This is a genomic window from Candidatus Eisenbacteria bacterium, assembly GCA_030017955.1.
Lineage (GTDB): Bacteria > Eisenbacteria > RBG-16-71-46 > JASEGR01 > JASEGR01 > JASEGR01.
In genome coordinates this window covers 1-46,699 of sequence record JASEGR010000013.1, presented here as the reverse complement: position 1 = coordinate 46,699, position 46,699 = coordinate 1, and the positions used below count along the sequence as shown (strand labels likewise).

Annotated in this window: 38 protein-coding genes; 1 reads left to right on the top strand and 37 read right to left on the bottom strand. The window is 52.0% G+C overall.

Annotated features, from left to right (window positions below):
• Window positions 1-84: 84 nt before the first annotated feature.
• From lpxB to QME66_03060, 37 genes are all read right to left on the bottom strand, one after another.
• Window positions 85-1,164 (bottom strand): lipid-A-disaccharide synthase, encoded by a 1,080-nt coding sequence (lpxB, locus tag QME66_03240; protein MDI6807985.1) that lies wholly within the window; start codon window positions 1,162-1,164, stop codon window positions 85-87.
• Window positions 1,165-1,205: 41 nt separating this feature from the next.
• Window positions 1,206-2,210: a Gfo/Idh/MocA family oxidoreductase gene (locus QME66_03235; protein ID MDI6807984.1), complete on the bottom strand. Its 1,005-nt coding sequence runs from the start codon at window positions 2,208-2,210 to the stop codon at window positions 1,206-1,208.
• A gap of 49 nt (window positions 2,211-2,259) precedes the next feature.
• Window positions 2,260-3,045 (bottom strand): acyl-ACP--UDP-N-acetylglucosamine O-acyltransferase, encoded by a 786-nt coding sequence (lpxA, locus tag QME66_03230; GenBank protein ID MDI6807983.1) that lies wholly within the window; start codon window positions 3,043-3,045, stop codon window positions 2,260-2,262.
• Complete coding sequence (locus QME66_03225) at window positions 3,033-4,385, bottom strand: bifunctional UDP-3-O-[3-hydroxymyristoyl] N-acetylglucosamine deacetylase/3-hydroxyacyl-ACP dehydratase (GenBank protein MDI6807982.1); 1,353 nt, start codon at window positions 4,383-4,385, stop codon at window positions 3,033-3,035. Before QME66_03225 ends, lpxA begins: the two co-directional genes overlap by 13 nt.
• Window positions 4,382-5,416, bottom strand: coding sequence for a UDP-3-O-(3-hydroxymyristoyl)glucosamine N-acyltransferase (lpxD, locus tag QME66_03220; GenBank protein ID MDI6807981.1), 1,035 nt, complete (start codon window positions 5,414-5,416; stop codon window positions 4,382-4,384). Before lpxD ends, QME66_03225 begins: the two co-directional genes overlap by 4 nt.
• Window positions 5,417-5,443: 27 nt before the next feature.
• Window positions 5,444-5,983 carry an OmpH family outer membrane protein gene (locus tag QME66_03215; GenBank protein ID MDI6807980.1) on the bottom strand — a complete coding sequence of 180 codons (540 nt, stop codon included), beginning with the start codon at window positions 5,981-5,983 and terminating at the stop codon, window positions 5,444-5,446.
• Between the two features lie 20 nt (window positions 5,984-6,003).
• Window positions 6,004-8,268 (bottom strand): outer membrane protein assembly factor BamA, encoded by a 2,265-nt coding sequence (bamA, locus tag QME66_03210; GenBank protein ID MDI6807979.1) that lies wholly within the window; start codon window positions 8,266-8,268, stop codon window positions 6,004-6,006.
• On the bottom strand, window positions 8,265-10,685 hold the full coding sequence (locus QME66_03205; protein MDI6807978.1) for an ATP-dependent Clp protease ATP-binding subunit: 2,421 nt from the start codon (window positions 10,683-10,685) through the stop codon (window positions 8,265-8,267). The genes bamA and QME66_03205 overlap by 4 nt, the downstream gene beginning before the upstream one ends.
• 60 nt (window positions 10,686-10,745) lie before the next feature.
• Window positions 10,746-11,801, bottom strand: a complete 1,056-nt coding sequence (locus tag QME66_03200; protein MDI6807977.1) for a protein arginine kinase — start codon at window positions 11,799-11,801, stop codon at window positions 10,746-10,748.
• A 23-nt stretch (window positions 11,802-11,824) separates the two neighbouring features.
• Complete coding sequence (locus QME66_03195) at window positions 11,825-12,325, bottom strand: UvrB/UvrC motif-containing protein (GenBank protein ID MDI6807976.1); 501 nt, start codon at window positions 12,323-12,325, stop codon at window positions 11,825-11,827.
• A gap of 3 nt (window positions 12,326-12,328) precedes the next feature.
• Window positions 12,329-13,060 (bottom strand): ABC transporter ATP-binding protein, encoded by a 732-nt coding sequence (locus QME66_03190; GenBank protein MDI6807975.1) that lies wholly within the window; start codon window positions 13,058-13,060, stop codon window positions 12,329-12,331.
• Window positions 13,053-14,294, bottom strand: a complete 1,242-nt coding sequence (locus QME66_03185) for a lipoprotein-releasing ABC transporter permease subunit (protein ID MDI6807974.1) — start codon at window positions 14,292-14,294, stop codon at window positions 13,053-13,055. The genes QME66_03190 and QME66_03185 overlap by 8 nt, the downstream gene beginning before the upstream one ends.
• Complete coding sequence (gene lysS / locus QME66_03180; protein MDI6807973.1) at window positions 14,294-15,775, bottom strand: lysine--tRNA ligase; 1,482 nt, start codon at window positions 15,773-15,775, stop codon at window positions 14,294-14,296. The genes QME66_03185 and lysS overlap by 1 nt, the downstream gene beginning before the upstream one ends.
• 305 nt (window positions 15,776-16,080) lie before the next feature.
• Window positions 16,081-17,508, bottom strand: coding sequence for an amidophosphoribosyltransferase (purF, locus tag QME66_03175; protein ID MDI6807972.1), 1,428 nt, complete (start codon window positions 17,506-17,508; stop codon window positions 16,081-16,083).
• Between the two features lie 91 nt (window positions 17,509-17,599).
• Complete coding sequence (locus tag QME66_03170; GenBank protein ID MDI6807971.1) at window positions 17,600-18,148, bottom strand: hypothetical protein; 549 nt, start codon at window positions 18,146-18,148, stop codon at window positions 17,600-17,602.
• Window positions 18,145-18,954 (bottom strand): phosphoribosylformylglycinamidine synthase I, encoded by an 810-nt coding sequence (purQ, locus tag QME66_03165; protein MDI6807970.1) that lies wholly within the window; start codon window positions 18,952-18,954, stop codon window positions 18,145-18,147. The genes QME66_03170 and purQ overlap by 4 nt, the downstream gene beginning before the upstream one ends.
• 264 nt (window positions 18,955-19,218) lie before the next feature.
• Window positions 19,219-20,970, bottom strand: coding sequence for an RNA polymerase sigma factor RpoD (gene rpoD, locus QME66_03160; protein ID MDI6807969.1), 1,752 nt, complete (start codon window positions 20,968-20,970; stop codon window positions 19,219-19,221).
• A gap of 66 nt (window positions 20,971-21,036) precedes the next feature.
• Window positions 21,037-22,767 (bottom strand): DNA primase, encoded by a 1,731-nt coding sequence (dnaG, locus tag QME66_03155; GenBank protein MDI6807968.1) that lies wholly within the window; start codon window positions 22,765-22,767, stop codon window positions 21,037-21,039.
• A 44-nt stretch (window positions 22,768-22,811) separates the two neighbouring features.
• Window positions 22,812-25,148, bottom strand: coding sequence for an endonuclease MutS2 (locus QME66_03150; GenBank protein ID MDI6807967.1), 2,337 nt, complete (start codon window positions 25,146-25,148; stop codon window positions 22,812-22,814).
• Window positions 25,149-25,383: 235 nt separating this feature from the next.
• Entirely contained in the window at window positions 25,384-25,578 is a 195-nt protein-coding gene (rpsU, locus tag QME66_03145) for a 30S ribosomal protein S21 (protein MDI6807966.1), read from the bottom strand.
• Window positions 25,579-26,142: 564 nt separating this feature from the next.
• Entirely contained in the window at window positions 26,143-26,922 is a 780-nt protein-coding gene (locus QME66_03140; protein ID MDI6807965.1) for an RsmE family RNA methyltransferase, read from the bottom strand.
• On the bottom strand, window positions 26,897-28,072 hold the full coding sequence (gene dnaJ / locus QME66_03135) for a molecular chaperone DnaJ (protein MDI6807964.1): 1,176 nt from the start codon (window positions 28,070-28,072) through the stop codon (window positions 26,897-26,899). Before dnaJ ends, QME66_03140 begins: the two co-directional genes overlap by 26 nt.
• Window positions 28,073-28,080: 8 nt before the next feature.
• A complete protein-coding gene (locus QME66_03130) occupies window positions 28,081-28,638 on the bottom strand; it encodes a nucleotide exchange factor GrpE (GenBank protein ID MDI6807963.1) in 558 nt (185 codons plus the stop codon).
• Window positions 28,639-28,906: 268 nt separating this feature from the next.
• On the bottom strand, window positions 28,907-31,354 hold the full coding sequence (locus QME66_03125; GenBank protein ID MDI6807962.1) for a hypothetical protein: 2,448 nt from the start codon (window positions 31,352-31,354) through the stop codon (window positions 28,907-28,909).
• On the bottom strand, window positions 31,351-33,753 hold the full coding sequence (locus QME66_03120) for a hypothetical protein (protein ID MDI6807961.1): 2,403 nt from the start codon (window positions 33,751-33,753) through the stop codon (window positions 31,351-31,353). Before QME66_03120 ends, QME66_03125 begins: the two co-directional genes overlap by 4 nt.
• A gap of 229 nt (window positions 33,754-33,982) precedes the next feature.
• Window positions 33,983-34,636, bottom strand: a complete 654-nt coding sequence (locus QME66_03115; protein ID MDI6807960.1) for a hypothetical protein — start codon at window positions 34,634-34,636, stop codon at window positions 33,983-33,985.
• Between the two features lie 241 nt (window positions 34,637-34,877).
• Window positions 34,878-35,468 carry a hypothetical protein gene (locus tag QME66_03110; protein MDI6807959.1) on the bottom strand — a complete coding sequence of 197 codons (591 nt, stop codon included), beginning with the start codon at window positions 35,466-35,468 and terminating at the stop codon, window positions 34,878-34,880.
• A 341-nt stretch (window positions 35,469-35,809) separates the two neighbouring features.
• Window positions 35,810-36,778: an ATP-binding cassette domain-containing protein gene (locus QME66_03105; protein MDI6807958.1), complete on the bottom strand. Its 969-nt coding sequence runs from the start codon at window positions 36,776-36,778 to the stop codon at window positions 35,810-35,812.
• Complete coding sequence (locus tag QME66_03100) at window positions 36,775-37,743, bottom strand: ABC transporter ATP-binding protein (protein MDI6807957.1); 969 nt, start codon at window positions 37,741-37,743, stop codon at window positions 36,775-36,777. The genes QME66_03105 and QME66_03100 overlap by 4 nt, the downstream gene beginning before the upstream one ends.
• 18 nt (window positions 37,744-37,761) lie before the next feature.
• On the bottom strand, window positions 37,762-38,919 hold the full coding sequence (locus tag QME66_03095; protein ID MDI6807956.1) for an ABC transporter permease: 1,158 nt from the start codon (window positions 38,917-38,919) through the stop codon (window positions 37,762-37,764).
• A complete protein-coding gene (locus QME66_03090; protein ID MDI6807955.1) occupies window positions 38,912-39,880 on the bottom strand; it encodes an ABC transporter permease in 969 nt (322 codons plus the stop codon). Before QME66_03090 ends, QME66_03095 begins: the two co-directional genes overlap by 8 nt.
• A 257-nt stretch (window positions 39,881-40,137) precedes the next feature.
• On the bottom strand, window positions 40,138-41,943 hold the full coding sequence (locus tag QME66_03085) for an ABC transporter substrate-binding protein (GenBank protein MDI6807954.1): 1,806 nt from the start codon (window positions 41,941-41,943) through the stop codon (window positions 40,138-40,140).
• Window positions 41,944-42,129: 186 nt separating this feature from the next.
• Window positions 42,130-42,882: a lipoate--protein ligase family protein gene (locus QME66_03080; protein MDI6807953.1), complete on the bottom strand. Its 753-nt coding sequence runs from the start codon at window positions 42,880-42,882 to the stop codon at window positions 42,130-42,132.
• Between the two features lie 65 nt (window positions 42,883-42,947).
• On the bottom strand, window positions 42,948-43,556 hold the full coding sequence (locus QME66_03075; GenBank protein ID MDI6807952.1) for a hypothetical protein: 609 nt from the start codon (window positions 43,554-43,556) through the stop codon (window positions 42,948-42,950).
• Between the two features lie 21 nt (window positions 43,557-43,577).
• Window positions 43,578-44,459, bottom strand: coding sequence for a hypothetical protein (locus QME66_03070; GenBank protein ID MDI6807951.1), 882 nt, complete (start codon window positions 44,457-44,459; stop codon window positions 43,578-43,580).
• A gap of 78 nt (window positions 44,460-44,537) precedes the next feature.
• Window positions 44,538-45,176 (bottom strand): hypothetical protein, encoded by a 639-nt coding sequence (locus QME66_03065; protein MDI6807950.1) that lies wholly within the window; start codon window positions 45,174-45,176, stop codon window positions 44,538-44,540.
• A 31-nt stretch (window positions 45,177-45,207) separates the two neighbouring features.
• A complete protein-coding gene (locus tag QME66_03060) occupies window positions 45,208-46,284 on the bottom strand; it encodes a fibronectin type III domain-containing protein (GenBank protein ID MDI6807949.1) in 1,077 nt (358 codons plus the stop codon).
• Between QME66_03060 and QME66_03055 the strand changes: the two genes are divergently transcribed.
• The gene (locus QME66_03055) at window positions 46,283-46,549 is read left to right on the top strand and encodes a hypothetical protein (GenBank protein MDI6807948.1); all 267 of its coding nucleotides are present in this window, start codon (window positions 46,283-46,285) and stop codon (window positions 46,547-46,549) included. The genes QME66_03060 and QME66_03055 overlap by 2 nt on opposite strands.
• The last annotated feature ends 150 nt before the right edge of the window (window positions 46,550-46,699 follow it).

Below are 46,699 nucleotides of genomic sequence, written 5' to 3'. Positions count from 1 at the left end.
CCCCCTCATACCCCCTGGCAGTGTGCCTTACGAAACGCCCTGCATTTCGTAAAGTTATTTCTGGGACGGCACACTAGAGGGCCGTCAATGACGGATTCCCCTGAGAAGCGAAAGCGCCCTCTCCGCCGCGGTCGAGGGGGCATCTCTCTCGCCGAGGGTAGACCTTAGAGTCGAGAATGCTTTCTTGATAGCCGCTTTTCCATCGCCGTTCCGGAGGAGCTCTTCGGCAGTGTCAGCAATTATGTCGCGCCTGCAGCGGTCCTGGAGCAGTTCCGGAACCACTTTGCCGCCGGCAACTATGTTCGCCAGGCCTATGTATGGAAGCTTGACCACTGCCCTCCCGATCAACCAGGAGAGAGCTGAGGTTTTGTAAAGGATAATCATCGGCTTCTCCAGAAGCGCCGCCTCCAGCGTCGCGGTTCCAGATGTGACAAGATTAAGGTCGGATGCCGACATCAGATCATAAGTCCGGCCCTTGTCTATCTTCACTCTTGCCGAAAGACTCCCGAGCAGCCTCTTCATTTCTTTCTCTTCCAGCGAAACGCCCGGCCCAAGCAGGAACTGCGATACAGCCCCTCTCTCCGAAAGAATCTCCGCAGCCCCTAGCATTTCCGGCAGAACTCTTCTCACTTCCTGAAGCCTGCTTCCCGGAAGAAGCCCGATCACGGGCCTGGTTTTGTCAAACCCAATCTCGTCCAGGTACTCATCTCTGGACCTGCCCGCCTTCACCTTCTTCACAAGCGGATGTCCGACGTACTCTGCCAGGATGCCTCTTTTCCTGTAGAACTCCTCTTCAAATGGGAAAATCACCAGCATCTTGTCCACATTCTTCCTTATCTTCTCAATCCTTCCTTCTCCCCACGCCCAAACTTGAGGGCTGATGTAGTAGGCGACCGGCACCCCGAGCTTCTTCATCCGTCCGCACATCCTCATGTTGAATCCCGGGAAGTCTATGGCAACGAAGAGGGATGGTTTCCTGGCTTTGGCCTCTTTTGCAACATTGCTCATCGCCTTGAGAAAAAAGGGAATCTTTCCCACGACTTCACCAAAGCCCATGACAGCAAGCTCGTCAGTTGAGTAAAGCAGCTCAACTCCTGCTTCCCGCATGTGCCGGCCGCCGATGCCGAAGAAACTAAAGCTTCCCCTTTTCTGAATCTCTCTCACAAGCCCGGCCCCGTGAAGGTCGCCCGATGCCTCTCCTGCGATTATGAGGATTGCTGATTCCAGGACAGTCCCCCCATCACTTTCTTGAGACTTGTCTTTACTTCTTTCCCGACCTCGACAGCAACTTTGAGCGCCTCAAGGCCGTCCCTCCCGGTAACGAGCGGCTCTCTGGATTCAAGAACCGACGTCACAAAATCTTCGAATTCCCTGGTGAGGGCGTCAGGTCCGGTTCCCTTTATCTTTCTTCCGGAAATAAAGCTCTCGATGCCGGTCCCGCTCATTGCCTCGTCCAAGCTCGGCTTTCCTGTGAGTTCGTATATCTCGGCCTCGCCAACGAGGCAGTCGAGCGAAACATAACTGCTGGGCTGAAAGAATCTTATCTTCCTCATTTTCTCGCGTGAAACACGGCTTGCAGTAAGGTTCGCAACTGCTCCATTTTCAAAGAGAATTCTTGCATTTGCGATGTCTTCCTTTTCCGATAGAATCGAGACGCCCACCGCGTCTATCCTCTTTATCTTTGATTTGACGAAACTCAGCACAACATCAATGTCATGAATCATGAGGTCAAGGATCACGTCGATGTCGAGACTTCTCGGGGTGAATCTTGCGAGCCTGTGGGCTTCGATGAATTTCGGACTGCGAATGAATGGCCTGGCCGCGATCACGGCCGGGTTATATCTTTCTACGTGACCGACCTGAATGACAAGGCCCTTTTCCTTCGCCAAGAGCACGAGTTCCTCTGCCTCGGAAACAGTCTTTGCAATCGGTTTCTCAATGAAAACGTGGATTCCGCGGCCAATGCACTTCTCTGCAACGCTGTGGTGTTCCGAGGTGGGGACGGCTATGGAGACGGCATCGACTGCCGAAAGCAGGTCCTGAAGAGACGAGAATGGCTTGAGATTGAGCTCAGCGTTGAGCTTCTCGGTCTTCCGTAAATCGAGATCAACAATTCCTTTCAGCTCGCTTCCGGGAATCCTCGACAGCACCCTGGCGTGCTGGGCACCAAGATGACCGACGCCAACTACACCGGTTTTCAGAATGGACATTTCTTATCGGAACCCCGTGACGTGGAAGATTTGTCTTTCTCAAGGTACGCTAGCGGGTCATGCCTCTTTCAGACTTGAGCACAAATTGAATGAACTCCTGAGCCTCAGGACTGGCAGGGAACTCCTTGCCGAGCTGTTCGATACTCTCCTTTGCGGTGAGCCCGCTCCTGAAGAAGATCCTGTAGATTCTCTTCAACTCAGCCCTCTTCTCGGCGCTGAATCCTCTTCGCACAAGACCCACAGTATTGAGCCCGGATGCCCTAAGGGGATTGCCGGCCGCTCTAACGAACGGCGCAACATCCATTGCGACTCTCGAAGCTCCGCCAATGAACGCGTGCTTTCCGATGTGCACGAACTGATGGACCGGAGTCATGCCGCCTACACAAGCGTAATCGTCTATCGTGATGTGCCCCCCAAGATTGACCGCGTTAGCGAGTATAACGTGGTTCCCTATCACGCAATTGTGGGCGACGTGAACATATGCCATGAGGAGATTGTCATCTCCTATGATGGTCTTTTCTCCCTCATCAGTCGCCGAGTTGACGGTGACAAACTCACGGATCGTGTTTCTGTCGCCTATCACAACATAGCTCTTCTTGTTCCTGTACTTTTTGTCCTGGGGAGCCGACCCAAGGACGGAACCGTGACCGACTGAGCAGTCCCTTCCAACGGTGGTCCATCCTTCTATGACTACATGGGAGCCGATCTTCGAACCATCGCCGATTTTCGCATGTTCCTCAATGATCGAGTACGGTCCGATCGAGACCCCGTCCCCAAGCAAGGCTCCTTCTTCGATTATTGCAGCCGGATGTACAAGAGGCGTCAAAGGTTGCATAGTCGTGAACTAGGGGGGTATCTGTCCACAATCTGGGACATAAGGTCGGCTTCAGCCACGAGCTCTCCATCAACAAAGGCCATTCCCCTCATCTTGCAGACACGTGCTTTTAGCTTCACGAGCTCAAGCTCAAGCCTTAACTGGTCGCCGGGAAGAACCGGCTTTCGGAATTTCGCATTGTCGATGGCCATGAAATAGACGAGTTTCGTCTCGGGTTTATCAACAGTATTGAGAAGGAGGACTCCGCCGGCCTGAGCCATCGCCTCAATTATGAGAACAGCCGGCATTATCGCATGTCCCGGGAAGTGCCCGGCGAAAAAGGGTTCGTTTATCGTCACGTTCTTTATTCCCACGACCCTTTTCCGGTCCTCCAGCTCGAGTATTCTGTCAACAAGGAGGAACGGGTACCTGTGAGGCATGATCCGCTGGATGGCATTGACGTTCCAGAGAGGCTCTTTCGGCGCGCCAGTTCTCACATTCGGCTCAGGCAGCTGACGGCTCATTTCGCTCAGCTTTTGAACGAACTTGACATTCGTCGCATGTCCGGATTTCACTCCGACGAAGTGTCCTTTGGCCGGAGCTCCCAGCAAGAAGAGATCGCCGATGAAGTCCAGGATCTTATGCCTCACAAATTCATTCTTGAATCTGAGAGGCTCTTCGTTCATTATGTGGTCGTCTTCTATCACAATAGCGTTGTCGAGGCTTCCACCTTTTATCATTCCCTTCTTCCTCAGCATCTCAACATCTTTGAGGAGGACAAAAGTCCTTGCCGGAGCAATCTCGCTGGCAAAGATTTCGTCATTCAATTCAAAGGCAGCGTGCTGAGTTCCAACCAGTCTGTTGTCGTATTCTATCGTGAAGCTTATCTTAAGTCCGTCATAGGGAAGAGCGAGGAGCTCAACGCTGTCTTCACAATAAGAAACAGGTCTGTTCACAACGAAGTACCGCTTCGGGGCATCCTGTTCGATTGGCCTTCCGCTCTTGAGGAGGCTCACAAACGGGGCAGCGCTTCCATCTGAGGGTTCCGCCAATTCCTCGGAATCAATCTCGATTTCAAGATTGTCAATCCCGAGCCCGGCGATAGCGGCCAGAAAGTGCTCAACCGTGTGCACCTCCACACCGCCCTCCGAGAGAATAGTTCTCCTCGAATGATGTGCATCATATCTCGCATTGCCTGCACTGACCCTTATCACGGGTCTTTGAGGGAGGTCCATCCTGACGAATTTCACGCCGAAATCCGCCGGCGCTGGTTTGCACACCACAGATGTCGTTTTTCCGGTATGCAACCCTCTCCCGGTGTACGAGACTTCCTTCTCTATCGTTTTCTGCTTTCCAATCATTTCTTCTTCTCCGCTTCGATTTCCTGGAGCTTCTTCTCAATTACCTTGATTCTCTTGAGGACTTCCGGCAGCCTCCCCATCGCTGCGTGGATTTTCATTGAAACGTTGTGAGGAAGAGCCGGGTAACCGGAGACTGTGGAATTAGGCGGTATGGAACCAATGACTCCCGCTTGCGCGCCTACAAGCGTGTTGTCTCCTATCTGTATGTGCCCGGCAATACCTGCCTGACCTCCAAGAGTGACATTCTGTCCAATCTCAGTGCTTCCCGATATCCCGACCTGCGCTACGATTATGCTGTTCTCGCCAATTGTTACGTTGTGTGCGATTTGGACCAGATTGTCAATCTTGGTCCCTTTCTTTATGGTCGTCGCCCCGATCGTTGCCCTGTCAACAGTCACGTTTGCACCGATCTCAACGTCATCTTCAACGATAACGGTCCCGGTCTGCGGTATCTTCTGATGCGTCTTTCCCTCCCTGACAAACCCGAATCCATCACTTCCTATGACTGTACCGCTGTGAATTATGACACGTTCTCCTATGCTGCATTCCTCCCTTATCGTGACATTCGGATAAACCAACGTTCCTTTCCCGATACTGGCGCGCTCCCCTATGTACACCCCTGCCATAATGGCCGCCTCGTCACCTACAACGGCGCCATCCGCAACGACTACGTTGGCCCCTATTGAAATATCATGTCCAAGCGATACACCCTCGCCGATGACGGCACTGGGATGTATTCCTTTCGCCACCATTGCCTTCTCCGGCCTGAACATTCTGAGAGTCTTGAGGAAAGCGAGGTACGGATCATCCGTTACGATCAAGGGTTTCCCGGTCTTTAGCTCATTTTCCTTTACTATGATTGCTGAGGCTTTGGTCGTACTGAGGTACGCTTCATACTTTGGGTTTGAAAGGAATGTGAGGTCGCCTTCTTCGGCATCTTTTATGGCCGCAACGCCTTTTATCAGGACTTCACCGTCACCCAAGAGCCGGCCGTCAAGTCTCTTTGCTATCTCCTTCAACCGAATCTGCACCTAAGCCTCTCCGCCCAGACCGGATTTTTATCCTTCCTTGTTCAATTCTTCAATTACCCTGTCAGTGAGGTCAAGATCCTTCACTCCATACACAATATTTCCATCTGCGGCATCTATTACCATGGAGTATCCTTCAGCTTCGGCAATTTTGTCAAGGATTGCTTTAACTTTCTCGACTATCGGCTTCATCAGCTCATCGTTCCGTGCGGCAATCTTCCCGGTCTTTGGATCCCAGATCGACTGGACAAATCCCTCGTACTCACTGACCTTCTTCTGGAGCGCCGCCTCCTTCTCTTGTCTCTTCGCTTCACTGAGCATCAGAGATTGACTCTCAAGCTCCTTCCTCATGAGCTCAATCTCCCTCTTCCTCGAATCTGCCTCATTCTGCCAGCCCTGGACATCCACATTGAAGGCTTTCTGAGCTTCCTTCGTGCCTTTGTATGCGGCAAAGATCTTTTCGGAGTCAATGAATGCTATCTTCAGGTCCGCCGCCTGGAGCTCCGGCGCCGCAAACATGCAGAGCAGACCTGCCGCCAGGATACAGATCATCATCATGTTGAGCTTCAATTTTTCTCCCCTCCTTTATGCTAGAAAGGTCCCCCGAGCTGGAGATGGGGCTCCCACCTCGCTCCTTCCTCTCTGTTTATCCCGTACCCGTAGTCGAAACCGATTTCTCCGAGCATCGGCACATCTATCCTGAAGCCAAAGCCAAACCCTTGCATGAAACCTGAGGCCCGGAAAGTCGAAACGCTGTTCCAGGTTCCACCAACGTCATAGAACAGGAGTCCCCTCAATGGCTCAGCGATCGGAAACTGATACTCAGTCGTGTACCCCAGCATGAATCTTCCTCCGTCCCATGCCGCATTGCCTCTGGGATGAATGGAGTAGTCGGGATATCCCCTTAGATAGTCGTATACCGTCCCTCCGAGCCTGAACTTCTCGTAGGTCGGTATTCTGTCCTTGGCCGTGTAGCCCGAGACATACCCTACCCTTCCCCTGAACATGAAAACGGGTTTGAAAAGCCACCTCTTGTAGATTCGTCCGTCAAAGAGATATTTGTGGAAGTTGACATCTCCGCCAATCCGGCCGCCGGCAAACTCTACAGACGACCTGAATCTTCCACCCTTCTTCGGTCTGAACGGGTTATCTGTCGTGACTCCTCTCAGGCCGAAGGTGACGCTGCTGGTTCTCTGCGGCTTTCCGGCCACAAGTGCCAGCGTAGTGTCGGAGACATCTTCGAGGGTGATCTCCTCATACCGGTACGCAACCGACCCTCTCACAACCCTTGACCTGGGGACAAGTTTCTCTGCAAAAACCGATCCGCCTTTCCGGTATTCGGTGTAATAGTCCAGTACTCTCTGTGCATTGTAAGCCTCAAATCCTGCAGTCGTAGGAGTATCAAGCAGCCATGGATCTGTGAAACTCAATTCTATGTTGCTCCTCCTGCTTCCCCTTTCAAGCCTCAGGCTGATTGATTGATTGTTTCCAAACAGGTTGTTGTGTCCTACTTCTGCAAATCCGGTCAGACCGGTCGCGGTCCCGTAGCCGAACCCTGCATTCGCGGTTCCAGTTTGCTTTTCCTTCACCTTGAATATGAGGTCGATATCCCTCCCGTTCTCGTCCACTTCGTAATCGACCAGCACGTCTTCGAATATACGCAGATTGAAAACGTCTCTCTGACCATGGGCAAGCAGCGACCTTTTGAACGGGTCGCCGGGTTTTAGAAAGAGTTCCCTCCTTATCACCTTCTCCTTCGTTCTCGTGTTGCCTGTGATTCTTATGTCTCTTACGTAAGAAGGTTCCCCCTCCTGCATCATATATACAACATCAAGCACAGTATCCTGTGGAGTCATTTCCGGGGTAACAGCGACGAACAGATAGCCTTTCTCAGCATAAGCTTCAAACAGATTCTGTCTCGTTCTCTCTATCCTCTCTTCGCTGTAAAGGGTCCCTGTCTGGGAAGCGATGGCGTCACTAACTTCCTTGTCGGACAGCGCCTTGTTTCCGTTCCAACTGACGCTTCCAATTACGTATCGCAGTCCTTCGTCAATCTCTATATTGAGGTCTACCCACCGGTTATCTGCACTGTAGTTAACGAAATGCCCCTTCACCTTGGCATCCTTGTACCCTCTGTTCTTGAAAAACGCCTCAAGCTTCTCGATGTCCATGTCTGCATACTCATCCTTGTAGGCGCCGCTTCTCAGGAAACCCTTCTTCTTCGTAGCCATCACCTTCCTCAACTGCTTCTCCGTTGTGCCCTGGTTTTCGCTGAAGCTTATGCTTCTTACCTTCACCTTGGGTCCTTCAGTTATCTCGAAGACAATTGCCACCCCCCGGGGAGTCTCGGTGGGGGTTTTCGACCACTGAATTTTGGCAAGAGGACGTCCCTCTTCCTTATAGTATGAGAGGAGTTTTTCCACGTCCTCCGCAAGGCGGAAGCCGTCGACAAGCTGGCCTGGTGAAGTAGAGATTTTCTCTTTAAGGGTATCCGTACCGCCCTTCTTGTTTCCCTTGAACTCAATCTTGGAAATTTTTTCTCTCTCTTTCACTTTTATGACAAGAGAAATCCCGTCTCTCTCAGCGGTTGCCTCGACCTGAACGTCGGAAAAAAGCCCGAGCGAATAGAGCTTCTTCACCCCATTCGCCACGTCATCTCTCCTTAGTTCCTGGCCGGCTTTCAGAGGGAAGGTCGAGAGTATGAGCCCCTCTTCCACAGCTATGTTTCCGCTCACGGCTATTGATTTAACAGTCTCAGTCTGAGCCAGCAAGGGTCCTGCGACTGCAAAAATCAACAAAAAATTAAGGCCCCACATAATGCGGCCTTTGATCCCGATGAATGCACCGATGTTCATTTTGTCTCCTCGAATACCAATTCTCCTTCCTTTAGGTCAACAGAAATAAGAGAATCGTCGCTGATTCCTTTCCTGAGGATAAGTTCTGCGATAGGATCCTCTATCAATCTCTGAATTGCGCGCTTGAGCGGCCTTGCGCCGAGAACCGGGTCAAATCCCTTTTCAATAAGAAACTTCATTGCAGAGTCGTTCAGAGAAAGCCGCACTTTCTGCCCGTTCAGTCTTTCATTGACTTCGCTTATCAGGATGTGAAGGATTTGCTCCATCTCGGGTCTTCCAAGCGACCTGAAGACGATAGTATCATCGATTCTATTCAAGAACTCAGGGTTGAAGACCCTTTTCATTTCATCCAGCACCATTTCGCGCATCTGGTCATAAGTCGCCCTCTCATCGGTCTTCTGGAACCCCATACTGACACCCGACTTGATTCTCCTCGTGCCGAGATTTGAGGTCATTATGAGAACGGTGTTCTTGAAATTCACTTTTCTCTTGAAGCTGTCCGTAAGCTGCCCATCATCAAGAACCTGAAGAAGGATGTTGAACACGTCGGGGTGTGCCTTCTCGATTTCATCGAGGAGAACGACAGAGTACGGCTTCCTTCTCACCTTCTCGGTGAGCTGTCCACCCTCCTCATAGCCGACGTAACCGGGGGGAGCACCCACAAGACGGGAGATGGCGAACTTTTCCATGTACTCAGACATGTCAATACGGATCAGCGCATCTTCGTCGTTGAAGAGAAACTTCGCCAGCACTCTGGCAAGCTCAGTCTTTCCGACTCCTGTGGGCCCGAGGAAAATAAACGACCCTATGGGCCTCCTTGGATCCCTCAGACCCGCCCTGTTCCGCCTGATCGCCTTCGAAATCGCCGAAAGGGCCTCGTCCTGGCCGATAATTCTCTTCCGGAGCTCGTCTTCCATCCGCAGAAGCCGGCTCGATTCCTCTTCCTCCAGTCTGGAAATCGGAATTCCGGTCATTACTGCAACTATCCTTGCGATGTCCTCACCGTTCACCTTTGCTTCCCTGTCGAGCTTCGAGCTGTCCCAGTTTTTCTTCACTTCCTTGAGTTTCGCTCTCAGCTCTTTCTCTTTGTCTCTCAGCCTTGCCGCCCTCTCAAACTCCTGGGCTTGTATGGCCGACTCTTTTTCCTTGGTCAATTCGTCAACCTTCTTCTCTATCTCCTTCACTTCCTGAGGGACTGTCGAAACGGAAAGCATGGCCCTTGAGCCAGCTTCGTCAATCACATCTATCGCTTTGTCGGGAAGGAACCTGTCGCTGATATAGCGGTCGGACAGCTTTGCGGCAGCAACGACTGCCTCATCGGTTATCTTGACCTTGTGATGGGCTTCATATCTGTCTCTCAAGCCCATGATTATCTGAATCGTCTCCTCGACTGTCGGAGGATCAACCATTATCGGCTGGAATCGTCTTTCGAGGGCGCCGTCTTTCTCTATGTATTTCCTGTAGTCATCAAGAGTCGTGGCACCGATGCACTGCAGTTCCCCCCTTGCCAGGGCAGGTTTCAACATGTTCGAAGCATCTATCGCGCCTTCAGCGCCGCCGGCGCCGACTATGGTGTGAAGCTCGTCTATGAAAATGATTGAGTTCTTGGATTCCCTGATCTCATTCATTACCGCCTTGAGTCTCTCTTCAAACTGTCCTCTGTACTTTGTTCCGGCGACAACTGCGGCCAGATCAAGCGTCACGATCCGCTTGTCCTTCAGGGTCTCCGGAACCTTGTTCTCCACTATCCGCTCGGCAAGGCCCTCCGCGATCGCGGTCTTTCCGACCCCGGGTTCGCCTATGAGAACCGGGTTGTTCTTTTTTCTCCTCGAGAGGACCTGAATCACTCTCTCAATCTCGGAGTTCCTTCCGATTATCGGATCAAGCTTCCCCTCGGCCGCAAGCGCCGTCAGGTCCCTTCCGAATTGGTTCAGAGCAGGAGTTTCGACTTTTTCTTCTCTCTCTGAGGACATCTGGGGAGTCCCGTGAAGAAGCCTCATCATCTCCTCTCTGACCTTTTTTCTGTCGAGACCAAGCTCCATGAGAACTCTTGCCGCAATTCCCTCGCCTTCTCTTATTAGACCCAGGAGCAGGTGTTCGGTTCCAACATAGTTGTGGCCGAGCTGCCTCGCCTCGTCAACAGAGAGCTCGAGAACCCTCTTGGCCCTTGGAGTAAAAGGTATCTCTCCGATGGTCATGGTTCCGCCTGATTCCGATACCATGCTTTCGACGGTCTGCCTCACCGTATCAAGGTCGAGCCCAAGGTTATGCAGGACATCGGCAGCCACTCCCTCTCCCTGCCTCACGATTCCCAGGAGAAGGTGCTCCGTGCCAATATAGTCGTGATGAAGTCTCGCGGCTTCCTCTCTTGCCAGATATATTACTTTTTTCAGCCGTTCAGTGAACTTGTCATGCATGACAGAACCTCCACTCTATGATGAGACAGCTTTTCTTTTCCCGACCGGGCCTTCTTCTCATCATTTCTGCTCGAGTCTCTTTCTTATCATCTCCGCCCGCATCACGTTTCTCTCCGGAGATTCCATCTCCTTGTCCACCGCCTTCTGAAGATGGGCGGGCTGCATGAAGACCAGGATCTCGTTCAAGGTTTTCACACTGGGCAGCCCTTTGAACTCAAGTGCGAGTCCGAGCCTGACCAGAGATGTAAGGCTTATCACTTCCTGGGAGTTGATTATCCTCGAGAACATGAGCGTTCCCAGGGCGCGCCAGACTTTGTCTTCAATCTGTATCCTTGCGTCCTTTATGAGGACTTCCCTCGCCCTAGCTTCAAAATCAATCACCTGCTTCGTGACTTTCCCAAGATTCGATGCTATCTCGTGTTCGCTCTGGCCCAGGGTTGTCTGGTTGGAAATCTGGAAGAAATAGCCCAGAGTATCCGTCCCTTCTCCATAAAATCCCCGTATTGCAACTCCAACTTGTTTAAGCCCTTCCAGAATTTCTCTCACCTTTTTTGTTAGGACGAGGGCCGGCAGGTGAATGAGAACGGAGACCCTGAGGCCTGTGCCGATATTTGTCGGGCAGGAAGTGAGGAAGCCGAACTCTTCGTTGAATGCGTATTCAAGTCTTCCGCTCAGCTCGTCATCCAGTCTGGAGGCGGAATGCCACGTGTTCTCCACCTGGAACCCTGAAGAGATACTCTGAATCCTGATGTGATCTTCTTCATTGACCATTGCGCTCAGGGACTCGTCTCGCGAGACAACGATGCCTCTTGCCTTCGACTCACCGGTAAGGTCGGGGCTGATGAGGTGCCGCTCAACGAGAAAACGTTTGTCTATGTTGGAGATCTCGGCCATTTTTATCTGGAGGCTTTTCTTCAAGCTGGCCGTTTTGCTTGCAGCCGAAAAGACGCTCGCAATGATTACGCTCAGCTGATCCTGTCTCGCCTTGTGAGTGAAAGGATACCCCTTAAGATTTCTCGCAAGCCTTACTCTTGTGCTCAACACGGTGACGCATTCCGGCCCTTCGCCACTGAGCCATGAGCAGGTCCCGTTAACTAGTTCGTCCAGAGTGGTCATTCGTCTTCTCCCTGAGGCCTCTCTCAAGGGGTGCTCCCCTCTGATTCCAGCGTTCTTATCTTGTCCCTTATGTCCGCTGCCTTTTCAAATTCCTCTTTCTCTATGGCAATCTCAAGTTCCTCGTGAAGTTTCTGCATCTCTCTTCTCTTGAGATATACCCCTCCTTCGGACAGGGGTGCCTTGCCTGAATGACGCGTGCTTCCATGGATCCTTCTCAGGAGCGGCTTTATCTGAGCCTTGAAGGCCGAGTAGCATTCCGGGCAGCCAAGATGCCCTGTCTCCCGGAAGCTCGAGAAGAGAAGCCCGCAGCTTGGGCACTGAATCCTGCCGATTTTTTCTTCTTCGGTTACACCCATTTCGTCAAACAGACTGGATAGGAGTTCAGAGATTGAGCCATGATTGGTTACGTTAAGTTTCTTTTCCTCCGCGCATTTCCTGCAAACGTGAAGTTGACGTATCTTGTTGTTTACAATCTTTATGATGTGGTCCGTGGCCGGAGCCTTCCTGCAAATTTGGCATTGCATCGTCTATCTTACCCCATCTTTGAGTTTGATTTCCACTTTTTCTGCTGGAACAAGCCTGCCGTTCATAAGTCTCGAGACTCTGCTTCCGATTGAAACCAGCTCATCATTGTGTGTAGCCACCACAAAAGTTTCTCCTCTCCTCTCGGAAAGCTCTTTCAGGAGAGTATGAATTCCCGCGGCACTTTCCCTGTCCAGGCTTCCGGTCGGCTCGTCAGCAAGCACGACCTGGGGAGAATTCACGAGGGCCCTGGCCACAGCGACCCGCTGCTGCTCCCCGATTGAGAGTTCGCCCGGCCTGTGGCTTGCCCTATCGGCGAGCCCTACTTCATCAAGAAACTCTTCGGCCAGCTTGCGAGCTTCCCTTTTCGTCAAGCCTCCGAGGAGCGCAGGCAGCATCACGTTCTCGGCAGCATCGAACTCCGGGAGAAGATGATGAAACTGAAACACAAAACCAATCTCCTTGTTTCTGAGCCTGGCAAGGTCATCATCTGAGAGAAGAAAAACATTTCTTCCGTTCTGATACACAACTCCGCTTGTCGGCCGTTCAAGGGTGCCCAAGATATGCAGCAATGTACTTTTCCCGGCTCCTGAAGGGCCCACTATTACAAACACCTCGCCCTTCCTCACGTCAAGGTCGACACCCAAAAGAACCTTAATCTCTTTCGAGCCTGTGATGAAGCTCTTCTCGATCCTCTCGGCACGCAGCACTACGCCCGTACCCGGTGAGTCATTCATATCGTATGGCCTCGACCGGAACAAGCCGCGAAGCCTGCCTGGACGGATGGAGAGTAGCAATGAAAGATATGAGCATGACTGCCGCTGCGATCTCCACAAGGTCGAGCATCTCTAGTTTTATCGGCAGAGTATCTATGAAGTAAATGTCTCCCGGCAGCTCGATGAATTTGTACTTGCCTATCGCGAGCGAGATGAGGACGCCAATCACGCCTCCAAAGAACGTTCCGACAGCCCCCACTATGAGCCCCTGAAGGACAAAAATCCTCATTATTCCCCTTGAAGTCACCCCGAGAGACCTGAGAACACCGATGTCTCGCCTCTTCTCCATGACAAGCATCATGAGCATGTTCCTTATATTGAACGCTGCGACGAGGACTATCAATGTCAATATGATGAACATTACCTTTTTTTCCATCTTCATCCATGCAAACAGGTTCCGGTTGAGCTCAATCCAATTGTTGGTCCTAAACGGATATCCGCCCAGCGCCTTCAATATCCTATCACCCATTCTGGGAGCATCCATCATCTCTTTGATTTTTACTTCCACGCCGGTTACGGCTTCGCCGAGCTCAAGAAGCTTCTGGGCCGATGAAAGTGTCACAAATATGAAACTCGAATCGTATTCATACATGCCCGAATCAAAGATTGACACGACAGTGAACTTCTGCATCTTCGGCATGAATCCAAAGGGCGAGAACCCGCCGGAGAACGGCGAGACGACCCTAAGTTCGTCCCCAATGGTCAATCCCAGAGAAGCAGCAAGCTCCTTGCCGACCACGACCCCCGGCCCGTGACCTTCCCGGTCAATTGCCGAGATCCTGGGTCTAAGATTCTGAGCGATTTCGGTCACAGATCGTTCCTGAGTCAAATTTACTCCCTTGAGCACTGCGCCTTCCGAACCGCCTTCACTCGCCAGCATGACCTTTGCGTACACAAAGGGAGAAGAGGCGACTACACCCGGAACAGAGTTTATCTTCTTCACGATCTGCCAGTTTTCCTCAATTCCCTTCTCGTTGTACCCAAGCACTATGACATGGGCATTCGTCCCCACAATCCGCTTCTGCACCTCGTCCTCAAAGCCGTTCATTACGGCGAGCACGATTACGAGCGCGGCAACGCCAACGACGACTCCGCCCACGGAAACGGCAGCAATCGTGCCCATGAAACTTCTTTTCCGTCTGGCCGTGAGATATCTCAGCGCAATGAAGACTTCATAGGGTTTCAGCAGTTTCATCACTCGCTTCCCTCTTCCTCGATTTCGTTTCTGACCGGCGGAAAGAGAATGGCTTCCCTTATGTTTCCGACATTTGAGAAAAGCATGACGAGCCGGTCTATACCGACCCCCAAGCCGCCCGTCGGCGGCATGCCGCACTCAAGCGCCGAGATGAAATCCCTATCCATCACCTGCGCCTCCACGTCACCTTTCTCCCGCAATGCAGCCTGACGCTCAAATTGCTTCTCCTGTTCGGTCGGATCGTTTTGTTCCGAGAATGAATTTGCAAGCTCCAGACCGCCGGCAAAGAGCTCAAATCTTTCCACGACCTTCGGGTTGCCTCTCTTCTCCTTTGCAAGGGGCGAGAGGTCTTTCGGATAGTCGATGACACATGTTGGCTGTATAAGCCCCGGCTGTATTACGCTCGAGAAAAGCTCGTCAACCATCTTTCCGTATCCCGCCTTCTCGCCGACCTCAATCCCGAACTGCAGGCACGCCTTCCTCGTGGATTTCTCATCCATATCCAGAAGATCGAGACCGGTTTTCTCCTTAAGCGAGTCAAAAAAACCGATGCGTCTCCAGGGCGGCTTAAAGTCAATGTTCTGAGAGTCAAATTCACAGACTGTTGATCCTTTCACTTCCATCAGGATCGAGCACACCATCTCTTCAAGAAGAGTCATCATATCAAGGTAGTCGCTGTATGCCTCGTAAAGCTCCATCATGGTGAACTCAGGCGAGTGGAGTTTGTCCATTCCCTCGTTCCTGAAGTCCTTTCCGATCTCATAGACCTTCTCGAATCCGCCTACTATGAGTCTCTTGAGGTACAGTTCATCTGAAACTCTCAAATAGAGCCGCCGTTCCAGTGCCTCGTGCCGTGTTGTGAACGGCTTTGCAAACGCTCCTCCGTAGATGGGCTGAAGTATTGGCGTTTCAACTTCGGTGAAACCCTTCGAGTCAAGGAACCTTCTCATTGCCGTAAGCACCTTCCCCCGCATTACAAACGTATCACGCACAAAATCATTAACAATCAGGTCAACGTAGCGCCTCCTGAACCTCGTCTCCACATCTTTCAATCCATGCCACTTCTCGGGCAGAGGCGTGAGGGATTTGGTGAGCAGGACCAGCTCTTCCGCCTTGACAGTCGTCTCCCCAGTTTTTGTTTTGAATACCTTTCCTCTAACGCCGACTATGTCGCCGACGTCCAGAAGGTCAAAAAGCGCATAAGCTTCTTCGCCGACCTCATCTTCTCTGAAGTAGACTTGAATCTTTCCAAGAAAGTCCTTGATGTGCGAGAAACTGGCTTTGCCGTGGCCTCTCTTTGACATGAGCCGTCCGGCGACCGAAATAGTCTCATTTGCGCTCTGGAGCGCATCGGCAGATTCCAGGATCTCTTTCGAGCGGTGAGAGATTTTGAACGAGTAGGCATAGGCCGGCGTGTTTCTCTTACGCAGGATTTCAAGTTTGTCTCTTCTCAACTTGGTAAGTTCATCAAGCGGGGACATGTCTTCTCTACCTCAATCCTTTCTGGTTCACCTGAACGGGAAGCCTTCAACCTGCGCAATTGAGACAATAAATATAGTCGCCGTTTTCTCGGGGTGTCAAGGAGACCCAGCGTCGTGTCCGGGAAACTCCTTGCGTATGCCTTTCCCCCCGGACACGACACTTTCATAGGGGCTCCCCGCCCCTCTGACGCTTCAGGATGCTCCTACTCGTCGCATCCTTCCGCTGTCACCCCTGAGGGGGTCGGCCACGACCCCCTCATACCCCCTGGCAGTGTGCCTTGTGAGGCATCGTGCATTAGGCAAGGTTATTTCCGCGACGGCACACTGGCTCCCTTCCTTCTCCCGGCCGTTTCAAGAGAGAATTTGTCGAACTCTTTGGGAGGAGTAACCGGGTAGTCTCCTGTGAAGCACGCATAGCAATACTTGTCAGGCTCCCGGACACTGTTCCTCAATCCCTCAAGCGAGAGATATTCCATGCTATCAACGCCTATGAAAGAAGCCAGTTCTTTCATGGACAGGTTTCGAGCAATCAATTCGCTCCTTCTTGGAGTGTCTATGCCGTAGAAACACGGGTCGATTATCTGCGGCGATGCTACTCTGAAGTGAACCTCCCTGGCACCGGCCATTCTCACCATCCTGATCAGCTTCTTGCTCGTGGTCCCCCTCACCACCGAATCATCCACGATTGCGACGCGCTTCCCTCTAAGGATGTCGCGTACCGCATTGTACTTCACTCTTACCCCCAGGTCCCGCAGCTTTTGCTTCGGATGGATGAAGGTTCGCCCTACGTAGTGATTCCTGATGAGACCAAGTTCAAACTTGATGCTGGCTTCTTCAGAAAACCCAAGCGCTGCGGAGTTACTGGAATCCGGCACTGCTATGACTATGTCGCAGGGAGCCGGCGCCTCAGATGCCAGCGTCCTGCCCAGGTTTCTCCTCACGGTGTCAACGCACTCACCAAAGACAATTGAATCGGGCCTCGAGAAATAGATTAGCTCAAAGATACATCGTGCCTGCTCGACACTCCTGGAAATGCGAAAACTCTTCTGTCCGTTCTTGTCGATCAGCAACAGTTCCCCAGGCTCGATCTCCCTCACCAATCTGCCGCCTATTATATCGAATGCACAGCTTTCCGAGGCAACGACAGGATTGGAGCGGACGCTTCCCAGGGTGAGCGGCCTGAAGCCAAACGGATCCCGGCCCGCAAATATCTGATTCTCAGTCATGATGGCAAGCGAATACGCTCCGCGAACGCAGGACAGCGCTTCAAGAATCATTGCGGGCAGAGTCTTCTCCTTTGACCTGGCAACCAAATGCAGTATCACTTCCGTGTCCATTGTGGTCTGGAAAACAGAACCTTGACGCTCCAACTCATTGCGCAGGCCGGCCGCGTTAACAATATTTCCGTTGTGGGCAATTGCAAGCTTCCCTTTTCTGTAATCCACAATCATGGGCTGAGCATTCTCGATTCTGGTTGAGCCCGTGGTCGAATACCGGTTATGGCCGGTTGCCAGGTGCCCGGGAAGCTGATTCAAGACCGAAGGAGTGTAAACATCGGAAACAAGCCCCATTGCTTTATGGGAGAAAAATTGTTTTCCATCCGAGGAGACAATTCCAGTAGATTCCTGGCCTCTGTGTTGAAGGGAGTAAAGGCCGAGATGTGCCAGCCGTGATGAATCCCTCGGTCCGAATGTCGAGAAGACTGCACACGAGTGTTTCAGTTCTTTTGTCATGCCCAGCCACTCTCTTTCTGCATGAAACTCATAGATTCTTCAAGCTCCATCCTCTCATCGGACTCTCGTTTCCCGAGAATGAAGAAAGTTGTCAGGCCTTTTCCGGGCGACAGGTGATTGCCGGCCCGTGAAGAGCACGAGGAGTCACCGGGTCCGTAAGAATCGAGAGGTTCTGATATGATGGATTCGCAAGAAATCCCATGATGGGCTTCACTTCAATCTCTGAGGGATACGATGAAAACCCGGCTCTCCAGATTACTCCCCTAACAACCCGGCTGAGATGTTCTATTCCGTGAATGTCTTCGAGATTCTTCTTGATCAAAAGACCCTCACGGCAATCCTTGCTCCAGACGAAAAAATTCAGCCTGGATTTCCCGCCGTTGTCCCAAAAGGCTTCATTCTCATTTCTTATCTCAAAGACCTGCCTGTTGGGATTGAAGAACCTGAGGCTTTCCTCAAGCGCGGCCTTCATCTTACCCGTTGCCTTTTCCCCGTCATTCCTGAATTCTGCCAGCCAGACATCATGCCGTGAGAGCTCAACCAGATTCTTCGAGCATGTTATCTCAGAGACAAGCGTGTGGAATGCGGTCGAAGCCGCAAGATCAGTCCTTTTCATTGTAATCAGAACGCCGAGAATCATCGCAGAAGATACCTTCTGATGGATTCAAATATCTTGAGCCCGGGTCCGGGAGCTTCCATGGCAGCAAAGTCTCCTTGTGATCCTCTCTTCGACTGTCCCCATTTCCCCTCAATTGAATCCGGGACGCTCCTCAGCTTCAGTGCTCTTTCAGGGTGCGGCATGAAAGCCAGGACGTTTCCCTTAACGTTAGTGATCCCGGCTGCATTAAGGAATGAACCGTTTGGGTTTGTTGGGAACGAGTGTTCAAAATCTCCCTTAGGAGTCGAGTATCTGAACACTACCTGTCCATTCCGTTCGAGTTCTCTTTCGACATCCTCTGTCAGGCCAATGAATCTTCCTTCCGCATGGGCAACCGGAAGCGGGAGAATCTCGTTTTCATCAAACTCAGAAGTGAAAGGAGACTCAGGATCTTTTTTCACGCTCACATGAACCCATGAACAGTAGTATCCTATTCTGTCATCAGAGATGTTTGGGCCGAGCCCGAGCACGATTTTGTCCATATCCCAACCCGGGACCAGACCCGCTTCGACCAGGATCTGTGCCCCGTTGCAGATGCCGAGGACAGGTTTTCCGTCAAGGGCAAGTGACGAGAGCTCGTCCATCAGCGGGCTTCTTGAGGCGACGACGCCCGCCCGAACACGATCTTGAAAAGAGAACCCGCCCGGGAGTACGAATGCGTCGAAGGAACTGAGCACATCCGAAGAGTTCCACCTGAAAAGTTCTCCATCCATTCCGGCAAGCTTAACGGCTCTCAATGTCTCGAATTCACAGTTCATGCCGGGAAACTGAATTACGGCAACTCTCAAGATTTGTACCCTCCTAGTGTCGTGTCCTGTAAGTTCCTTGTCTATGTCTTTGCCCCTGGACACGACACTTTCATAGGGGCTTCTCGCCCCTCTGACGCTTCTGGATGCTCCTACTCGTCGCATCCCTTCGCTGTCACCCCTGAGGGGGTCGGCCACGACCCCCTCACACCCCCTGGAAGTGTGCCTTATGAAACGCCCTGCATTTCGTAAAGTTGTCTCTGCGACGGCACACTAGTTAGAACTTATCGAAATCAGGATAGGAAATCAAGCCAGATTCTGCGCGAAGACTTTCAGTCTCCTGGACCTTGTCGGATGCCTGAGCTTTCTCAACGCCTTGGCTTCAATCTGCCTGATCCTCTCTCTTGTTACATTAAAGAAAGCTCCGACTTCTTCAAGGGTCCTGGGACATCCGTCTTCAGTGAGCCCGAACCTGAGTTTCACAACCTTGGCCTCCCGCGGAGTGAGCGTTTCAAGAACGGCGCCGACTTCATCCTTGAGCATGGCAAAGGCAGCCGAATGGGCAGGTGAAACAACACTCGTATCCTCGATGAAATCTCCCAGACTGGACTCGTCCTCTTCCCCTATCGGCCTGTCAAGAGAGATCGGCTCCTGCGCCGCCTTGAGCACACCTCTTACCTTCTCGACCGGCATCGTGAGCTTCTCCGCAATCTCTTCGGGCGTGGGCTCTCTTCCATATTCCTGGACGAGTCTTCGCGACACCCTCACGACCTTGTTTATGGCTTCAATCATATGGACCGGGACTCTGATCGTTCTCGCCTGGTCGGCAATTGCCCTCGTGATTGCCTGCCTTATCCACCAGGTCGCGTACGTACTGAACTTGTACCCTTTTCTATAGTCAAACTTGTCCACGGCTCTCATGAGCCCGGAATTTCCTTCCTGAATCAGGTCGAGAAATTCAAGGCCTCTGTTCGTGTACCTCTTTGCAATGCTGATCACAAGCCGCACGTTCGCTTCAATCATCGCCTTCTTAGCTTTTTCCCTCTTCCTTTCCCCTTCGATTATTTGCCGTACTGCACCATATAGTCTCGCTTTGGGAATCCTGGCCTCGAGCTCGATTCTTCTTATCTTGCGGTTACTGTTCTTTATTTTTCTCAATGCTTCGTTAATCTTCTCTATTGTAAGCCTGCTTTCTTTTTCAACAGCCCTTCTGTGTTTCGGGCCTTTCCGCGCTTTTCTCAAGAGCGCAAGCAGCTGCTCGTGGGTCCTTCCAACCGACTTTTCACACTGGTGCACTTCGTTCTCCGCTTCCCTGAGTCTCTCAACCAGCCCCTTGAGCCTGGCCGAGAACTTCTCGATGAGTTTCGGGTTGAAGGTGATCTTCCGCAGATCCTCATTTATCTTCTCATTGTATCTGTCTATCGATTCATTCAGAGACGTGCGCTTCTTTTCCGACACTTTCTTTGTGGACTGTGACCAAAGTTTGTTCAGCGTGCCCTGGAGTCTCGCGACTCTGGAAACTGTCTTCAGGACCTTCGCCTTCTCCCTTCTCCCCGAGAAGTCCGGGTTCCAGCTTCCGAAGTCAACCTGAATCAAGTCTTCTATTCTCATCTTTCCCTGCGAGAGTTTCGCGGCAAGTCCCTGAAGTTCCCTGATGATCGTTGCAGTCTGGAAGAGAGCCCTGCAAACCATCTCGTCCCCGGCCTCGATTCTCTTTGCAATCTCCACCTCACCCTCTCTGTCGAGGAGGGGGACTTTGCCCATTTCACGAAGATACATTCTTACAGGGTCATCATACCTGATGGCCTGAGCCACTTGCTGGGTCTCGAGTTTCCTCTCCTCAACCTTCTTGAGCTTCTCTGCCTTTTCCCTTCCCTCTTCAGCCGTCTCGAAGACGTCAACCTTCATCTCATTGAGCAGCATGAAGAGTTCATCCATCTGGTCAACCGTTGTGTCATCATCAAGAAAGGTTTCAATCTGATCGTGGGTGACATAGCCCTGCTTAACGGCAAGGGACTTAAGTTCCTCCACTCTCGGATCCTTGATAAAATCAGTCATTCAGCATGACTCCTTTCCTTGGTTACCATGTGCCGAGAAAGGCAGCACGAAAGAAAACTGCTCCTTCTATCCGTAAAGCTCCTTAAGCTCAGCCATAATTCCACTCTTCTCTTCAAGAAGACTGGTGGCATCAATACCTTGTTTTTCCCTTCTCTTTATGTCCTGGTCAATCTCACTCGCTCTTCTTCTCAGGGCCATCTGCTTGAGTTTCTTCACGTAATCCTTCAGGACAGTTTCCCTGTCAACCCCGGAGAACTTGTCCTCGATGGCAAGCCTTGACAAGAGACTCTTTGCCTCTTCGTCTTCAATCCGGTGAAGAAGCCCTGCGACCCCATTTCCCTCCAGCGTTTCGCCGCAATCCAGGATGGTCCGTGCAACCTTCCGTAACAAAGGATCGGCAAAGAGCTCTTCTTCTATCGGCTGCAATGCTTCCCTCGGCAGGCTCGGGCTGGAAACAAGGAGGGCAAGGTATTCAAGTTCGATATTCGAAACAGAAAGCCCGGCTGGCTTGGCGGGTACGAGACCAACCCCAGGTCTCTCTCCGGATCTCCTCCTTTCGGTTTCAGTGAACAGCACTGCCTCGTCGAATGAAAATACCGCGGCAGTCCGTTCCACAAGGACTCTTCTCGAAAGAGGATCCTCAGCCCTAGCTATGAGCTCAACAATATTCCTTAAAGCTTCTTCCCTGCTTTTCTTCTCTGAGGCAAAACAGTCCCTCAGGAATTCAATCGCATCCAAAGATATACTTGCATCTTCGAGGAATTTCTCTCTGCCCACTTTTCTGATGTAGGTGTCAGGGTCATGCCCTTGAGGAAGACAGATGACGTTGACCCGAAGACCTCCTTCAAGCAGGATACCGATGCTTCTCATTGCTGCAGCTATCCCGGCCCGGTCCGCATCAAAAACGACCGAGACTTTTTCGGCAGCTCCCTTGAGCATCCTTGCGTGCCCCGGCGTCAGTGAAGTCCCTGATACCGCGACAACGTTCCGGATTCCAGACTCAAACAGGGCGATGAAGTCCATGTATCCTTCGACAAGGAAAGCAAAGCCGGCTTCCCTCACGGAGCGTTTTGTCCTCGAAAAACCGTAGAGTATGTCGGATTTCTTGTAGATTGCAGTCTCCGGAGAATTCAGATACTTCGGCAGTGAGTCGTCAAGCGCCCTTCCGCCGAATCCGACAATCCTCGAAGACACGCTTTCGACAGGGAACATGAGCCTGTCTCTGAAACGGTCGTATGTTGCGCCGCTCTGATCGTCGCGGACAAGAAGACCCGCCCTGAGAAGCAGCTCATCTCCAAGAAGTTTCCCTCCGTGGTCAAGCAAGTTCCTCCAGCCCGGGAGGGCAAGTCCGAGCCTGAGTTCCCTTGCAGTTTCTTCTCGCACGCCTCTTGTCTTCAGGTACTCCTTTCCCTTTTTCCCGGCATCCCCCCAGAGAGAGTTCTCGAAGAACCCGGCTGCCAGCTCATTTGCCTCATAGAGTCTCGAATATTCTTCGTTTTCCGCCTTTGCCTTCGGCAGTCTCACACCGCCTTTGTCAGCCAGATAGTTTGCCGCTTCTGAGAAGCTCATCTTCTCGGTCGATGTCAGAAATGTGAAAACGTTTCCCCCCGCTCCGCAGCCGAAGCAGTGATAGAGCTGCTTTTCGGGGCTCACGATGAAAGAAGGAGTCTTCTCGTTGTGAAAAGGACAAAGTCCCTTATAGTTCCTTCCGGCTTTCTTGAGTGAGACTCTTTCGCCGATAATTCCAACGATGTCGACGCTGCTTCTTATGCGGTCAATCAGTTCTGGAGCATACATATCTGCCGGCCCCGGCCATTACCTCCATTGCCTACTGTCAAAGGTCACTTCACCAGAACGATAGTGACTCCTTTTCCGCCATCTCTGATCTCAGCATCTCTTATCTCTTTCACTGAGGGGTGACTCTTGAGCATGTCTGAGATCGTTTTCTTCAGGATTCCTTTTCCTATGCCGTGAATTATTCTTATCTCGTCTTTTCCTTGAAGAAGGGCGGTGTCGAGAGCCCTGTCAACTTCACTCATTGCCTCGTCCACCCTCATGCCCCTCACGTCAACAGTCCCGCTTGAAGTTCTGTCTTCGCTCTTTGTCACTGTAACGTGAGGCCTTGCCCTGCCGTCATCGGTCCCAATCGTCCGGAGAGCGTCAACCGGGACTTTGATTCTTATGCCGTCTTTCTCAATCGAAACCCTGCCGTGAGAATCCGGAGATCCGACAATTGTGCCCTCCCAGTCAATTCCAAGCACCCTTACGTTTGTACCAGGTTTCAGGTTCACAGGTTCCTTACGGTTTTCCTGAAGGAAAAGAGGCTCTTCAAGCTCACGCTCACGTTCCTCAAGCGACCGCTTCGTCTTTTCTGTCTCGGCAAGTCCGAGGTCGTTCTTCTTCGCCAGCCTTCTTGCTTCTTCAAGAACCCTTCTTGTCTCAGAAAGCATGGCCCGCGCTTCTTCCCTGGCTTTTCTCTTCACGGTTCTGGCCTCGGATTCAGAAAGGGCGATTTTTTCTTCATAGGTCTTCCGCAAGGATTCCGCCTCTTCTCTTTCCTTTCTCGCGGAGTCCTTCTCTCTCTCGAGTCCGGAAGAAAGCGAGTCAAGTTCTTCGAGCACGGTCTCCAGTTTCACCTTTTCTTTCCCGAGAAGCTCGTAGGCCCGGTCCACGATTGCTTTCCTGAGCCCTAGTCTCCTTGCCGTCGCTATGGCCCTGCTCTGGCCGGGAATTCCGGCCTTCAGTCTGAACTGCGGCTCCTCTGTCGCGGAGTCAAACTCCATGCAAGCGTTCTCAATTTCTTTTACGGCCGATGCAAATAGTTTCAACTCGCCGAGGTGAGTCGTCGCAATGACAAATGATTTCCTGGAAGCAAGGTGCTCAAGAACAGCCATGGCTATGGCGCCGCCCTCTGAAGGGTCGGTCCCCAGACCGATCTCATCAAGAAGCACGAGAGTCGAGCTGTCTGCACGCTCGACGATCTCAGTTATCTGCTTCAAGTGGGAAGAAAAAGTGCTGAGACTGGCCTCTATGGATTGTTCGTCTCCTATGTCGGCCAGGATGTCGCTGAAGAACGGAAGCTCACTCCCGTCTCCCGCCGGAATGGGAAGCCCGGACATGCTCATCGCAGAAAGAAGCCCGATTGTCTTCAGCGCAACGGTCTTTCCACCGGCATTCGGACCTGAGATCAGAAGAATACTCTTTCCGTCACCGAGTTCGAGATCAAGCGGAACGACTTCACCGGGAGATTGAACAGACAGTAACAGAGGATGACGGAAGCTCCTTATCCGGAGCCTCGGCTCATCCGCAAATCTGATGGGCCTGGAATCCCACCTGCGGGCGAGCTCCGCCTTTCCCCGAAGCAGGGCGAGATGGGAAACGAGCTCCACATTGCCCAGAATTGGCTCAAGCTGCTCTCCGACAACTGAACTCAACTCAATCAGAATCCGCTCCTCCTCGTCCCTCTCCTGCGCCCTCAGCTCGATGAGCCTGTTATTATGTTCGACGACACTCAGGGGTTCGACAAAGAATGTCATACCGCTCTGCGAACGATCGTGGACGATACCCTTTCCCTTGGGAGATCTGTCTCCCCTTACCGGTATCACGTACCTCTCACTCCGGATCGTGATGCCGGAATCATCGCCCTGTTTCGCACTCTCTCCCACCTCTTTCTTCAGTGTTGAGAGAATTCTCTCCCTCTGCTTTGTTATCTCACTTCTGATTCTCCTCAACTCCCGTGAGGCACTGTCTGAGATCGTGAAAGATGGTTCTATCGCCGAAAAGATCTTTTTCTCTATCTCGTCAGTCTGACGAAGTTCTGACGCGAGATGCCAGACTCTCGGGAATTCCTTTTTCCGTGTTTCAAAAAAGGCCTTGGCAACCCGCACGCCTTTTTGGAATTCGGCAACCTCAAAAAGCGCCCGCGGTTCAAGCCTTCCGCCAACTTTCACCTTCTGCAAAGATCCGCCCGGGTCGGGGAGAGAGAATGAAGGAGAGTCATACAACGAAAGTAGGTCTGAGTAAGACTGCACAAGCCCCAGCTCTTCCTCTGCCGCGTTCCTGCTGTCGAACGGTACAAGGGCAAGGGCTCGCTCCCTGGCAGGTTCAAAACGTATTCTCTCCAAAAGAAGCGTCTTTACCTTGTCTAGCTCAAGGACTTTCAGCGAGTGTGCATCCACCTCTTAGAGAGAGCCCCTCGAAATAGAAATAAGGAAAAGGGCACACTCGTCAGAAACAGGATTCACAAACAGTTCTCCCTCCCGACAAAATTTGCCCTGGAAAAATACGTAAGATGGAGACCGCACCCCGGAGAAGACCTAATAAGCCGAAACAGCACCGGGAAAGGATACAACCCTGGGAGCAAGACCAGCCGGTTCTCTAAATCCTATTCCGCGACCTAAGTTTGGTTTTCCTCTACTCTTCCTCGAACTGCCTCGCGGTCAGTTTTCTCTTGGCAGCATTCAGCTTTCTCTTTTTTCGCTCGCTTGGTTTTTCGAAGTGTTGATGCCGCCTTAGGTCAGCTAGAATTCCCGCCTTTTCGCATTTCTTTTTGAAACGCCGGAGAGCACTTTCAAAGGATTCGTTCTCCTTTACTCTCACACCTGCCATTAATTTTTTCACCCCCAAAACGAGATTTTTTCAAATAATGTATCACGCTCCTAACTAGTTACGTAAACACCCCTTGGGTCAGGAACAAAGACTACCTGTATCAAACCGTACCAAAAAGTATACATGACCCCTTTTGGCCTGTCAAGAGTCTAATTTCCCCCTGCCCGCCTCACGCAGCCCCCGCGCGACACTTTTCGCCCCGGCTGACTCTTATCCGCTTTTCTTCCAATGAGTTAGCCTGCACGGCACCCATCTCCAAGCGATGGGCTGTGATCGGCGAATGAGCGTTTCGCTGACTCTGCTCCGGGATGCCCCGTCTAGGGCTCGCCAGGCGGGGAATCCTTGCCCCTCCCAGCCTGTCACTCTTCGAGATGTCCTTTCCCTCCTGCCGAAAATGTCGATCCTTCTCAGACTCGCTCACTCGAATTTGCGAACTCGGGCTTCGGTCTCAAACAGCGCAAATTCGCCCCTTTCGGGGTCGCTCCCTCGTCCAAGAAGGGAGTCCAGAAATTTTCAGAAGGTCGGCTCAAGGACATCTCCAGGGCTACCCGCTACCTGGCCTCATCACCGCGGCCCACCCGAGCATTGCACACTGCAAGCGACCATCCCCACGGACAGGATGGATGCGGTCTCCGAACGCAGTCTCCTCTTTCCGAGCGAAAAGGGAATTGCTCCCTTATCGGCTAAAGAGCGGCGTTCCCCATCCGAAAATCCACCCTCAGGCCCGATGATGATGAGTATTTTTGTCTTCTCTCCCGGGGTCATGGGGAGGCCAGCTACGGTTGAAACATCGGCCTTTTCGTCAGCAAAGAATGCCTTCTCAAAATTCCTGATTGAGTCAACAACCTGTCCGAATTCCTTCACGTCCGAGAACTCAGGAAGCACGCACCCGAGAGACTGCTTAAGAGCGCTCTCAGAGATTCTTTTCCATCTGGCAAGCTTCTCCCGGCCTGGCTGTCCGCGAGCGCCCACGGAAGATTTCGGACTAAGATAAGGCATGAAGCCTGCGACACCGAGCTCGGTACATTTCTCTATGACAAAGTCCATCCTTCCCGATCTGAGGATTGGCTGCGCAAGCCAGATTGCCATATCGTTTTCCCTCTTCGACTTCTCCTTCCCGACGATACTGCACGCTATGCAATTGCGGCGAACCTCTTCAATTGTTGCAAGAAACTCATTCCCGTCGCCGTCAGTCGCCAAAATCCGATCGCCCTTCTTGACACGCAGGGACCTCAGGGCATGAGAAGCTTCACTGCCCGAAAGGAGCAATCTGTCCTTGAAGATCTCTTCCTTCCTTACGAGAAATCTTCCCTTTGTGTCACTCCCCGCTTCTATCAAAGGCATCTTTTACTCTTCCGAATATTCCTTTTCCCGGCTTCGGAGGCGCGGCATCCTCAAGAGCGCCAAGCTCCTCCAGAAGTCTTTTCCCCCTATCACTCAATTTTGCCGGAGTCCACACCACGACTCTCACAAGAATATCTCCTGCCCCTGATTCGCGCAGGTGCGGAATTCCCTTCCCGCGGACTCTTATCATTTTCCCTGACTGTGTTCCTTTTGGAAGTGAAACCGGCACCGGACCTGAAAGAGTCGGCACTTGAACTTCTCTCCCCAACGCCGCATCGGAGACGCTCACAGGAAGCACGCAGATGAGGTCATCTCCGTGCCTCTCAAAAACATTGTGTGGCTTTTCCTCGATGAAGACGTTGAGATCTCCGGTCCCTCCGCCTCTTAGGCCCGCATGTCCCCGCCCCCTTACGGGAATGTAGTTACCCGGTGAAACACCCTTCGGGATTTTTACTGCTATCGTCTCTGTTTTCTTGACCCTGCCCTCACCGCGGCAGACATCACATGCACTCTCAAGAATCTCCCCTTCGCCGTGACAGTTGTCGCACGTCGTAACGCTTACGAACTGCCCAAAGAACTGTCTTGTCACCCTTCTCACTTCTCCGCTTCCGCCGCATTTGGGACAGGTCCGCGTGGAAGAACCCGGCTTCCCGCCTGTTCCCTTGCACGTATCGCAACTCGTCCACCTTTTCAGTTTTATCTTCTTCTCGACTCCGGATGCTATCTCTTCAAGTGATAGTCTTATGGAGATATCTATGTCGGCGCCCCTTCTACTATGAGCACGTGTCCTGGTGGAACCTGTACGCGGAGTCCCGAAGAAATCGCCGAATCCACCGAGGTCTCCGAAACTCTCCATGAAGACCCTTAGTGCATCTGAAAGATCAAAATGGCTGAATCCGCCAAACCCCGGCTGGGAGGCACCGACCCTCATTCCTTCCCTTCCGTACCTGTTATAGATGGAACGTTTCTCCTGGTCCCTCAAGACCTCGTAGGCCTCGGTCGCCTCCTTGAATTTTTCTTCTGCTTCTTTGTTCCCGGGATTTCTGTCAGGGTGATACTTGAGCGCAAGCTGCCTGTAGGATTTCTTTATCTCGTCTTCAGTTGCAGTTCGCGGGACACCGAGGACTTCGTAGTAGTCTCTTTCCGCCATCTTCTTTCCTACTTCGCCACCTTCACTTTGGCAGGCCTGAGGAGCTTATCGCCCAGTACATATCCTTTTCTCATGACTTCTGCCACACTGCCGGGCTCAAACCCGCTGTCATTCACTTCCATCACAGCTTCACAAAGAAGCGGATCAAATTCCTTCCCCAGAGCATCTATTTCAGCCACTCCTTCAGACTGAAGAATTCTTTTGAGCCTAGAGAGAACGAGAGCGAGCCCTTCTCTGATGCCTGAGTCCTTGTTCTCTTCGGGCCTGGGCGCCCCTTCTGCGCCGGCATTGGCCGTCTCTTCTCCATCCGCGCTAACCGCCCCTTGTCCCTCCGCATTGACCACCGACAGGCCTAGCTCCAGGCCGTCAATAACATCAAGAAGCTCAAGGATCAGTTTCTCATTGGCAAGACGCACAATGGTCCGTATCTCTTTCTCTTTTCTTTTCCTGAAATTGTCATAATCCGCAACCGCCCTCAGCCACATGTCGTGCTTCCCCAGAACCTCGCTCTCCTTCTCCTTCAATTTCCCCTGAAGCTCGACAATCTCCTTTTTGAGCCGTGAGATTTCTTTTCTCTTTGAATGACGGCGTATCTTGTGCCCGGCCTCAGGCTCTTCAATTTCGTGCGGCTCGCCGGCGTTCTCTCCAACTCCATCATCCCGGCGGCCAACCCCGGGATCAGAGAGCTTCTCGTTGTCGCCTTCCGGATCCCTTCTCAGACTTCACCCCCCTTTCACTCCTTCTTTCACACTCCTCGCACTAGTATTCTATCTCCGTTGGCATGTTCTTGTCCATACTACGGGATGCGGGGCTGCACAACACCTTTGATGCATGTTATTTCTTGAGCAGAAATCTCAGGAGGGAGAATTCGAGGTCGTAGAGCTTTCTCTGCGCAGGCGTAGGCAGCGCACTGGAACCCCCCAGGGTCTCGGTGGCAAAGTTGGACGAAGCGTTGAAAACGACGATCTTTCCTTCGCCAAATGTGCTGTATGATGCGACCGGGTTTCCATTCGAGAGAGTGAACAGAGGTTTCCCCCCCTCCACCATGCCTGCATTAGACAGCGTTGCGATTTCCCTGCGGGTCGAATCGAAACAGGCAGATGACGCGACCGTGAGGGTATCCGTCTTCATCAGGAACGGCCCGATAAGCTCATTCCCGGTGGATGCCCAGTTCCGGGGACTGTCAAGCAAGAGGAGTCTTCCTCCTTTTCTCACGAACTCCGTCATCTCATCAACTTCCTCAATTGCAAATCTCTTTATGGGATTGATTACGACTACTATGTCTCCCTTGCGGAGGGCATCACTGAAACTCTTCTCAAGGCTTGGAACAAGCCCGAGCCGCTGGGTCCACGTATAGAACGTGTGGAAGCTCAGTCTTTGATCCCATTCCAGGGAATAGACGGGCAGGGTGAACCTGGAGTGCTCCCAGTCAAATGCCACCTTCGTAAATCCTGTGTGCGGTGCCGGATCTTTGTATGAAGCTAAGTTTCCGGATGCAAAGATTCTCGCTCCAAGTCCGAATCCAATTAGCCCGGCAACTGCAAGAATCGCAGCCCAGTTCTCGATTCTCTTCTTTCTCAGAACGAGGAGTCCAAAGCCCAGACTCGCGAGCCCCAGAACCAGAAGAAGCGGATTGAGGAAACCAAACCTGTTCTCCCTGTTAAGCCATTCCATTGTGCCGAGAATCAGCTCCGGCTTCCCGGGGATGAACATGAAGAAATTCGACCAGACGGTGGAATCGGTGTATCCAAGCACTCTCCCTTTCCCTATCTTAGTCCCCGCCGCCTGAATGAAAAGACCGAAGTCATAATTCTGCTCTTTACTGGCATCTGCGAAGTAACTTGTTCTTGAGTAGTCGAGACGAACTGCTCTCAATCCGTAGCCAATGATCACTTTGTCAGAGAACATTGGAGCATCCATGCTGCATGATGTCGCAAACAGATAAGTTGGAACCCTCTGTACTACAGGATGAGGAAGCAGGGAAGGCCTGTTGTAAACAGAGAGACTAAGACTCCTGAGGTCATACGTGGCATCGTAGTTGAACCTGAGGCCGAACCTCTCCGCAAGCGGATTCGCGAATGTGCTCGAGCCGAAAACGTTTGTGTGATCCCCGTCCAGGAAAAGTCCGCCGCCCGCTCTCACGAACTTCTCAATCGCATCAATCTCACGATTGGAGAAAGGTCTGGTCGGAGTCTTTATGAAGAGAATATCGTAGTTCGAAAGAAGGCTCTCGGTTATTGAATCCATTCCTGCATCAACCTTGTAGAAATGATTGAGGTAATCCCGCAAACAATAGTAGTTGTAGCCGGATTTCCCTCCATACCACTCCGTATCGAACTTCTGGGTTGTCCATTCCCAGTCGCTGTGCCCTTCGTCTATCAGGATTCGGCCCTGCTTCTGCACACCGGGATCCCCAAACCCGGCAAATCCTGCGAGGAACATTCCTGAGAGAAAGGCCAGGAGCAAAAAGATAGAAGCTGGGAGCACTCCATTTTTCCTGCCGCCGCTACCTTTGGCCACCGGTTCAGATGTTAACACGGATGGGAAGATAGAAAGGAAGAGCGGGAGGGGAAGAGTGCTCAGGATGAGCGGGGCTCGCATCCAGAATATCGAGGATTTTCCGCCCTGAAGGAACGCAAGGGAAAGGGCAACAAATCTCACGAAGATGAAACCAAGTGTGATAAGTGTGAGGTAGGAGTATGTTCTTCCCTTGGCTCTGATGAAGTAGAGAAACGACACCGCGGAGGCATAGAAGAGAAGAATCGGGAAAAGTCCAAGTTTCTCAACGGAAACATTGAGTTCCCTTATTCCATCGACGGCCGGTAAGACTATCGTGCCATTTGTGAGAGCGGCGCCGTGAGCGAAAAGTTTGATCACAGCATAGAAAATTGGTGAAAAGAAACTCTGACCTTGAAAATGAGGAGACTTCAAATAGTAGATTCCAGTCAGCAGCGCGGCAAGGAAGAGAGCGAAACCGGAAACAAAAAAGCAGTTCCCCAGCGCCTTCGGGACGGAATGCCTCCTGAACAGATAGAGAACCCCGGCAGCAAAAAGCAAAACTCCCGAAACCGAGTAGGGCCAGTGGAAAAGGAATACATTCAATATTCCAAGAAGAAGGATCAGCGATCCCTTCGGCTTCTCGTGCCTAAGGGCGGGGTAGAGAATCAAGCTTCCAATAATGATAGGCCAGAGCCACCAGTGCGAGCTCCTTGTGTACACATCCAGCGAAACAAACCAGCCAATCGATACTAGATAGATTCCAATCCAGGCGAGTCTCTTCATCGCTCTCTCGCAAGCTCTTCCATCAGTCTTTTCAAGAAGAATATGTTGTTAACGTTTACCTCACTGTATTTCTCAAGATTCTTGCCGAGGAGAAAACCCGAGTCTCCTATTACGACTAGCCTTCCTCTTCCAGCATTCTTCTCAACCACAACCGGGTATCCCCATTTCGAAACGACTGACTTGCACTTACCGTCGCAATGGACGGGCCATGCCTCGTTGAATTGAATCGTTTCGCCGGACACCTCTGTTTCAAGATGTGCAAGCGGGATGCCAAGTATCTCAATGCCAAATCTGGATAGAAGCTCCCTTGAAGGTTCGCTTTCCTCATAGCCGACGGCCATAAGAAGCCTGCCGCCGCCTCTAACAAACTCTTCCACCGCGTCAATCTCGCCGTTTGAGTATTTTCTCGCGGGAGCCACGACAACGAGGAGTTTCGCGCGGCCAAGTTTCTCCTTCGATAGCTTCTCAACTGTGAAAGGCAGAAGGCCGTTTCTCATGATGTTGTATTCGAGGCCCCCAACCGAATTGTCGTACCAGCCAAGCTGGTCAAACCTGTTTGCATGTCCAATGTCAATGAGGGCAAGATTCGGGGCAGTCTCCCCTGTTGCATAGTCACGGGTAACTGCGCGGCCGACCAACTGCCCGAATGCCAATGAAGCGAGGAGCCCCGCGCCCAGAAGAGCTTTGGGCGAAAGAAGTGCAAGCGCAAGGATCGAAATGAGGACTATCGAGACAACCTTGAACGGAAAAAGATCAACGGTTCTTCTGTGCGTGAGCCAGCCGAAGACTCTCTGAACGTAAGCATGCGCCGTGACCAGCGCACCGTTTTGAAAAGGAGATGTGTCACCATAGACAAGGATCTTCCCCTTGCCGAACTTTGTCCATGCAACGAGTGGAATGTCACCAAGCTTCTCACCGGGATTATGTTTCCGGTCTCCAAGAAAGGCCGTGCCGAAATTTGACGGGTCACCCAGATCCGCGTAACCATACATCGCAACCGTCTGATATCTGGCAGGCGGTTTCACCGATAACGAAGCGCCGACCCAAATCTGAAGCTCATCGTCACTTGTGAGATTCTTGTTTGCAGGATTGGGCCAGAGTCTCAAGGCATCGGTCCATCCTTGACTGAAAAAACTCGCGCTGTCGAAGTTGAACCTGATACCGGTCGGGCCCAGAAGATCATTGAAGGGGCCCCTTATCCCCATGACACCCGTGTGATCACCAAGAAGGAGAAGGCTCCCGCCGTCCCTGACATAGTCGAGGATGGCTTTCTTCTCACTTTCATTGAAGTACCTGATCAGATTTATGACGACGAGACACCCGGCGCCTCTGAGATGCTCCTTGTCCAGCTTGTCTCCCTTCTCAGGACCGTACCCGGTGACTTTCAGGAACGTTGGAAGATTCCCGAACATGCCCCCACTCTTTCCTCCGAAGCTAGTAAAATCAGGCGTTCTCCAGTTGAGATAGCCGTAGTCAAAGAGAACTACTCTTTTCGGACCATCCCTTTCAAAGTCCGGAAGAGACACAATTGTCGAAAGAACGAGAAGCAGAACGAAAACAACAGCTGTCTTCTTGGAGAACCATCCTTTTGGAATGAATCGTTCAGGAGTGTTCGCTTCGCTCGTCTCGGAGCCTTGAACCGAGGCTCGCGAAACTGCCTCTTGCCCCGCGAGGCAATCGTCTCTGGCAAGCACAACACAAAGCGGCAGCAGGTAAAGAGCGAAATAGATTAGCTGGGGATTCAGATATATGAGGTCAAGTGAAGGGAACCTTTGCTTTATGAATATCGCGATAGGGTCAAGGATCATGAGTCCGAAGCAGGCAGTAATCGCATAGAGGAAGAAATATCCAACAGCTCTTACGAGACCTCCACTTTTTGTTGAACGCAAGAAAAGAATTGAGAAAACAAGAAACGAAAGAAAAATCCCGAACCCGGTCGAGATCGGGCCGAACAGGTATTCTGCGCCACAGAGAGAACCGACAGACTTGGAGAAGGATTCTGATGCCTTGTCAAGGTAGTAGTACGCAGTGGGGAACTCGTCTGTAACGATTCTTCCAAACGCAAGAAAGGCAAGAAGAGTTAAGAGGGAAACAAGCTCAGCACTCTCCCTCCCCACTCTCCTCGAAACTCCTATGAGAAAAAGCGTGGACACGCCGAGAGCAATAAAGAACAGCCCGGGCACACCTGTCCCGCCTGCCAGGAGGACAAGTAGAGGAATGACAAAGTATCCGAGCCTCAGTTTTCCCGAAAGCCGAGCCCAGGGAATTCCCGATGAAAAATAGAAGATTAGCGCGGAGAGGACAGCCAGAAAGTGGGTGAAAGGGCGCACAAAGTATCCCATCCAGCCCAATGTGAAACAGACTGCAAGAATGAAAAACGGGATGGAAACTCTTCTCACAGAGTATATCCTCCCTGTTGGAACCGTCTCTGCCGGAGCGCAATCCATGTCCGATCAGAATAGCACTCGACAAATTGCGAGGCAAGCAAGAAATCGGATGTCTGATACGGCCACGGGTGAGTCAGTTCCAAGACACACCTTCTCCTGAAGTCCGAGAACGACTGAAGGGGTCGGGAACGAGTCCCAACCCCTTCGACACCTTTCCTTTTATGCCGAATCCCAGCTCTTCTTACTTGAACCTGGCCTTAACACTTCCCCATGAGGTCCTGTCAGAGGGTGTAGGGCCGCAGGCAGGATTGCCAATCTGCTCGCAGGTTGGCCAGCCGTTGAGCGTGTTGGCCTTGCACTCGGGAGTACCGTTACATGTGTAGGAACCATCTTGCGTGAAGTAACAGCCCGCCCCTTTGTCGCACGTTGGATTTCCGTCACAAGTCAGACCGGGCTCGCTACATGTGCTGTTCCAACACGTCCATGACCCGTTACACGTCGGGCTTGCATCACATGTCGCTCTGCCGTCGCACGTGTAATACTGGGTGCACGTTACCGCGGCATTACATGTTGGCGACAGTCCATCGCACGTGGATGCCTGTTCGTACGTGAAGTAACACATGTCAGTGGTGAATTCCTGGCACCTCGGATCACCCGGATCACAGGTGAGAGGATCAGTCGTTGGAGCTAAAGCAGCCTTTCCTTTTGCCTCCGCAACCTGTACGCCGGTCGTTGCTGCCGAAGTCACTCCCTCAAGGGTTTTCACTGCGGCGCTAAGTGCAACCGAAAAAGCAGGAGAACTCCTCTCAGGAAGAGCCGGCTTGGCGCCACCCGAGAAGTGGGCAATAAACCCACAGAGAAAAAGAACTGAAAGTACAGCAGTAACCTTTTTCATTGCATTTCACCTCCCCGTTCCCGGCATCCTGATGCTATTGCACGTCACGCGCAGGCAGGATCTGACCACCGAACCAACGTGCTGTCCCGGTGATCGCCCCCTCTATCCCATCACACAACATTATGGGCACAAGGCTCCATATCCGTCTGGCTTCAGGTTTCTCATCAGAGCACAAAAGGGGCAGGACTGCACCCGCCCCCTTCCATGACATCTCCAGATTCAGAGCCAGGTTTCGTTCCGGCTATTTGAATCTGGCTTTGAGATTTCCCCACGTTGTCTTGTCCGTCGGACTTGGCGCACACCTGGGATTGCTGAATACGCACGTCGGCCATCCGTTACACGTGTTCGGAGTGCACTCAGGCGTTCCGTTACATGTGTAGCTGCCGTCAGCAGTAAAATTGCAGTTCGGCCCCTTGTCGCATGTGGGCGTTATTCCGTCGCAGGTCAGATTGTCGGCCACACCTGACGGGTTGCATGTACTGTTCCAGCACGTCCATGATCCATCGCAGGTCGGTTCACTCCAGCAAGTATACCTGTCGTCACATGTGTACCACTGCGCGCATGTGGGAGTTTTGCCATCGCACGTTGGAGAGTGACCGTCGCAGGTCGTCGTTTGATCGTAGGTCCAAGAAACTTCTCCCTCTGCCTCCGCAACTCGCACACCCGTTGTTGCAACAGACGTCACTCCCTCCAGCGTCTTCACTGCCGCGTTAAGCGCAAGAGAAAACGCAGGAGAGTCCTTCTCGGTCACCGCCAGCCTTGTGCCGCTTGAAAAATGCACGAGGAAAGCGCTAACCAAGAGGATTGAAAGGATAGTGGCTATCTTCTTCATTCGCATTCACCTCCTTTTCTGAGGAATCCAGACACAGTCATCGTACAAACGATCCGTGCCCGGGAAAAAAAGAAGCCGTCGGATCTTGATCCGCGGCACCTCTTGAATAGTCCTTGGCTGGAGAACTAACAGCGATACAGAAACTAGGGCCTGTTCCGCTTCCGGGCGTAGAAACTGCCGTCCAACGCAAGCGAACCACCTCCCCGCAGGCCGCGCAATGAAATAGGTCTTCTAATTCAAAAGTGATGTTATCATATTCCCAACCTAATGTCAATCAATTTGTTGCAGGTATTCCAGGAGGGGCGGCACGAGGAAATCGTCAAGAGTGGAAGGCAGAACCTTCACTTTTTCAATAGGATGCAGCTTGCGAAATGATCCGGGGATACCTCTTCAAGCGCGGGCGTGACCGTCGAGCAATCGTTGACTGCCTCCGGGCAGCGCGGATGAAAGTGGCATCCTGACGGGGGATTTGCCGGACTCGGAACGTCTCCCTTGAGGATGATTCTTGTGCCCTTTTTTCCCGGAACAGGCACCGGGATCGCGGACATCAGGGCCACAGTGTAGGGATGAAGCGGCTTCCTGTACAGTTCGTCGCTGGACGCGAGTTCCACAATCTTTCCAAGATACATGACTGCAACTCTATTGCTCATGTGCTCAACGATGCGCAGATCATGAGCTATGAAGAGATACGTGAGATTCAGCTCTTTCTGAAGATCCACAAGGAGATTTATTATCTGCGCCTGAATCGAAACATCAAGTGCAGAAACCGGCTCATCGCAGACTATGAACCTGGGGCTGACAGCAAGCGCCCGTGCTATCCCTATCCTCTGTCTTTGACCACCCGAGAATTCATGAGGATAGAGTCTCGCCGCCTGAGGCGCCAGACCCACAAGCTCCAGAAGCTCACCGGTTCTTGTTCTGGCCTCTTCACCTTTCGCCAGCCTGTGGATCTTGAGGGCCTCGCCAATCATCCCGCCCACGGTTATCCTGGGATTCAGGGAGCTGTATGGATCCTGAAAGATCACTTGCATCTCCTTCCTCAGTGCCCTCAACTCCTTTTTCTTCAGCGTCAGCAAGTTCTTTCCGTCGAAAGAGACTTCCCCGGCCGTGGGTTCAAGGAGCCTTAGCACAGTTCTTCCAAGCGTGGTCTTCCCGCAGCCGGACTCACCGACGAGACCCATGGTTTCGCCTTCCCCTATGGCCAGGTCCACGCCGTCAACGGCCTTAACATAGCCCGTGACTCTTGAGAAGATCCCTTTTCTTATGGGGAAATGTTTCTCAAGTCCTTTGATCGTAACCAGCGTCTTCATTCCCTGAGCCAGCATCTTACCCAGTGTCCTTTGGTCACGAGCTTGAGTTCCGGTTCTTCACTGGCACACTTGCCAAATGCATATTTACAGCGCGGATGGAATTTGCAGCCCGTAGGAAAGGAAACCGGATTCGGCACGACTCCAGGTATTACGCTGAGCCTGTCCTTTGTTCCGTCAAGCGGTGGGATTGACTCCAGCAACCCATCCGTGTACGGGTGAAGCGGGGTCTCGAATATCGTCTTCACGTCCGTGAACTCGACGACTTTGCTTGCGTACATTATCGCCACTTCATCTGCAACCTCGGCGATAACTCCCAGGTCATGAGTGATGATGATGAGAGACATGCCGAGTTCCCCTCTCAGCCTTCCGATGAGATCAAGTATCTGCGCTTGAACAGTAACATCGAGTGCAGTCGTCGGCTCATCCGCTATGAGAAGGGCTGGATTGCACGATAGAGCCATGGCAATCATGACCCTTTGTCTCATTCCGCCGCTCAACTGATGAGGGTACTCGTCAACTCTCTGCGCCGGCGCCGGGATTCCGACAAGATTAAGCATCTCGATCGTCTTTGCCCTTGCCTCTTTTTTCCCAAGTTTCTGATGCAGGACCACAGCTTCCTGAATCTGATAGCCGCACGTAAAGACCGGGTTAAGGGACGTCATGGGTTCCTGAAACACCATCGAGATCTCATTTCCCCGTATCTTCCTCATTTCTGACTCCGAGAGTTTCAGGAGATCCTTGTCCTTGAAGATCACCTCTCCTGACTCGATCTTTCCCGGCGGGCTTGGAATGAGCCTGAGAATCGAGAGTGCAGTAACACTCTTCCCGCAGCCGGACTCGCCGACAACGCCCAGAGAAGCGCCTTTTCTGACCGAGAAGCTTACTTCGTCCACCGCCTTCACAACGCCAAGGTCGGTGTGGAAGTAAGTCTTGAGATTCTTCACATCAAGAAGAGCATCCGGCACTTTTCCTCCGTCTTACAATTACCGGCCCTCGACTTTCCTGGGATCAAGAGCATCCCTCAGCCCGTCGCCAAGAAAGTTGAAAGCGAGAACCGTGATGAAGATGAAAAATCCCGGAGCGAGAACCCACGGAAAAGAAGTGAGAACTCTCACGCTTTGAGCGTGCTGGAGCATGTTCCCCCAACTTGCCTGAGGTTCCTGGATCCCGACTCCAAGAAAGCTCAACGCCACTTCTCCGAGGATGTACCCCGGGAGAGATACTGTGGCAGCGACTATAGTGAAACTCATGGTGTTCGGAATTATGTGCCTCATGATTATTCTCAAGTTCCCGGCTCCAAGCGCCATTGCAGCCGTCACGAACTCGTTTGCTTTGAGGGAGAGAACCATTCCTCTGATGACTCGCCCAAGACTCGCCCACCCGATGAAGCTCAGTATGAAGACGATTATGAGGTACATCTTGTCGGAAGGTATGGATGCCGGGAATGCTGCCCTAATGGCAAGGATAAGGTAGAGTCCAGGGACGGACATAAGGATCTCGGAGAAACGCATTGCGAGATTATCAACCACTCCCCCGAAGTAGCCTGATATCCCGCCCACGACCAGCCCGAATGCAAAAGTGACTAGAATTCCAATTACGCCTACAGACAAAGAAATCCTGCCGCCAAAAAGAAGACGCGAGAAAATGTCCCTGCCAAATTGGTCACTGCCCAAAAGAAAAATCCTTGCGTCGCTGTCAACTCCAAAGAGATGCCTCGAGGTTCTGATACCGAAGAAAGAGTACTCTTCCCCTTTTGCGAACAGCTTGATCGGGAAAGTGATTCTTTTGTCTTCCGAGTACTTGGTCCAGCCGGGGTCGCTCAAATAGTATTGATAAACAAAAGGCCTGATGTGGAACTTGCCCTCTTTGTCAACAAAGTGAATTCTTGTCGGAGGATTGTAGAAGAGTGTCCTGTTCTGCGCCTCCATTGAATAGGGTGCAATGAAGGGAGCGAATATGGCGCTCAAGTAGAGGACAATGAGGATACCTGCGCCGGTTAGTGCAAACTTGTTTTTCTTGAAATTCTTCCAGAATATAGCCCACGGGGTATGAGATTTTTCGCTGAGAGTAAGAAGGCTGTCGCTAATGGAAGCAATCTTCTTGCTGCCGAATATTCCTCCCGGAATTTCTGGTTTAGTCATAGGATATTCTCGGGTCGGCAATCGCAAGAAGCAGGTCGGCAATGAGGTTCCCAAGGATCAGAAGGCTCGAAGCCATCATGAGCGCTCCCATGACGAGATACAGATCTCTTGTAAAGAGGGCTTCGATGGTGATTCGTCCCAGGCCTGGCCAGGACATCACTACCTCCACCAGGAAGGCTCCGCTCAGGAGACTCGCAAGGGTATACCCGAATATGGTTATGAGCGGATTGATCGCATTTCTCACCGCATGTTTGTAGACGACCACCCGCTCGCTCAATCCTTTTGCCCTCGCAGTAGTCACATAGTCGGCCCTTAGAACGTCCAGCAGGTTCCCTCTCATCTGCCGCATTCTCGAAGCCATTGGAACTGTCCCGAGAACAAGGGCGGGCAGAAACAGATGTCGAATCAGGTCAACCCCTTTGGAGAACGGAGAGAGATACTCAAAATCCAGGCTTCGCATACCGCCTATGGGAAACCAGCCGGTTGTCGCGGCAAAATAAATCATGAGAAGGGCAAAGAAAACTTCAGGAATGGAAAGACCTATAAAGGCCACGAAGGAGCTAAGCTTGTCAACCCACGTGTACTGCCGGACTGCGGATACGATTCCCAGCGGAATTGCGAGCCCCCACGTGATCAGAGCCGCAGTCCCGGCAAGGAGCAGCGTATTAAGCATGCCGGTCTTGAGGACAGCGAAGACCGGAACCCTGCGCGAGAAAGAATAGCCGAAATCCAGGTGGAGAACGATATTCTTAAGCCAAATGAGGTATTGGACTATGACGGGTTTGTCAAGTCCAAACTCTCTTCTCAGCGTCTCGATTCTTTCTGCAGAGATCGCGGGATTCATCTGCATCGTCGTAAGGAAGTCACCAGGAGCAAGGTTTATGACAATGAAAGAAAGAAGAGAGATACCGAAAAGAAGCGGAATCATGTGAAGGAATCGTTTCAGGATATATGTTTTCATCTGAATTCGCTAGTGTCGTGTCCCGGAAATTCCTTGTCTATGTCTTTGCCCCAGGACACGACACTTTCATAAGGGCTATCGCCCCTCTGACGCTTCGGAATGCTCCTACTCGTCGCATCCCTACGCTGTCACCCCTGAGGGGGTCGGCCACGACCCCCTCATACCCCCTGGCAGTGTGCCTCATGAAAGGCCCTGCATTTCGTAAAGTTACTTCTGGGACGGCACACTGGTTGGACTGGCCTGACGGTCCAGAAATCCTATTTGCCGGAAATAGTTTCCGGCCTCTGGAATATCGTGTGGGCGTTCCAGAGGACCCGCTCCCTCAAGATGCTGGGCTGCAGGTTCCCGAACTTGTTCCTCACGGCGCAGAAGATCATAGGGTTCACAGTGTAGATGAACGGAACATGATCGCTCATGATCGCCTGAACCTGATCATAGACCGCCTTCCTTTGGGAGAACTGGGTCAGTCCGATCTGTGCATTCATGAGGCTGTCTATGACGGCTTCCCATCGTGTGGCGGGTCTGGGCTGTTCAGGATACCAGTTGTGTGTTCTTCCGCTTGACAGAAAAACATTCATCCCGAGGATCGGATCATTGGGGACACCGCTGGTCAGTCCCAGAAGGACCGCATCATAGTCATAGGTCTCATTTATTTTCACAATGAGAGAATTGAACTCAATAGGGCTGAATATGACTTTCATTCCGAGCTTGGTAAGATCTTCCTTTATCAGGTTACCTATCTGGTTCCTCGGATTGTTCCCGGTGTTGGTGAGAAGGGTGAATTCAACAGTATGCCCATCCTTGTCCTCAATGTACCCGTCCCTGTCTCTGTCGATGAACCCCTCCTGTCTCAATATCTCTCTCGCCTTGGCGAGATCGTATGGGTACTTCTTCACATCGGGGTTGTACCAAACCTTGTCGGCGGGAGAGGTCGGACCCCAGATCGGCTCTCCCATGCCAAAATAGACCGTCTTTGCTATGCCTTCCCTGTCTATGGCATGGGCGACTGCCCTTCTGAAGTTCTCATTGGAGAACCACTTGAACTTCACGGGATCGACGTAAGCTTTCCCGTTCCTGGCATTTCTTCCTCCATTCAAGTTAAACCAGAGATGTGACGTTCCGATGTCCAGACCAAGACTATACATGGCGAAGTTGCCCTTCTTCTCAAGAGACTTGAGCACTGCATAGTCTTCCGGCCTCACCGAATCGTGCAAATCAATCTCGCCGCTCTGAAACTTGAGGAGCAATGCATTCAGATCAGGAACAATGACATAGACAAGCTCGTCCAGATAAGGAAGCCTTCGCCCGTCCCTGTCCACCGCCCAAAAGTGAGGATTTCTTTTGAGCACGACCTTCTCGTTGGGCAAATATTCTTTAAGCATGAATGGCCCGCTGCAGACAATCTCGGAGGGAGGAGTCTCATTTCCCCAGGTCGACTCGAATGTCTTATTCTTGAACGCCTGCTCAAGCTTGTGCTTCGGCAGAATTGGAAGGGCCCCGATGACCGATAGGAGTGGGCCGTAAGGCGCATCGAGCGTCAATCTAATCGTCAGACTGTCAATTTCATCTACTTTGAAGGGCTTTCTGTTTACCTGGAGGAGCTCGGCGATCGACGGATGTATGGTGGGATCGTAGGCAATCTGAAAAGAAAAGAGGACGTCGTCCACCGTCAACCTGGCTCCGTCAGACCATCTGAGTCCTTTTCGGAGATGGAATGTCCAAACTCTGTAGTCTGGAGATGCCTCCCATGAGCTCGCCAGGCCGGGCTCTACCTTCTGTAAGTAGTTATTGAAACTCGTGAGCCCTTCAAACATCCTGTTTGTTATCTCGGTGGATGAAGTCTCGTTGGCTGTGATAACGTTGAACGTTTTGGGGCCTGAGATGGTAGCGGCTATTACTCTCCCGCCGTAGCTCCCGGTCACGTCCACAACCTTGGGATCGTCAGGAAGAGGATAGCTGTCCTCGTAAAGCGTACTTGCCCGCTTCTTTCCGCAGCCGGCGAAAAGGACGGCAACCACGGAAAGGAGTGCGAACAATCTGACAAGCGTAGGACTATTTCTCATCTCGGTCCCCCTTGACTCGAGCCGCAAGCCAACATTTGCCAACTGGCAAACAGTGCTAAACACTGGGAGTGATTCTCTCGCTTGTCACTCTCCGCGTTAGCCACCAACCACAATATATTTCGACACAAAACTCACAATCATGAACCACGAAGTATAGTTATCGCTTTTCAGGGGTGTCAACGCAAATCAGGGCTCCGGGGAATCTTCCTTTGCCAGCTTTCGCTCGGCAGAAGTCTCCGGCTGCCTGATTGTCGCCTTCAGGGCGAGCTCGGATGCAACATCCTTGGCGGGAAGAACCTGACCCAGGATTTCGGAACATGCTGCTTTGAAGAGAGACAGCACTTCCTCAGAAGAGACTTTTCTCCCCAGAAGAGATGAAGCAGAAGCTGATCGCTCTCTAATGGAAGAACCTCCTTCCTTGAGAAACTCGACAAGCCTGAGGTGCGAATCTCCAAGCAGTATCGAGCCATGCTGAAGGAAACATCCTTGTCTTACTGCCGCTGCACTCCCGACAATCTTCTTGCCGTCAACAGTGATCTCGCACTTCGATGGTGCCGCAAAGCAGGCTGAATCCCCTCCAGCCGTCACCGTCCTGCCGGGACCAGCGGCAATCTCGGCGCTGAGTCCAAGGAGCTCCAGAGTTCTCTTCAGAAGCAGGGCAATCTTGAGCTGGCTTTCCCTCACCCCCCCGAAGAGGGAGCTCTTCAAGCTTCCGGCAACTGAATAAGTCAGTTCCTCATCGTGCAGGACAGCCCCACCGCCTGTGGGCCTCCTCACGATCTCAATTCCGAGCGCCGTGCACTTTTCAACGTTGAGAATCTCGTGCATCACCTGACCGTACCCAACAGAGATTGTTGGAGCCCGCCAGGAGTACGCCCGTACCGCAGCCTCAAATCTTCCCTCTTGAACGCTCCGGAAGAGCGCCTCGTCGATCGCCATGTTCGCAGCTCCAGAGAGGCGCTTTGTTACAAAGAACGGGATTGGACCAGGCAGGCAGGTGCCGGCTATTTTATGATGGGGAGCCAATCGTGGAAAAGAAATTGAAGCCGTCCTATGAGAAGAGAGATTCTTGACATTACGGTGAAGCCGAATGATGCACCAAACGAGATCATCAGAAACCAGATTCCGAGCTTTGCTATGCCACCGGAGACACCTTTGTGTTCTTTCGAGAAAAAGAAATACCAGAGGCTTGAAATGAGACCTACTATGAGGAGGACATTCTCTATTGTTTTGCCGACACTCCCTCCCCAGAACGGAACCATGTTTGCCTGGATCTGTGCAACAAGATCGCCTTGTGCCGCGCCGATTATTGCCAGCCCGGAGAAAGCGCCGACCATCAACGCAATCGCCCAACGGCTCAGCCATGCGTACTGCTTCGAGAATCTCGTAAACATGAGTACGCCCAATATGAAAACGATGATAAGGGAATATTGGCCGTGGACAAGCGGGGTCCAGAGATTAGGTTTGAAGACATTCTGATATTCCAGGGAGAGGATATATCCCGTTGCTACGCCGACGAAAAGATATTCGGCGAACTTGTAGACCGGATTGTCCCGGTAGAGGAAGCTGAAGACAGCAAGCGTAAGAAATGCTGCAACGGTGTTGACTAGCATTGTCTGGTCAGTTCTCCATTCTCAGGAAGCTTTCACCCGTCCGGTTTTCTTGCTTCCTCCTCCAGCGAAATAGATGATGTTTCCCAGTATGACGAAGATCAGTATCACCACATGGCCGAGAGACTGGGCATCCATCCCCTTGGTAGCATCTGCCGGGTTTCCAATCAGTTTTTCGTATTCTGCTGCGCCTGCCAATCCGCCCATCAGACCGACGAGCTGTCCTGATTGTACATATGGATAAAACTCAGGAGCACTGACCGCGGTGCAGCCTGCCCCGATGGTTATGTGGAATCTTGATTTCACCTGCTGTATCCACTCCTTTGTTCCGGGATAGCCGGCGGAGATGTTAACGATCATGGCCGTGTTGTCAAAGTTGTAAGCGTTTTTCATGATCGGGATCTCACTGACAGGTTTTCCATAATAGTCGGCGGGATAGACACTGTGGAAGCTTTTCCCCAGCTGAACCATCACCGCTTCCCTTCCCTCCTTGAATCCAAGATTCACAAAATCAATTCCGTATTTCTTGCCATACTCTCCCTCTGCCACGATCCCGAAGCCCTCTTCAAGAAGAGGCGGACCGGCGGGCCAGAGGCAAGCGCCTATCACTTTTATGTCCCGCCTGAAAAGGTGTCTCAATGTCGAAATCATCATGGGACGAAGCTCTGCCATTGAGCCCGGATCAAAGTCGGCGGCAAAGTACACGACTGACCCGGGAGGCAGTTTCTCGACGCTGTCGTAGAGACCCTGGACTTCGGGACTCACCCTCACTGGAAGCCAAATCGGGAAAATAAGGGGGACAATCACCGCGATGAAAATCGCAATGAAGATGTAACGTCTGTCGAGCCGTTCAAGTCGCTCCAGTACTGGCAGCTTCAACCCCTCTCTGCCTGTCTTTTTGCTCAACCGCTTGTCCCTTTCTTGTCCATCCTTGACTTGCCCCTTGAACCCTTGAACCCTTGACCCCTCGAACCCTTTCTCTAATCATTCCCCTCCGAGGTAGTTCCTCTCAATGCCAAGGATAATCTTGAGTCCTGTCGAGATTGCCCCCAAAGCCGCCCCGATCATGATTGCCCTTTTGGCAGCAAGATTAGGGACATTCATTATCCAGTCTGAAATTTCCGAGGGCGCTCCTGCAGATCCCAAGATTCCCCCAAGCCACCCCCCGACCGGCACCCTTCCGATCATGACGAGCACGGCAGCCACGGCGAGAAGGCTGGCCTCAAAGCTTCTGATTCTGAAAGCCCTGAAAGCCGCTGATGCAATAAAGAATGCCAGGAGCGAAAACATTGTCGCCTGCATCGGGACGTACACCCCGTTGAAAATGCCGTCGAAGACCGTACCCTCGCCCACCCCGAAGCCGACGCCAAAGAAAGTCATGACAGCAAATCCAATGAGAAGCGGTATGGCGTATCCCCAGTCCTTCTGCTTCCTGAAGACTCTATTTCCGTTGATTCTCACGATGTTTGCTGCGCCAAGCACGTAGGAGAATGCAGTTATGATGATCGTCCACTGCTGAAGGGTCTGGCCGAAGTCCCTTGCCATCGGGTGGGGCACAAAGAACTCGAGGACCATAAAACCGCCAAAAAGAGCAGTTATGAAAAGCGGTATCTCTTTTCTCAAGATGTCTCTCCGCCCGCTATTCTCAGAGACGCTACTGAACTATGAACCATGTCGAAAAACTGTGAATGCCAATGGTCTCAAAGGCACTACCGATAACGAGAAGTATGATAATAAAAAGCTTCATCCAGTCAGAACCTTTGAGCGTCCCAATAAGCTTGGGTTCCTTCGAAAGATAGGCCGTTGCGGCGAAGAACTCTTCGCCGATCAACGTATAGTCGCAGGCGACCACAAAGAATGGAAGCTGGTGGATATTTGCAGTGCCCGCGACCTGGATAGCTCCTGTTGAAGCTCCTGTCTCCGCCAGGATCAATGACTCCGCAAAGAAAGAGCCGAAGAATAGATTCGCAGCAGGTCTTTCTCTTAGCATGATGCCGTCAACCGCTGCAGTAAATGCAAACTGCTCATCGGAAAGGTACCGGATGTTGTCGGCGTTATAGGCATCCGGCCTGCCGGCATCAAGATATCCCTGTCTCACCGTCTCCTCGGCAAGAGGCAGAACAAATGCCCTGCACACGGGAACAATCAGAGGAGTTTCATATTTTGCGACCATTTTAGCAACATTGTTCAGGATAACCATGCTGTAGATTGTCTGAATGTTGTTTGCGTCGTCGATACCCGGAACATAGAGCACAGGCCGTCCCATCTCCGTTGCCCTTCCGATAGCTTCCTCAATGGCCTGGAACCCGGCAATTTTTCTCACAAAAAGAGAAAGGCCCCGCTTCGCTCTTTCCATGAACAATATGACCAGGAGGAAGAACAGGATCAGCATCGAGAGAACGTTGATCCTCCTTGTATTGAACCAGTTTCCCTCTGAACTCGCTGCAGGAGATGGGAAGGATTCAGCTACTCCCCCGGCGTTGTCAACGGCCGAGACCCGATAATAGTATTTGACCCCATCTGCAACTGACGTATCTTCGATGGACTGTAACCCTTTGGGGACCTCGGCAATCTCCTTCCAGCCTTTCTCAACAGCAGATTGCCTGAAGACTTTGTAGTGGGAAACAATCCCTCCTTCAATATCATCAGAGGACTTGTTCCAGGTGGCTGTAATGCTTCTCCCGGCGTCCCCGGGAGTATCTTTGGCAACAACATTCGTTGGAGGCCTCATGGAAGACACCAAGTTCGGAGCCGTCTCAGTCCGGGGTTCCTCAGATTTCACTTTGTCTTGGGCGCTCGCGGACAAGGCAGATAAGATTGAAAAAACCAGGAAGGCAAGGGAAAAACCTGTAGGCACGAGTGAGGTTAGCGAGAGCTTACCCGACCTGATTACCACCCTGTTACTCTCGTCTCGACTCGTCTCCTGGAAGAGGTCCAACGAAGTTCCTTTTGACCCCAGGCTCTTGAACCTGCGACAAACTCAACTGAGAGGTTGACTGACTAGCTCAAAGCTAGCCCGTCACATAAACGAAACTTGAGAAGGTAACCTAGTGTCGTGTCCCGGAAGTTTCTTGTCTATGTCTTTCCCCCAGGACACGACACTTTCATAGGGGCTTCTCGCCCCTCTGACGCTTCAGGATGCTCCT

Bases quoted from the DNA above. Each gene is read 5' to 3' on its own strand.
- QME66_03235 (MDI6807984.1), bottom strand. From the start codon at position 2,210: ATGTCCATTCTGAAAACCGGTGTAGTTGGCGTCGGTCATCTTGGTGCC.
- lpxA (MDI6807983.1), bottom strand. From the start codon at position 3,045: ATGCAACCTTTGACGCCTCTTGTACATCCGGCTGCAATAATCGAAGAA.
- QME66_03225 (MDI6807982.1), bottom strand. From the start codon at position 4,385: ATGATTGGAAAGCAGAAAACGATAGAGAAGGAAGTCTCGTACACCGGG.
- bamA (MDI6807979.1), bottom strand. From the start codon at position 8,268: ATGAACATCGGTGCATTCATCGGGATCAAAGGCCGCATTATGTGGGGC.
- QME66_03205 (MDI6807978.1), bottom strand. From the start codon at position 10,685: ATGCATGACAAGTTCACTGAACGGCTGAAAAAAGTAATATATCTGGCA.
- QME66_03200 (MDI6807977.1), bottom strand. From the start codon at position 11,801: ATGACCACTCTGGACGAACTAGTTAACGGGACCTGCTCATGGCTCAGT.
- QME66_03195 (MDI6807976.1), bottom strand. From the start codon at position 12,325: ATGCAATGCCAAATTTGCAGGAAGGCTCCGGCCACGGACCACATCATA.
- QME66_03190 (MDI6807975.1), bottom strand. From the start codon at position 13,060: ATGAATGACTCACCGGGTACGGGCGTAGTGCTGCGTGCCGAGAGGATC.
- QME66_03185 (MDI6807974.1), bottom strand. From the start codon at position 14,294: ATGAAACTGCTGAAACCCTATGAAGTCTTCATTGCGCTGAGATATCTC.
- lysS (MDI6807973.1), bottom strand. From the start codon at position 15,775: ATGTCCCCGCTTGATGAACTTACCAAGTTGAGAAGAGACAAACTTGAA.
- purF (MDI6807972.1), bottom strand. From the start codon at position 17,508: ATGACAAAAGAACTGAAACACTCGTGTGCAGTCTTCTCGACATTCGGA.
- QME66_03170 (MDI6807971.1), bottom strand. From the start codon at position 18,148: ATGATTCTCGGCGTTCTGATTACAATGAAAAGGACTGATCTTGCGGCT.
- rpoD (MDI6807969.1), bottom strand. From the start codon at position 20,970: ATGACTGATTTTATCAAGGATCCGAGAGTGGAGGAACTTAAGTCCCTT.
- dnaG (MDI6807968.1), bottom strand. From the start codon at position 22,767: ATGTATGCTCCAGAACTGATTGACCGCATAAGAAGCAGCGTCGACATC.
- rpsU (MDI6807966.1), bottom strand. From the start codon at position 25,578: ATGGCAGGTGTGAGAGTAAAGGAGAACGAATCCTTTGAAAGTGCTCTC.
- QME66_03140 (MDI6807965.1), bottom strand. From the start codon at position 26,922: ATGCCTTTGATAGAAGCGGGGAGTGACACAAAGGGAAGATTTCTCGTA.
- dnaJ (MDI6807964.1), bottom strand. From the start codon at position 28,072: ATGGCGGAAAGAGACTACTACGAAGTCCTCGGTGTCCCGCGAACTGCA.
- QME66_03125 (MDI6807962.1), bottom strand. From the start codon at position 31,354: ATGAAGAGACTCGCCTGGATTGGAATCTATCTAGTATCGATTGGCTGG.
- QME66_03115 (MDI6807960.1), bottom strand. From the start codon at position 34,636: ATGAAAAAGGTTACTGCTGTACTTTCAGTTCTTTTTCTCTGTGGGTTT.
- QME66_03110 (MDI6807959.1), bottom strand. From the start codon at position 35,468: ATGAAGAAGATAGCCACTATCCTTTCAATCCTCTTGGTTAGCGCTTTC.
- QME66_03105 (MDI6807958.1), bottom strand. From the start codon at position 36,778: ATGAAGACGCTGGTTACGATCAAAGGACTTGAGAAACATTTCCCCATA.
- QME66_03095 (MDI6807956.1), bottom strand. From the start codon at position 38,919: ATGACTAAACCAGAAATTCCGGGAGGAATATTCGGCAGCAAGAAGATT.
- QME66_03090 (MDI6807955.1), bottom strand. From the start codon at position 39,880: ATGAAAACATATATCCTGAAACGATTCCTTCACATGATTCCGCTTCTT.
- QME66_03085 (MDI6807954.1), bottom strand. From the start codon at position 41,943: ATGAGAAATAGTCCTACGCTTGTCAGATTGTTCGCACTCCTTTCCGTG.
- QME66_03080 (MDI6807953.1), bottom strand. From the start codon at position 42,882: ATGGCGATCGACGAGGCGCTCTTCCGGAGCGTTCAAGAGGGAAGATTT.
- QME66_03075 (MDI6807952.1), bottom strand. From the start codon at position 43,556: ATGCTAGTCAACACCGTTGCAGCATTTCTTACGCTTGCTGTCTTCAGC.
- QME66_03055 (MDI6807948.1), top strand. From the start codon at position 46,283: ATGGAAGACACCAAGTTCGGAGCCGTCTCAGTCCGGGGTTCCTCAGAT.
- QME66_03060 (MDI6807949.1), bottom strand. From the start codon at position 46,284: ATGAGGCCTCCAACGAATGTTGTTGCCAAAGATACTCCCGGGGACGCC.